Source organism: Vibrio sp. Isolate24, from assembly GCF_022398215.1.
In the GTDB taxonomy this organism is placed as follows: Bacteria; Pseudomonadota; Gammaproteobacteria; order Enterobacterales; family Vibrionaceae; genus Vibrio; species Vibrio coralliilyticus_A.
The window spans coordinates 1,786,967-1,843,727 of record NZ_JAKEUU010000001.1 but is presented as its reverse complement, the minus strand read 5'-3'; the positions used below and the strand labels follow the sequence as shown (position 1 = coordinate 1,843,727).

Genomic DNA, 56,761 nt, shown 5'->3' with positions numbered 1-56,761 from the left:
CAATGAGTTTAGTGGGGGTTTGGGGATGGGTACTATGACGTTATTTGAGCTCCTGTTTGGCCTGCTCAACGATATGTTGTTTGCTGCGATTCCTGCTGTGGGTTTTGCACTCGTATTCAATGTTCCTAAAAAAGCGCTGACCTACTGCGCTATAGGTGGCGCAGTAGGGCATGGAAGTCGCTATCTGATGATGCATTTTGGTATTCCTATTGAGTGGGCAACATTCTTTGCTGCAATGATTGTAAGTATGATAGGTATTCACTGGTCACACCGTTTTCTTGCTCACCCTAAAGTATTCACAGTTGCAGCGCTAATTCCTATGGTGCCGGGGGTGTTTGCGTTTAAAGCGATGATTGCGTTAGTTGAACTTAATCACCGGGGGTACAGTCATGAGTTGGTCGCCATGTTGATGGAAAATTTCCTTAAAGCAATGTTTATAATTGCAGGATTAGCGGTTGGCTTAGCGATGCCGGGATTGTTATTCTATCGCCGAAAGCCGATAGTATGAGACGTTTAAAGGAGTACCATTAATGATCATTAGCATGATCGCCGCTATGGCAAAAGACCGAGTTATTGGTAAAGACAACCAAATGCCGTGGCATTTGCCAGCTGATTTTGCCTGGTTTAAGCGTTGTACTATGGGGAAGCCTGTCATCATGGGCCGAAAGACATATGAATCGATTGGTCGTCCATTGCCGGGACGTCAAAATATTGTGATTAGTCGCGATGAAGGTCTCGTCATAGAAGGTGTCACAACAGTGTCTTCTATTGAGCAAGCGATAAAGGCCGCAGGCCAGGTTGAAGAGGTCATGATCATTGGTGGGGGGTTAATTTATCAAACCTGTTTGCCCCAAGCTGATAAGCTTTACGTAACTTATATCAATGCTGAAATTGAAGGCGATACGCAGTTTCCTCAGTGGGGGGAAGAGTTTGAAGAAAGCTATTCTGAAATTTACGAAGCAGATGAGAAAAACGCATACGGCATGCGTTTTGTGGTGTTAGAACGAAAAGGTTAACGACTTTTTTCTAAGTCACCAGCTAGGGCAGGTGAATGAGAGGCGTTTCAGTGACTCGTTGCTCCTCTCTAGCGCTGTAGTGATTTTTGGGTAAAAAACGTCTTATCTTCCCATCTTAGTAAAGTTAAATAACCTCCCCAGACGCAACCTGTATCTAGGCCGATAACCTCTTTGCCATCATAGCCTTCCAGTGCAGCCCAATGACCGAACAAGATAGTTTTGTCTATTGTTATTCGGCTTGTCAGTTTGAACCACGGTGTCAGAGTACCATCATTAACTTCTTTTGGCGGGCGTTTACAAGCCATATCGAGTCTGCCGTCTGAAAAGCAGAAACGCATGCGCGTGAAGGCGTTAATAGTATAGCGATAGCGCTCAAGGCCTGTTAAATTTTCGCTCCACCGGTCTGGCTGGTCGTCATACATGTTCTTGATCAGCCAAGCCCAGTCTTCACCTTGTAGGATGGTTTCTACTTCACGCGCATTCTTTCGTGCGTTATCGAGTGACCATTGTGGTGAAATTCCCGCGTGGCATAAAGCGAACTCTTCATGCTCAGCAAGAAGAGGCTGTTGTCGAAGCCAGTCAAGCAGCTCTTGTTTGTCATCCGCATCAAAGATGGGAGCTGTTTTATCTTTGTTTTTGACCTTGTGTACCCCTAACGACACAGCAAGTAAGTGTAGATCATGATTACCCAAAACCACTTTAGCTGACTGACCAAGTGATTTAATAAAGCGAAGAGTTTCCAGTGATTTAGGACCACGCGCAACCAAGTCTCCAGCGACCCAAAGTGTATCTACTTTTGGGTCAAAACTGACTTTTTTGAGGATTAGCTTCAGCTCATCGAAGCAACCTTGAATATCACCAACAATATAATTGGACACAAAAATTCCTGAATAACTTCTAGTTGAGGATGTTAGGTAGAGCGAGCCTGAAAGGCTCAATTTCAGTGACAAACTCTTGGCCTTTCTCATCCAGTAAAATGTATTGACCTTGCATGACACCAACGGGGGTTTCTAACGCTGTACCACTGCTATAGGTGTATTCATCACTTCCGGGAATAAAAGGTTGTTGACCCACCACGCCATCTCCTTCAACCGTCATTTGTTTGCCATTAGCATCAGTGATTAACCACCGCCGACTGATGAGCTGGACAGTTTGGTTACTCAGGTTTTTAATGGTAATAACGTAGGCGAAGACATAACGCTTTGAATCAGGTTGGGACTGTTCTGAAATGTATTTGGTATGAACTTGGACTTTAATACAAGGGTTGGCTTCCATGTAGACTCCTGCGTACAAGTCAAAAAATTAGAGTTGTAGACCAATAGGTTACAACTCTAATTATATGAAGATTATTTGTGGTTTGCGTCTAACCAGTTAGCTAAGTCAACGAATTGCTCTAGAGTAAGGTTTTCAGGACGCATACCAGGATTGATCCCCAGTTGCTCTAGAATTTCAGCGTTGACCAGAGATTTATAACAGTTACGAACGGTTTTACGTCTTTGGTTAAAACCTTCGCGACACACGCGATCCAACCAGTTAAGACTTGTTGCTGGATAAGGTAGCGTCTCGTAAGGAACAAGGCGAACAACAGCGGAATCGACTTTTGGCGGTGGAACAAATGCGGTTGGAGGGACTTCTAGTACTGGAACCACTTTACAGTAGTACTGCGCCATTACCGTTAAACGACCGTAGGCTTTCGTCCCTGGTCCGGCTGCTAGACGATTGACTACTTCTTTTTGCAGCATAAAGTGCATATCTTGAATATCTCTATGATATTCAAACAGGTGGAACATCAACGGTGTCGATATGTTGTAAGGCAGGTTACCAAAAATGCGTAACTTATTGTTAGGCTTAACCAGCTGTGTGAAGTCAAAGCGCATTGCATCGCCTTCATGAATGGTTAGCTTCTCGGCAAGATCTGGATGAGTTCTTAAGCGTTCGGCTAGATCTCTGTCAAGTTCAATCACGGTGAACTTATCGACTTCTTTACCGACCGGCTCAGTAATTGCGCCTAAACCTGGACCGATTTCCACCAAGTTTTGACCTGGCTTAGGATTAATCGCAGAGACAATCCCATCGATAATGTATGGATCGTTTAAGAAGTTTTGACCAAAGCGTTTACGTGCTTTGTGCCCCAAATGGACATCGTTTCTCATAGTGTTCTCAAGTTAACTGGTTTTCTTATCGACAAGCTCAATGGCATGAGCAAGTGACGTTGTAAAACTTCCTGTATCTGCATCACCTGTTCCTGCAAGCTCTAATGCAGTGCCGTGATCCACGGATGTCCTGATAAATGGAAGGCCCAGGGTAATGTTCACTGAACGCCCAAAACCTTTGTATTTTAGCACGGGTAAGACCTGATCGTGGTACATGCCTAGCACGGCATCGGCTTCGTTGAGGTATTTCTCATTAAAGATAGTGTCTGCAGGAAGTGGCCCGACAAGGTCAATACCTGCTTCTTGACGAAGTTTTTCCAATGTTGGCGTAATGGTTTCGATCTCTTCACGCCCCAAGCAGCCATCTTCACCTGCGTGTGGATTTAAACCACAGACATATATTTTAGGTGATGGAATAGCAAACTTCTCGACTAAGTCTTGATGGAGTATACGAACTATTCTCTGTAACCTGTCTTCGGTTACTGCTTTAGAGACATAGGCTAATGGAATATGAGTTGTCACTAAAGCGACTCTAAGCCCTTCAGTGGCTAACATCATTACAACCAGTGGCGTATTGGATTTATCAGCGAAGAACTCAGTGTGTCCGCTGAAGGCGACGCCAGCTCGGTTTATCACTCCCTTATGCACAGGGCCAGTGACAATAGCATCAAACTCACCATTCATACAGCCCAACGCGGCTCTTTCGAGTGTTTCTAACACATAGTGGCCATTTTTCTCATCGAGCTGACCCGCAATCACGGGGACATTAAGTGCAATATGATCGACAACCAACGAGCCAGCTTTCTGAGGGCTAGGAAGCGCTTCAGCATCATAATCAATAAGTTGTACGTCGATATTGAGTTGTTTAGCGCGTTGCTCAAGTAAGGCTTTATCGGCACTGACCACTATCTGATGTGGCCAGCTTTGCGTCGAAAGAGCTAAGACTAAATCGGGACCAATACCGGCAGGTTCACCTGCCGTTACGACAATACGTTTAATTGTCATTTTGATCTTCCTTGACGATTTCGACGAATGCGCTCGCGCGAATTTCTTGCAGCCACGCACCGGCCTCTTCGTTAAACTTACGGTTAAAGATAATGCGGTAAGCTTTGTTCTTCAGCGCAGAGTCAGTACGGTCAACCTCACGGCGATCCATCACTTCAACAATGTGCCAACCGTGTACGGTTTTGAATGGCTCACTGATCTGACCTACAGCGAGAGTATCCACCTGATGTTTAAATTCTGGGACGTAAAGGTCAGAAGTTTGATAACCTAACTCACCTTGCTGGGCGGCTGAACCTGGATCTTGGCTATATTGCTGAGCCATTTCACCAAAGGTTACCTTGCCGGATTGAATTCGTTGAGTAATGTCGAGAAGCTCTTTCTGAACGCCTTCATCGCTAAGGATCACGGTTGGTTTAATCAAAATATGACGAGCGTTCACTTCGGTGACTGCGACAGTCTCAAGTCCCTTTACGTCTTCAATTTTTAGGATATGAAAGCCAACACCGCTGCGAAATGGACCGATAATACTACCTTTATTCTGCAAATTGATTTGATCGGCAAAGATGGTTGGCATTTCTTCTTTACGCATCCACCCCCAATCACCACCTTGTAAAGCCTTAGGACCTTTTGAATAGGTGTAAGCCATGGTACTGAAATCAGAGCCTTGGTTGAGCTCATTAACGATCTGATTAGCTTTTTCTTCGATAGCGGCTTTGTCATCACCATCGTTTACACGTAATTGGATGTGGCCAATTTTATATTGTACTGTCGCGTTGGTCTCTTTAGCCAAAATATTGGCGAGGTTATCTACTTCAGCGGGCAAAATATTAATACGACGACGGACGAGTGCATTGCGAGCTTCATTTGCTGCAATCTCTTTACGCACTTGCTCACGGAACTGGGTATAACTTAAACCTTCTTGTGTCATAGAGGTGTTGAGTTGCTCCAGTGTCTGGTTGTTATTTTTGGCAATTTCATTGATCGCTTCGTTGAGACGATTATCGTCTATACGCACACCAATTCTTTCTGCTTCTTGCTGTTGGATAGTATCAACGATGAGTTTTTCTGTGACCTGTTCGCGCAATGTTGCTTCATCTGGTAGTGACTGATCATTCTTCTTAGCATTGGCTCGAATGGTCTTGAGTGAAGTTTCAATATCACTCTGTAATACCACTCCGCTATTGACAATAACCGCGACTTTGTCCAGCTCGACAGGTTCGGCTTGCACAAAAGAAAACTGGCTGGCTGCAATCAATCCAAGTAAGGTTTGCTTCCAAAATTTCATCAAATGTCCTGTTAAAAAATGAACCTGTGCTTTTAGACCACAGGCTGTTAAATTAGTTGTTTAAGAAGAATGGTCGGCCGTAACCCAACGAACTATTCGCGCTATCAGCCCCTGTGACACCAGAATCAGAGCCAATAGCGGTACCAAATCCAATAATACCAAAGTTAAAACTGAAGTTGTTTTCATAAGTTGGTGTCGAGTCAGGGTAGCTTGAGAAACTCGGGCTCCAACTACGAAGCTGATTGCTGTAGTTAAAACCAATATACCAACAATCTGAGGTGTAGCTTAACCCAGCTAGCCATTCCAGTTCTTCATCAGTGGTTAAGTCGTAAAAATATTGAGCATTGGCTCGCCATTTTTGTGAAATTTGGTAGCCTGCTATGACACCTGCCTGAGAAATGCCATCTTCCGTTATCGATTCTAGATCGCCAATACTGTCACCAAGAGTACTTTCTATGTAGCTACGCGTCACGTAGCGATAGTTACCTTGAATAAAACCATCGGAGAAGCGATATTCCAGAGTGCTATTGCCAAGCTGAACTTCACTGGTATCAATGTCATACTGAATACCGCCATGGTAGAAGAGATAGTCATCATAGTTGAAGTCCATTTCGACTGCCCATGCAGAGTAATCTGATTTGTTATCTTGATTAGCGATATTGGAATTCTTCGTATCTTTATCAAGATAGAATATTTGTCCGAATGAGATATTTAGACGCTCTTTGTACTGGTCGTCAAAAAATCGCGTAGAGGCACCATAGCTAAATTGATTGGCAGCGGCAATGCGGTCAACACCACTGTATTTGCGGCTGCGAAATAAACCATAATAATCGGTTTGTAGTAAGGTGCTATCGTAAAGGTAGATTTCACTTTGATCTTTTTCCGGCACATACAGGTATTGCACTTGGGGTTCAAGCGTCTGAGTGTAGTTATCAAAGATAACCGTATCTCTTTCCAATACTACGCCCGCGTGAGTACGAAATTCTGGAATGACGCGTGAGGTCGACTCTTTGAGGTTGTAGCCATCGTCACTAAAGTCGGAAAGGTCAAGTCCGCCCAAATCTTGTTGGTAGTAAGTTCCTAAGACACGGGCCTCGGTCGTCCAAGTCCCCCATGTGGTGCCGATTGGCATGGTGATACCTGGCTCGACATGTACTCGTGTTGCTGAAGGCTTGTTAGGATCGTCAGTATCAAACTGGGATACATGGCTGAGTACATCAAAATCAAGATAACGCATCAACTCGGGCGCATAGTAGTTAAACTCAAGTTGAGGTAGAAGACGGTAGGGGGTATTGCTACTGGTCGTAAGGACTTGGAAGTCTCGCGTAAGAATAGAGGCATCCCAGTTAGAAGAACGATAAGTGGCTTGTGCTTCTTGAATTAACTGCCCATCTTCTCGGTTACCTATTCCTGAGTCTAAATCGGTAAAGTATCGGATATCACTGACTTTGGAGTAGTCGATTTCGAATTTCCAACTTTCCTGAAAAATACCGTTGTGTTGCCATTGAAAGCCCCAGCGATCCCCTTGTTCAGGGTACTTTTTATCATCTGGTAAGTACTCAGATTTAAGAGTGCTGTAGCCGAGATCCGAAAGATAGCGGAACTCACTGTTTAGCTGAGTCCCCCGTTCCTGCATATGCTTGATAGTCGTTTCTAAATCATAGTTTGGTGCCAAGTTCCAGTAAATTGGCACCTCCATTTCAAAGCCATCGCTGGAGCCATAGGAGACGGTTGGGTATAAGAAACCTGTCTTACGTGTATCACCAATAGGTACCGTGAGGAAAGGGAGATAAAATACCGGCACGTTCATTATCTCGAAACGTGGGTTGTAGAAGGTCGCCTCTTCTTCGTTTTGATCAATGTCGATGCTCGACGCTTTCATTCGCCAAGATTTGTCGCCTTCAGGACAGGAGGTGATTGAGCCATCCTCGATTTCGTAAACGGCTTTACCTGTTTTTGAAACATAGACGGCTTCTCCGCGGCCCGGCTCACATAAGAATTTATAGTTCGTATTTTCCAGTGTCACTTCGTCAGTGTTCAACTTGTTGACGGCTTTATCTGAGATTGTTTTCAGCTCACCGTCACTGAATGTCACATTACCCTCAGCCACAACAATATTGTCTTGTTGATGTAAAGTAACATTGTCCGCTTTCATGCGTTTTTTGCCTTGTACAACCGTCACGTTGCCACTATAGGTGGCTTTGTCTCCGTTGATCGCTTCTAAGCTGTCTGCTTCAACGTTAATTGGCAGTTGATTTGCGTTTTCAGGCTCCTCTTCATTGACCAGACATTGATCAATAAGGTCTAATGTTTGGCATTCGCCAATGAACGGCATTTCTTGTGAAGTGTCTAGAGAGACATCTTCAGCTTGGGCCTGAGGCATAAGAAGTGCGGCACTAATTGAAGTGGCTAACAAGGTGCGAGAAAAACGTGGCATCGAGTTTTACTATCCTGTTGAACTTGATATATCCGGTGAATAGATGACCGAATGTAAAATAAAACGGCCCTTATAATAAAGGAATTTGTCGCTTACGGCACTATCAGACCGCTTTACTAAGAAAAAATTCAGAGATTGAGAACACATAATGCATATTTTTGGCAAGATACTTGGCACTTTTTTTGGTTTCTTGATGGGAGGGCCGTTTGGCGCCATATTTGGTCTGTTCTTAGGCCATCAGTTCGATAAAGCTCGCAGGTTGCGTCAAGCTGGTTTTAATTCCGGTTTCGGCGGTGGCCCCAGTCAGGCTGAACGACAAGAAGAGTTCTTTAAAGCGGCTTTTGCGGTGATGGGGCATGTAGCCAAAGCGAAAGGGCAAGTTACTCGTGAAGAGATTCAGTTGGCGACAACCATGATGGATCGTATGAGCTTGCATGGGGAGTTACGCCGCGCTGCGCAGAATGCATTTCGTGAGGGGAAGGAGGCGGATTTTCCGCTCGAAACCGTTCTAGAAAGAGTGCGTATTTCCGCTGGTGGCCGATTTGACCTGATGCAGTTCTTCTTAGAGTTACAGATCTCAGCCGCCTTTGCTGATGGAGATATTCATCCAAGTGAACGTAGTGTCTTGCATAAAGTGGCAAAAGGGTTGGGTTTTTCCTCAGAGCAGCTAGAGCAACGATTACGTATGCAGGAGGCTGCATTCCGCTTTCAGCAAGGAGGCTTTAGTGGACAATCTGGAGGTGCTCACTCCCATCAATCGAGTGGTTGGCAGCAAGCCTCGACTGCGGATCAATTAAGTGATGCATATAAGTTATTGGGTGTCGATAGTAGTGCGGAGACAAAAACGGTTAAACGTGCTTACCGTAAACTGATGAATGAGCACCATCCTGACAAGCTAATGGCAAAAGGCTTACCACCAGAAATGATGAATGTAGCCAAAGAGAAAGCTCAAGAAATCCAGAATGCTTATGACTTAATCAAAAAGGCCAAAGGTTTTTAATATTAGATACAATCGAAAGTAAAAAGCCTGATGAGTTTCCTCATCAGGCTTTTTTGTATTTGGTGGCCCCTCGCAGACTTGAACTGCGGACCAATCGATTATGAGTCGACTGCTCTAACCACTGAGCTAAGGGGCCGTTAGGAGGAGAATTATAGGGTAAGCCGATAGGGCTGTCTAGATACTTGATAGGGTAAATGCGCTTAGATTTTATCCAGTTAAATCATTTGGATACAAAAAAGACGAGCAAGTGCTCGTCTTTTAATCAATTTGCTTGGTTACTCATCCAAGAAGCTGCGCAGAGTTTCTGAGCGGCTCGGGTGACGAAGTTTACGCAGTGCTTTCGCTTCAATCTGACGGATACGCTCACGAGTAACATCAAACTGCTTACCAACCTCTTCTAAGGTGTGGTCAGTATTCATATCGATACCAAAACGCATACGCAGAACTTTCGCTTCACGAGGTGTTAAGCCTGCCAGTACATCTTTCGTTGCCACTTTGAGGCTTGTAGAAGTGGCTGAATCAAGAGGTAGCTCAAGCGTGGTATCTTCAATGAAATCGCCTAGATGCGAATCTTCATCGTCACCGATTGGTGTTTCCATTGAGATTGGCTCTTTGGCAATCTTCAGAACTTTACGGATTTTGTCTTCCGGCATTTGCATGCGTTCAGCCAACTCTTCCGGTAGTGGTTCACGACCCATCTCTTGCAGCATTTGGCGAGAGATTCGGTTTAGTTTGTTGATCGTCTCAATCATGTGAACCGGAATACGGATAGTACGTGCTTGGTCAGCAATCGAACGAGTGATCGCCTGACGGATCCACCAAGTTGCGTAAGTTGAAAACTTGTAACCACGACGATATTCGAACTTATCAACTGCTTTCATCAGGCCGATGTTACCTTCTTGAATCAGATCCAAGAATTGAAGACCGCGGTTGGTGTATTTCTTCGCGATAGAAATAACCAGACGTAAGTTCGCCTCGACCATCTCTTTCTTCGCACGGCGGGCTTTCGCTTCACCGATTGACATGCGGCGACTGATGTCTTTGATGTTCTGAACCGTAAGCGATGTTTCTTCTTCAATTACTTTTAGCTTCATGATTGAGCGACGAATATCATCCTCGCTACGACGGATCTTTTCCGCATACGGTTTATCTGAAGAGAGAATCTCATCTAGCCAAGCTTCGCTAGATTCATTGCCTGTGAAGAGAGTAATGAACGATTTCTTTGGCATTTTGCCATACTCAACAGACGCTTTCATGATCAGACGTTCTTGAGTACGTACACGCTCCATTGAGGTGCGCAGCTCTTCAACTAGGTAGTCAAATTGTTTAGGCGTTAGACGGAATTCTTTGAAGACGTCGATAACCATCTCATGGGCAAGTGTCGCTTTCGGACTCTCGTTGCCATACTCGTTACAAGCAAGCTGATAGTTCTGGAAAGTGTTACGCAAAGCCGTGAACTTTTCTAGAGCAAGCTCAGGGTCGATGCCTGTATCTTCCTCTTCTTCATCGTCCTCAGACTCTTCCGCGTCTTCTTCTTCAGCATCTTCATCTTCAAGATCTGATTCTGCAAGTTCAGAACCGATATGCGTAGCCGTTGGGGCCGCTGTTTCATCTGCGTCTGGGTCGACGAAGCCCGTGATAAGATCGGTGAGGCGAAGTTCTTCTGCCTGAACCTTATCAAACTGCTCAAGAATATATGGGATCGTTCCTGGATACTCAGCAACCGCATTTTGAACTTGGTTAATACCATCTTCAATACGCTTTGCAATATCGATCTCACCTTCGCGAGTCAGTAGCTCTACGGTGCCCATCTCGCGCATGTACATACGTACTGGGTCAGTGGTGCGGCCGATTTCATTTTCTACGCTTGATAGCGCAGCAGCAGCAGCTTCAGCTGCATCCTCATCGGTGATTGTATCGTCATCATTCAGTGCAAGATCATCAGCATCCGGAGCAGTTTCCACTACTCGAATACCCATGTCGTTGATCATCTGAATGATATCTTCGACCTGCTCGGAATCTACGATTTCTGCTGGCAGGTGGTCGTTTACTTCTGCGTAGGTCAGATAGCCTTGTTCCTTGCCTTTAATGACAAGTTGTTTTAGCTGTGACTGCGGATTTTGATCCATAGACGGTATCCAACTTAGTATCTGGTGAAGGAATTAGTATGCGAGTGCAAACCACACATATTAACAAATTAATTTGTTGCTGACTATTCGAACAGGGTTACGCTTTTAAATCTAGCATCAATGCTAGCAGCTCCCTTCTCTCTTCGGTTGATAAACCGACACTTCTTTCTTTGGCCTGCAGATCTTCAATTTGTTTTTCGACACACTGAGCCAATATTTTGTCCAGCGAGTCTAAAAAAATATCTTGTTCATTGTCTTCATCGAGCGGAATTTCCCACCCTGCTAAACGAGACAGTAGAGCATCATGGCTCGTATTTCGCCAGTGTTCAGTCAACTGGCCTGTGCTTACATTGGGGTGCTGATGACAATATTCAAGCACCTCAACGAATAAACTTAATCCAGGTACCGCTAAGCCTTTCACACTCGAGAGATCTGGTACCATTTGAGCATAGCTCGGATTTTGAATAAGCAAAGCGATAACCTCTCGCATTGGAGTCCGTTTGATCTCCTTATGTGGTTGAGGTCTGGTTTCAGGGCTGCTTGTTATTAGAGAGTTCAAAAACTTTTGTAGCTGGAAGTCGCTCCAACCAGTTCCTAGTGTTAACTCTTTCCACAAGTACGCTTGTAAAGTAGGGTCCGTCGTTTTATTTAACAGTGGTGCTGCGTTAGTAGCGACGTATGAACCCCAGCGCTTAGGATCTGTATCAGGGGCGTCTTTTTTGATTTCGCTAAGTAAAAAGTCGATTAATGAGTCAGCATTATCTATTTCTGCCTCAAGAGCCTCTTTGCCAAACTTTCGAACGAAACTGTCAGGGTCTTCACCATCGGGCAAGAACAGTACCTTTAGGATTTTGTTGGCATTTAGGAAGGCCAAAGCATTTTCCATAGCACGCCTAGCTGCTTCACGGCCAGCTCGATCACCGTCATAGCAACATACTATAGTATCAGTTTGGCGAAATAGCTGGCGAATATGATCGTCAGTAGTAGATGTGCCAAGAGAAGCGACCGCGTAGTCAATACCATACTGCGCTAGTGCCACCACATCCATATAGCCTTCGACAACCAATATCTGTGGCGGCTCTCGATAGGCCTGCATCACCTCATAAAGCCCGTAGAGCTCTTTCCCTTTGTGGAAAATAGGCGTTTCAGGAGAGTTAAGGTATTTTGGTGTGCCATCGCCAATGACTCGCCCACCAAAACCAATCACTCGGCCTCGTCGGTCGCGGATCGGAAACATCACCCGGCCGCGAAAGCGGTCATAGCGGTTACCTTTATCGTTCTCAATCAGCATACCACCTGATACAAGCAAATCTTGAGCTTGTTTCTGTTGACCAAAGTTTTTCCGCACCAGATCCCATTCATCAGCGACATATCCGATGCCAAACTTCTGAACGATTTCACCAGATAAACCACGATCTTTGAGGTAGTCAATTGCGACCTTACTGGTAGAAAGTTTGAGCTGGTCTCGATAGAACTGCGCAATCCCAGTCATCAAATCGTAGAGGTTACGTTTTTGCTCGGTATTTGCTTGAGGCTGATTGGAAGGAAAGCGGCCACCCTGACGCTGCTCTCTTGGCACATCAATCCCAAGATAAGAGGCGAGTTCTTCAATGGCTTCAGGGAATTCAAGGCGCTCATATTCCATCATGAAGTCGATGGCATTGCCGTGTGCCCCACAGCCGAAACAGTGATAAAACTGCTTTTCTTGGCTAACACTAAAAGAAGGTGTTTTCTCGTTGTGGAAAGGGCAGCATGCGCTGTAGTTTTTGCCTTTTTTCTTAAGTTTTACCCGAGCGTCAATGATATCGACGATATCCAGTCGAGCCAGTAGGTCATCAATAAAACTGCGGGGAATGTGTCCTGCCATAAAACCTAACAAAGAAAGAAAAGACTAATCTAGATACAAACAAGCCGTGCGTTCCAGAGGATAGCACGGCTTGCTGCAATTTGGCTTGGGTAATTAACCGAGTTTAGCGCGAACTAAACCACTTACTTTACCCATATCTGCACGCCCTTGAATTTGAGGCTTAAGCACGCCCATTACTTTACCCATGTCTTGCATGCCCGCAGCACCTGAATCAGCAATAGCACTCTCAATAAGTGCCGCCACTTCTTCATCAGTTAGCGGTTGAGGCATAAAGTCCTCAAGTACAGCAATCTCAGCTTGCTCAGCATCGGCAAGATCTTGACGACCTGCGGATTCAAATTGAGCGACAGAGTCGCGACGTTGTTTAACCATTTTCGTCAATACAGCGAGAATATCGTCGTCGCCCAGAGTAATCTGTTCGTCAACTTCACGTTGCTTGATCGCGGAAAGAGCTAAACGAATAGTGCCAAGGCGCAGTTTATCCTTGGCTTTCATCGCTAATTTTTGCTCTTCTTTGAGAGTATCAATCAGAGCCATAACTAGAATCCTTTTGGACTTAGTTATTAGTACAGGCGAACGCGACGAGCGTTTTCGCGAGCTAGCTTCTTAGCGTGACGCTTTTGAGCCGCTGCTTTAGCGCGTTTGCGAACTGTAGTTGGCTTTTCGTAGTGCTCACGACGACGCACTTCAGAAAGGATACCTGCTTTTTCGCAAGAGCGTTTGAAACGACGTAGAGCAACGTCGAACGGTTCGTTTTCACGTACTTTAACTACTGGCATATGCCTTTCACCTCAGGGGTTATTCGTTAATGCTGACTTCACAGTACCGAGCTTTAATGCTGGCCTATAATCAGCTTGATCAAAAATGGTGCGGAATTTTAATCCGATCACATAGGCTTTGTAAAGCCCTTTGTCGTCTATTCAGTATACAAAATTTGTTTGCGAAGCCAAGCCGAGGTAAGATTGCGCCAATTTTGAATCAGAGATTAAGACACCTAGGTTAAACCATGCGCATTATTGGTATTGAAACCTCATGTGATGAAACAGGCATCGCGATTTATGACGATGAGAACGGCCTGCTTTCTCATAAGCTATATAGTCAGGTCAAACTGCATGCTGATTACGGTGGTGTGGTTCCTGAGCTTGCTTCACGAGATCATGTTAAGAAGACGATTCCATTGATTAAAGCGGCAATGGCGGAAGCTAACCTGTCGCCAAAAGATATCGATGGTGTGGCATATACGGCTGGGCCAGGATTAGTCGGTGCGTTATTGGTTGGCGCTACTATTGGTCGCAGCTTGGCATATGCTTGGGGTGTCCCCGCAGTGCCAGTTCACCATATGGAAGGCCACCTCCTTGCGCCTATGTTGGAAGATAATCCTCCACCTTTCCCATTTGTGGCGGTATTGGTTTCTGGTGGTCACTCAATGATGGTTGAAGTGAACGGGATTGGTGAATATAAGATTCTCGGTGAGTCTATCGATGACGCCGCAGGGGAAGCATTTGATAAAACAGCTAAACTGATGGGGTTGGATTATCCTGGTGGTCCACTGCTTTCTAAGTTAGCTGAAAAAGGCACGCCAGGGCGCTTTAAATTCCCACGCCCAATGACGGACCGACCAGGCTTAGACATGAGCTTCTCTGGCCTGAAAACGTTTACGGCGAATACTATTGCCGCAAATGGTGATGATGAACAAACACGCGCGGATATTGCTTTGGCATTCGAAGAAGCGGTATGCGCGACATTAACGATTAAGTGTAAGAGAGCGCTAGAGCAAACTGGCTTTAAACGTATTGTCATTGCGGGTGGCGTGAGTGCCAATCGTCGTTTACGCACTGACCTAGAACAACTTGCGCAGAAAATCGGTGGTGAGGTTTATTATCCACGTACTGAGTTTTGCACTGATAACGGTGCGATGATTGCTTATGCGGGTATGCAACGACTTAAAAATGGAGAGCTGGCTGACCTGTCTGTACAAGCAACACCTCGATGGCCTATTGATCAGCTAGAACCCATCGCTTAATTTGTTTTCTATATGTAAGTACAAGGCCGCTCTTGAGAGTTGGCCTTTCTTTTTTGGCTGACAGAGAAAACATCCGAGGTGTTAATTTTGTCATTAATGATATTCTTGGATTTTATAAATATAAATAATGGAAAGAGCCATGAATAAATTTGCGGTAGATGGCCATCAAATGGCGTATCAGGATATTGGTCAAGGCCCTGTTATCGTATTTGGTCACAGTTACTTGTGGGATAGTCAAATGTGGGCTCCCCAAGTAGACGTATTAAGCCAAAGTTATCGATGCATAGTGCCCGATTTTTGGGCGCATGGTGAATCAGACTTTGCCCCATCCTCTACTTCCTCACTTGTGGACTACGCAAAGCAAATTATTGCACTGATGGACCATTTAGATGTCGAGGAATTCTCTATCATTGGTCTTTCTGTTGGTGGTATGTGGGGCAGTGAGGTGGTTAATTTAGTGCCTGAGCGTGTTAAATCTCTGGTTATGATGGATACGTTTGTCGGTTTAGAACCAGAAGTGACCCACAAGAAATACTTCACTATGCTGGAAACGATCTCGGCTGCACAGATGGTGCCAGAACCTATCATTGATAGTGTAACACCGATGTTTTTCGCTCGAAATGCGGAGCAGGAATCCCCTAATTTAGTGGCTGCTTTTCGAAAGAGGTTATCCAACCTAAAAGGACAGCAGGCAGCGGAAGTTGCACGTATGGGACGCATGGTGTTTGGTCGTCGAGACCAAATCGAAGATATTGAAAAGTTTGCGTTACCTGTATTGATCGCTGTCGGTCAGGAGGATATTCCCCGTCCGGTACTCGAATCGTATTTAATGAATGACTGCATTTCAGGCTCAGAGCTGATTCAGGTGCCGAAAGCTGGCCATATTGCTAACCTAGAGCAGCCAGAATTTGTCACTGCAATGTTGCAGAATTTCCTAGCGAAAATATACCTATAAACTCTAAGGCCTCATTCAGAGGCCTTATCTAAATCTTTCTTTTTCTCACCGACTTTAGGTTCCGTTCCTTCAACTAATCGTCTGATGTTTTGATGATGCCTAAACACAATAAGGCAACACAGCATAGCGACTGGTAAGGTGTATTGAGGTTTGATCATCCACGTATATAAAGGGGCCAGTAATACCGTGATGATAGCGGCAAGAGAGGAATAGCGAAAAACCAATGCGACTAATAACCATGTCACGATGATCATTGCGGTTAAGTCAAAGCCTATCGGGGCTATTGCTCCAAGCGCAGTCGCGACACCTTTCCCTCCTTTAAAATGGAAAAAAATCGGATACATATGGCCTAAGCAGGCAGCGATCGCAATCACACCAAGAATGATAGGGTCGATATTGAGGAAATATCCTCCCCAAACAGGAATGGTTCCTTTGAGCATATCGCAAAGCAAGACCGAAGCGGCGGCCTTCTTATCTCCGATTCTTAATACATTGGTTGCTCCGGGATTATGAGAACCTACCCCCCTAGGGTCAGGTAACCGAAGTAAGCGACAGATCAATACGGCACTCGAGATCGAGCCTAGTAGGTAGGCAAAAATGATCATGACAAGTGCTAGTGGAGTCATATTGAAGTTACTCGTTATTTAGAGATGTTAGCTAGGCAAGTAATTGATATCATATCGTGCTTAGAATACTCAAACTACCAACTGAGTGGTGTTTGAGATAAAAATAGTACGACTTTTTACCTGATTTGGGTATCCGACCTCTAAAGGAAGCAAAGCGCATGGATAAAGTATTTATCGAGCAGTTAGAAGTGATCACGACTATCGGCGTTTATGACTGGGAACAGGAAATCAAACAAAAACTGGTTCTGGATATTGAAATGGCTCATGACAACCAGCCCGCAGGGAAAAGTGATGACGTTGCAGATGCTCTAGATTATGCGCAAGTGAGTTCGGCTGTTTTGTCTCATATTGAATCTGGTCGTTTTTTGCTGGTAGAACGGGTTGCGGAAGAAGTTGCCCATCTCATTATGACTCAATTTAGCGTGCCATGGGTTAAGATTCGCCTGACCAAGCCTGGTGCGGTTCCTCAGGCATCTGGTGTGGGTGTCGTGATTGAGCGAGGCCAAGCATGAACACGACATACATTGGCGTTGGTTCCAATGTAGACAGGCATAAACACATTGAGGCAGCTATCAGAGAGTTATCTCTACTCGGTCAAAATCTACGCTTATCAACTGTTTATGAATGCGAAGCGGTTGGGTTTGAAGGAGAGGCGTTTTTTAATCTTGTCGTAGAAATGCAAACCTCGTTAGATTTATTGGAATTTGCACGACAACTGCGTCAAATTGAGCTCAAATGGGGGCGAGAAGAAAATGCGAAGAAATTTGAGCCACGAACCGTTGATCTCGACATCATCTTGTTTGGCCAGAATATCTCTGAGCATTCGCCAGAGCTTCCTCGCAGTGATATCTACAAGTACGGGTTCGTGATTGAACCACTGCATGAACTGTGCGCTGATCTTTGTGTTCCGGGAGATGGTCGCACGATCCACCAAATCTGGCTCGAATCTTCTTACCCAGAAACCTTAAACAAAGTTGAACTCTGGTTTAATAACTACACATAATTGAGTATCTAATGAGTTATTTTGAAGCTTTTATCCTTGCCTTAATTCAAGGGCTTACCGAATTTTTACCGATTTCCAGCTCGGCACACCTAATTTTACCATCGGCCATTTTGGGCTGGGAAGATCAGGGGTTGGCATTTGATGTAGCTGTTCATGTCGGCACATTAGCTGCAGTGATGATCTATTTTCGCAGCGAAGTGGTGGCATTGTTGTCGGCATTTTTTGCTTCGATCTTTAAAGGGGATCGCAGTAAAGAAGCCAAGCTGGCATGGATGATCATTCTAGCCACCATACCTGCGTGTGTGTTTGGCTTGCTAATGAAAGACTTTATAGAATTGTATCTGCGCAGTGCTTGGGTGATTGCGACCACCACCATCGTGTTTGGTTTGCTGCTGTGGTATGTCGATAAACACGCGAATCTAGCGGATGATGAGTATCAGGCAAATTGGAAGAAAGCCCTGTTTATTGGTGTTGCTCAAGCCCTTGCCATGATTCCAGGCACTTCTCGTTCTGGCGCGACAATCACGGCAGCATTGTACTTAGGCTTTACCCGTGAAGCGGCCGCAAGGTTTTCTTTCCTCATGTCTATCCCTATCATTTTATTGGCTGGTGGTTACTTAGGTCTGAAATTGGTGAGCAGTGGCGATCCTATTCATCTAGGTTTTTTGCTAACAGGGATCGTAACCTCGTTTATCAGTGCCTATATCTGTATTCACTTATTCCTGAAGTTGATTTCACGAATGGGGATGACTCCTTTCGTCATTTATCGACTCATCCTTGGCTTTGGTTTATTTGCTTTCTTGCTTATGCAGTAATTGCAGATAATAATCAGTATCTTCGTCAAGACCACGTGGCCTAATCTCGCCTGAAAAGCGACATTGTGGTATATAGGTGGTCTTTCTCTACCTCTTATTCTTAGAATATTTTATGCGGATTTTTGCCCTAACCTTACTTCTTTTATTAGGCTGGCTACAGTACACACTGTGGCTGGGGAAAAATGGCATTTCTGAATTTCAGTCGGTTAATGCTGAAATAGAAGTTCAGCATCAAGTGAATGGAAATTTGCAAAATCGGAATAATGAAATGTTCGCTGAAATTGATGACCTACGCCAAGGGCTTGACGCAATAGAAGAACGCGCGCGTCATGAATTAGGCATGGTCAAAGAAGGTGAGACGTTTTACCGCATTGTCGGAGATGAACGCTAGGCATGACAAAATCGAGTTTCTCTATAGTCGCTATTGTTCCAGCGGCAGGTGTCGGCAGTCGTATGCAGGCTGACCGCCCAAAACAGTACCTCACTATTAATGGTAAAGCCGTTCTTGAGCATACGGTTGAGAAGCTACTGCAACATCCTAAGGTAAGTACGGTTATCGTATCGATTACTGATGGTGATCCATATTTCCCATTGCTAGCTATTGCTCAAAACCCTCAGGTGATAAAAGTGGCTGGAGGAAAAGAGCGAGCTGATTCCGTGTTGTCGGGGCTCAAGTTTGTTCATGATCATCGGCTTGCTGATTGGGTGATGGTACACGATGCCGCCAGACCATGCGTAAAACAGCAAGATTTAGACAAGTTAATTGATGTGTCTTTACAACACCCTGTGGGCGGGATTCTTGCCTCACCGGTCAGAGATACAATGAAAAGAGCAAACAGAGATCAAAACATTGCTCATACTGTAGATAGAGAAGCACTGTGGCATGCACTGACTCCACAAATGTTTAAAACTGAGCAACTGACCACTGTGTTAGAGGAGGCGCTTTCACGAGGTGCCACCATCACTGACGAGGCCTCGGCCCTAGAGTGGTCCGGGCAATCTCCAGCTTTGGTTCAGGGCTCGGCAGACAATATAAAAATTACACAGCCCGAAGATCTAGCGCTCGCAGAGTTTTATCTCAATCGTAATAAAGGATAAATGATGATTCGTATTGGTCATGGCTTCGATGTCCATAAATTTGGTGGTGAAGGCCCGGTAATTATTGGTGGCGTTTCAGTACCGTACGAGCAAGGTTTGATTGCTCATTCTGATGGTGATGTTGCCTTGCATGCATTGTGCGATGCGTTGCTAGGGGCAATTTCTGCAGGTGATATTGGGCGGCATTTTCCAGATACTGATGATGAATGGAAAGGGGCTAATAGCCGGGATTTGCTTCGCGATGTGTACCGCCGAGTTAAAGAGCAAGGTTACATCCTTGGTAATGCCGATGTCACTATTATGGCTCAGGCTCCGAAAATGGCGCCTCATATTGACGCAATGTGTGAGGTTATCGCTCAAGATTTAGAAACTGACATCAGTAATGTAAACGTCAAAGCAACAACGACGGAGCGCCTTGGCTTTACTGGCCGTAAAGAAGGGATCGCGACGGAAGCCGTTGTACTCCTTATCAAACCACAATAAATCATGACGCCTTGGGAGTGAAAGCTTAGGGCGTAACGGTAATACTATGACTGATATTTTATCTTCCCTCGTTTATCTAAATGGCAAGCCTAAAGCAACAGGTAAGCTAAAAGCCAAGCCACAGCACTTTCAGGTTATTGAAAACTTGGGTTTTGCTTTTTCTGGTGAGGGAGAGCACTTGATGGTGCGAATCCGTAAAACAGGTGAAAACACCAGTTTTGTGGCAAATGAACTTGCTAAAGTGTGCGGCGTCAAATCAAAAGATGTCAGTTGGGCAGGGCTTAAAGATCGACATGCTGTGACGGAACAGTGGTTGAGTGTCCATTTGCCTAAAGGTGAGACACCTGACTTTAGTGCGTTTCTTGCTCAGTACCCCACTATCGAGATTCTTGAGACTTGTCGGCACAACAAAAAACTGCGTCCGGGAGATCTAGTAGGAAATGAGTTTATCATTACTCTGACGGAAGTGAGTGAGGTTGACGATGTTCTCAAGCGGTTAGAGTTAGTTGGCCAGTACGGTGTACCGAACTACTTTGGTAGCCAGCGTTTTGGGCACGACGGGAATAACTTGAGTGAAGCTCGACGTTGGGGGCGCGACAATGTTCGAACCCGTAATCAGAATAAGCGCAGCCTATATCTTTCAGCTGCTCGTTCATGGATATTTAATACCATTGTTTCTGCTCGTATTGAGCAAGAGCTGTTTAATCAGGTAATTGAAGGGGACTGCCTGCAAGCGCCTGAGGGAATCATGAGTGCAACCTCAGAGATGCTGGTGGAGTTAAATGAGAAGGTTGAAAAAGGAGCCCTACAGATCACGGCGGCAATGGCTGGTGATAATGCTTTACCCACAAAAGCTAAGGCTCTAGAACTTGAGCTACCTCACCTAGAGGCAGAACCGGATTTGATGGCTCTGATTCGCGGAAATCGTATGCGTCATGACCGTCGTAACATAGCACTGAAACCTCAAAACTTGACGTGGAAGGCAGAGCATGACGCGATCACCTTACGTTTTTCATTAGATGCGGGTTGTTTTGCGACCGCAATTATCCGCGAGTTGATCCAAGAACTGGAAGTGGAGCGCAGTTACGAATGAGCGAGAAAGCACTAAAAATCCTGCTCAGTAATGATGATGGTGTGCATGCCGAAGGGATTCATGCTTTGGCTGATGCTTTGAGAGATTTGGCTGATATTACTATCGTTGCCCCAGACAGAAATCGCTCCGGTGCATCAAACTCACTTACGCTCGAGCAGCCTTTGCGAGTAAAAGTGCTTTCGGAAGGAGTCTACTCTGTTCAGGGAACCCCAACCGATTGTGTGCACTTTGCGTTGAATGAGCTTATGAAAGTTGATCTGCCAGATTTGGTTTTAACAGGCATTAATCATGGGGCGAATTTAGGGGATGATGTGTTGTACTCTGGAACGGTGGCAGCTGCGATGGAAGGCCATTTTTTAGGGGTTCAATCGATCGCATTTTCATTGGTGGGTAAAACGCATTTTTCTACAGCAGCCCAAATTGCCCGTCAAATTGTCAAACAGCATCTATCGTCACCTATCCCTACTAATCGATTGTTAAATGTCAATATTCCGGATCTTCCACTTGAAGATGTGAAAGAAATCAGTGTGACTCGTTTAGGTGCGCGTCATCACGCTGAAGCGATGATCAAGCAGCAAGATCCACGAGGGCATGATATTTATTGGTTAGGGCCTCCTGGGAAGGAGCAAGATGCTGGGGAAGGGACGGACTTTTATGCTATTGAACAAGGCTTGGTTTCTCTGACCCCGTTGCAAGTTGATCTGACGGCACATGAGTCGTTACGCAGTATGGATAATTGGTTAAAGGACGAATAAGAATGACGAATCCCCATGCCGACCGATTGATTGACTTTTTGGTCGCCAGCGGCATTCAGGATCAAAGGGTGATCAACGCGATTTATACCGTACCGAGAGAACGTTTTGTATCTCAGGCTATGATGCACCAAGCTTATGACAACAATGCGCTACCAATTGGTCAAGGGCAGACTATCTCTCAACCGTACATTGTGGCAAAGATGACAGAAATGCTTGAACTTAGCCAGACAAGTCAAGTCTTGGAGGTTGGGACTGGATCAGGCTATCAAACTGCGGTGTTGGCTCAGTTAGTGGATCACGTGTATTCGATCGAGCGTATTAAATCGCTTCAATGGGAGGCAAAGCGCCGCCTTAAGCAACTGGATATCTATAATGTTTCAACTAAGCATGGAGACGGTTGGCAAGGTTGGGCTGCAAAAGGGCCATTTGATGCGATCATTGTCACTGCTGCGGCCGCTTCAGTTCCACCAGTGTTGCTTGAGCAGTTGGTTGAAGGTGGAATACTGGTGATTCCCGTCGGTGAGGATGTCCAAAAGTTACTCAAAATTACTCGCCAGAATAATGAATTTTTATCTCAAATTATTGAGGATGTGCGTTTTGTTCCCCTCATTGCTGGTGAACTCGCTTAACTATGATGCAGTGGTCTAAATTTTTTCCTGTTGTGGCTGTGAGTAGCATATTAATCGGATGTGCTGCTCATTCCCCAGCGCCAGTTTCAGGCTTAAACAAAGACTACAGCTCGATTTCCCGTGGGAGCTATCGAGGCAGTTACTACCAAGTCAAGAAAGGTGACACGCTTTACTTTATTGCGTACGTCACAGATAAAGATGTAAAAGATATCATTCGTTACAATGGTTTAACTAAGCCTTACACCATTTTTCCAGGCCAAAAATTGAAACTTTGGCAGCCTGCGTATAACCCGCCAGCGTATGGTGGTACTGGTGCGGGTACGGTATCCCCACCTGTGGCTGTTGCCGTAGCCTCAACTCCTTCTGTAAATTCGAGTAAAAACTCGAATCAATCAGTTAGCAACAAGGGCACACAAAGCAAACCGAGTGTGGCCAAAAAAGAACCAATTAAGAAGGTTGATCAATCAAAATCAAAGGAGTATGTTGGTTCTAAAAGTAAACAAAACGTTAACAAACCAGTCAGTGGTCCTAAACCAAAGAATGAGAAGATTTCTCGATGGTTATGGCCAACTAAAGGGAGGGTAATCAAAAACTTCTCAGCTGGAGACCAAGGGAATAAAGGCATCGACATTGCAGGACAGCGAGGTCAGCCGATATCGTCTACAGCTAGTGGCACCGTTGTATATTCGGGTAATGCACTGCGCGGTTATGGTAATCTCGTGATTATCAAACATAACGATAATTATCTCAGTGCTTATGCGCACAATGAACGGTTGCTCGTACACGAAGGACAAAGTGTAAAAGCAGGCCAGAAAATCGCAACAATGGGCAGTTCTGGAACCAACAGTGTTCGTCTACACTTTGAAATTCGCTATCAAGGTAAGTCGGTGAATCCAAAACGCTACTTACCCTAATACTTTATAGGTTTATAGCGACATTAGAAGTAGTAATGTCTTGCTAGCTCGCCAGGGGGAGGCGCTATGAGTATCAGCAATGCAGCAACGAAAGTCGAAGAGTTTGAGCTTGGACCTACAATGGAATCGATTCAAGCAAGCGAACAGACTACTACCAACCGCACCCAATCTGAGGACGCCAAAGAGGAATTTGACGCTTCCACAAAGAGTCTGGATGCCACCCAACTTTACTTAGGGGAAATCGGTTTTTCTCCGCTACTCACCGCAGAAGAAGAAGTGTTGTACGCTCGCCGTGCCTTAAGAGGCGACGAAGCTGCGCGTAAACGTATGATTGAAAGTAACCTTCGTCTAGTCGTAAAAATATCTCGTCGATATAGCAATCGTGGTCTTGCCTTACTCGACTTAATTGAAGAGGGCAACCTTGGATTGATCCGAGCGGTTGAGAAGTTTGACCCTGAAAGAGGTTTCCGATTTTCCACTTACGCCACATGGTGGATTCGTCAGACTATTGAACGTGCCCTGATGAATCAGACTCGTACCATTCGTTTGCCAATTCATGTTGTCAAAGAGCTCAATATTTATTTGCGTACTGCTCGAGAGCTATCACAAAAGCTCGACCATGAACCAACGGCAGAAGAGATTGCATCACAGCTGGATAAGCCTGTTGACGATGTCAGTAAGATGCTACGCCTCAACGAACGCATTAGCTCCGTTGATACACCGATTGGTGGTGATGGTGAGAAAGCGCTTCTGGACATTATTCCAGATGTAAATAACTCGGACCCAGAAGTATCCACTCAAGATGATGATATTAAGTCTTCATTGATCCACTGGTTAGATGAGCTAAATCCGAAGCAGAAAGAAGTACTGGCTCGTCGATTTGGACTACTAGGGTATGAACCCTCTACCTTGGAAGAAGTGGGACGAGAAATCAATTTAACTCGTGAACGCGTTCGCCAGATCCAAGTCGAAGGCTTACGCCGCTTGAGAGAGATCCTGATAAAACAGGGGCTGAATATGGAAAGTCTATTCAGTATAAACGAAGAATAAATTCTTAAGTGAAGAAAAAGCCTTGGCAGTGCCAAGGCTTTATTATTTTGTAGCGTGCTATCTATTGGTAATTAGCTTTCTTTAACACTACTTGGAAAAACTTTGACTAGCTTAATACGGTTTTCTTCCAGCTCGACAATTTCCATCGGATGCCCCGATACCTGAACACTCAAGTGGCTTTCAGGAATATCTTCTAGGTGTTCTAGAATCAAGCCATTTAATGTTCTTGGTCCGTCGGTCGGTAATTTCCACATCAGACCTTTGTTAATATCTCGAATGTTGGCGCTGCCTTCGATCAGGAAACTGCCATCGCCTTGGGGCGTGATTTCATCGGAGAGGCTTGGTGCAATGGACGTAGTAAACTCACCTACGATTTCTTCCAGAATATCTTCTAGAGTGATCAAGCCGATGATGTCACCATATTCGTTAACGATCAGGCCAATGCGTTCTTTATTGCGCTGGAATTTAAGTAGCTGAATATTGAGTGGTGTTCCTTCTGGAATGAAGTACACTTCGTCAGCGGCTCTCAGTAGTGTTTCTTTATTAAACTCGTTCTTTTCTAGCATTAAGCGATAAGATTCTCGTAAGCGTAGCATGCCAACGACTTCGTCAATCTGATCTCGGTAAAGCACGACTCGACCATGAGGTGAGTGGGTCAGCTGACGAACAATCGATTTCCAGTCGTCATTAATATCAATACCGGTAATCTCGTTTCTTGGCACCATGATGTCATTCACAGTCACATGCTCAAGATCGAGTATTGAGATCAACATATCTTGGTGACGCCTCGGGATCAGACTACCTGCTTCATTGACCACTGTGCGCAGTTCTTCTGAGCTCAGGTGATCATCACCACCATGATTCGCTCGAATCCCAAGTAAACGGATAAAACCATTGGTAATGAAGTTTACTAACATCACTAGGGGTGAAAGTAGCCTCATCAAAATACTGAGTAAAATACTGCTGGCATAGGAGACTCGCTCAGGATAGAGCGCCGCCAGTGTTTTTGGGGTGACTTCCGCAAAGACGAGAATCACCATAGTTAGAGCACCAGTGGCAATTGCCACACCGATATCGCCGTATAAGCGCATACCAAGAATGGTGGCGATGGCAGAGGCGAGAATGTTGACTAAGTTATTGCCAATCAGAATTAAACCAATCAAACGATCTGGGCGATCTAAGAGTTTCTCGACTCGCTTAGCACCTTTATGTCCATGATTTGCAAGGTGCTTTAGGCGATAGCGATTCAGGGCCATCATACCAGTCTCTGAACCTGAGAAATATCCTGAAATAACAATCAGACACGCGAGTAGCGCAAACAAGATACCCGTTGATATGTCGTCCAAAACTTATCTTTTCCTTTTGATGTTTGATTAATTTATGACCTAACTAAAGCGCCAAGTCAATCTCAGGTTGCGGGCGAAGTATTGTAAAAGAAAGGTGCACTGTATGCACCTTTGAATATCAATTAGTTAAGAATGATCTCACGAACAAAGCGACTACCGAAGTAAGCTAGCGTCAATAAGGTTGCACCTGCTACGGCAAACCATGTGACTTTACGACCACGCCAGCCCTTTTGATAATGTCCCCAAAGCAGTATCGAGTACACTACCCACGCAATAAACGACAAGATGCCTTTGTGCGCTTTTCCTTGAGCGAACATATCCTGCACAAACACAAAACCCGTTATTAGCGTTCCCGTTAAAAGCAAGTTACCGACAAGGATGATGTTAAACAATTGTCGTTCAACCATCAGAAGTGGTGGCAAGTTAGGGTTGATCACTAAAGCTTTTTTCGCTTTAAGTTTATGATCTAACCATGCCAGCTGTAGGGCGTATAATGCGCCTATGGTTAGCGTTGAATAGGAAAACAACGCTAAAGAAATGTGGATCAGTAATTTAGGATCTTGTTCTAAGTGAGTAATGAAGGTACTCGGCAAGAAGGCTGCGGCAGATAGGTTAATCGCAGCAAAGCTATATACAACGGGAAGTAAGAACCACAAACGTGTTCTAAGCATAGCTAGGCTTAGGACCAGAGAAATAATAAAGCTAATCAATGAGGCGACATTGAGAATGCTAAGGTTCTGTCCTGAACCCTCAATAATCAGATCACTTAATAGCCAGGCATGAAAAGCGAGCGCTAAGAATGCACTGATAAAGACAGTTTTGGCTCGGATCCCTGTTTGATGTACAAGGCCTGGTACTATGGTTGCGATTGCTAAGAAATAGAGCACAGCAGCAGCAACGGCGATTAAGTTATCCATTCTTCTCTTAAAGATCGGGTTAATTTTTAACAAATTATACCCTGCATCAACCGCTTGGGCTATGACTTATCTCCCTGATTTGTGTCTCATCAGAGAGCAAATGTTATCGCGGCAGTGCAAAGGGTGGGCTGGCTAAGGTATACTCACAATAATTTGTCGTCATTTTTAGGGCGACTACACTGTGAGTCGCTCAGGTAAAGAGACTAAGATGTTTGAGAATTTAACGGATCGATTATCCAAAACGCTGAAGAACATCAGCGGTAAAGGTCGTTTGACCGAAGACAATATAAAAGACACGTTACGCGAAGTGCGTATGGCGCTGCTTGAAGCCGACGTCGCTCTTCCGGTTGTACGTGATTTTGTCAAACGCGTTAAAGAAGGCGCGGTGGGTGTTGAGGTTTCTAAATCTTTAACGCCAGGCCAAGAGTTCATAAAGATTGTTCAATCTGAACTTGAAGCCGTTATGGGCGAATCTAACGAAGCGTTAAACCTTGCTGCACAGCCACCAGCTGTCATTTTGATGGCGGGTCTGCAAGGTGCGGGTAAAACTACGTCGGTGGGTAAGCTCTCTAAGCTACTTAAAGAAAGAGATAAGAAGAAAGTTCTTGTAGTCTCTGCGGACGTTTATCGCCCGGCGGCGATTAAACAGCTAGAAACACTGGCTTCAGACATTGGTGTCGACTTTTTCCCATCCTCTCCTGACCAAAAGCCGATTGATATTGCCAATGCGGCCATTGATCATGCGAAGAAGAAATTTTATGACGTTCTTCTTGTCGATACTGCGGGTCGCCTAGCTATTGATGAGCAGATGATGGGGGAGATACAAGAACTTCACACCGCCATCGACCCAGTCGAAACCCTATTTGTTGTCGATGCAATGACAGGTCAGGATGCCGCCAATACTGCGAAAGCGTTTGGTGATGCACTACCACTGACGGGGGTGATTCTAACCAAAGTCGATGGTGATGCTCGTGGTGGTGCAGCACTTTCGGTTCGTCACATCACAGGTAAACCAATTAAGTTCTTGGGTGTCGGTGAGAAAATCGATGCATTAGAACCATTCCACCCAGATCGTGTTGCTTCTCGTATCCTAGGCATGGGAGATGTGCTTTCTCTTATTGAAGACCTTCAGCGTAATGTTGATACCGAGAAAGCAGAAAAACTGGCGAAGAAGTTCAAAGAGAAGAAAGGTTTCGACCTTGAAGACTTCCGTGAACAACTTGGTCAGATGCAGAACATGGGCGGCATGATGGGCATGATGGATAAGCTGCCAGGCATGAGCAATTTGCCAGACAACGTCAAAGATAAAGTCGATGACAAGATGTTTAAGCAAATGGAAGCCATCATTAACTCAATGACCATGAAAGAACGTCAACGTCCTGAATTGATCAAGGGATCACGTAAGAAGCGTATTGCTGCGGGCTCGGGTACTCAAGTTCAAGATGTCAATCGCCTGTTAAAGCAGTTCACTCAGATGCAGAAGATGATGAAGAAAATGCAGAAGGGTGGTATGAAAGGCATGATGCGCAATATGCAAGGCATGATGGGTGGCATGGGCGGCGGTGGCTTCAACCCATTTGGGCGTTAAGCTAAGTCATCGGCAATATTTCAAGGTGTTAGCTGAGTCACAAACTTAAATACCATTTTATGTTGGTGAAAAAGTAGCTAAAGACCTTGCATTGCTCCGGAATAAGAGTAAAATTCCGGAGCTTTATTTTGGCACGAGACCCCAAACTGTTTTTTGTTAAGCGGTTCCTGGGGTTAATTTTATTTTTGAGAAAGCAAAGAGGACGACATGGTAACCATTCGTTTGGCACGTCACGGCGCTAAGAAGCGTCCATTTTATCAAATCGTAGTAGCGGACAGCCGCAATGCTGCAACTGGCCGTTTCATCGAGAAAGTGGGTTTCTTCAACCCAACAGCTAAAGGTCAAGAAGAAGGTCTACGTCTAGACCTAGATCGCGTTAACCACTGGGTTGGTCAAGGCGCATCTCTATCTGACCGCGTAGCTAAGCTAGTTAAAGACGCTCAAAAAGCGGCTTAATTCTTAAATCAAGAAGTAGTAATTAGCTTATGTCGATGAAAGGTAAAGAAACGATGAGCAGTGAGAAAATTGTTGTAGGTAAGTTTGGTGCTTCTTACGGCATTCGTGGCTGGCTTAAAGTTTTTTCCTACACAGACAATACTGAGAGCATATTTGATTACACGCCTTGGTTTATTAACCAAAAAGGCGAGTGGGTTGAGCGTAAAGTAGAAAGCTGGAAGCGCCATAACAAAGGTTTGGTGGTAAAGCTGGAAGGTTTGGATTTGCGTGAAGATGCGCAATTGCTGACGAACTTTGAAATCGCCATTGACCCTGCGGTACTGCCGGAATTGCCAGAAGATGAGTTCTACTGGCGTGATTTGATTGGAATGCAAGTAGTCACCGACAAAGGTTACGACTTAGGCACTGTCTCTGACATGCTGGAAACGGGTTCCAACGATGTTCTGGTTGTTAAAGCAAATCTAAAAGATGCTTTCGGGCAAAAGGAACGATTAATTCCGTTCCTTGAAGAGCAAGTGATCAAGTTGATTGATCGCGAAGCTCAACGGATCGAAGTTGACTGGGATCCTGGATTCTAACTCCAAGTAACGGAGCGATTGAACCAAGTTTATATTGGTGAAAAACATGTGGGTTGGCGTAATTAGCCTATTTCCTGAAATGTTCCGCAGCGTTACTGATTATGGAGTAACAGGTCAAGCGGTTAAAAAAGGTCTCTTGTCGGTTGAGACATGGAATCCTCGTGATTTCACTCATGACAAGCATCGTACAGTTGATGACAGACCTTACGGTGGTGGCCCTGGTATGTTGATGATGGTTCAGCCTTTGCGCGATGCTATCCATACCGCTAAAAAAGCCTCACCGGGTAAGACGAAAGTCATTTACCTATCTCCCCAAGGTCGTAAGCTTGACCAACAAGGGGTTGAAGAGCTGGCAACAAATGAGAATTTGCTTCTGATTTGTGGTCGCTATGAAGGGGTAGATGAGCGTGTCATCCAATCTGAAGTTGACGAAGAATGGTCAATTGGAGATTTTGTGATGACGGGTGGAGAAATTCCAGCCATGACGCTAATCGACTCGGTTTCTCGGTTTATACCGGGGGTGCTGGGTGATTTTGCATCAGCAGAAGAAGACTCTTTTGCTAATGGTTTATTGGATTGCCCACATTACACGCGTCCGGAAGTATTAGATGGAGAAGAAGTGCCTGCGGTACTGAAATCCGGTAATCACAAGGACATTCGTCGTTGGCGGCTCAAGCAGTCGTTAGGCCGTACCTGGCTAAAAAGACCAGAGCTCCTGGAAAACCTAGCTCTGACTGACGAACAGGAACTATTACTCGCAGAGTTCATTAAAGAACACAAAGCGAAGTAACCTATTAAATTTAGTATCAGTTTATTCTAGGAATATTGAAAATGAGTAACATCATCAAGGCTCTTGAAGAAGAGCAAATGAAAAAAGACCTGCCTAACTTTGCACCTGGTGACACAGTTGTTGTTCAAGTTAAGGTAAAAGAAGGTGACCGTGAGCGTCTACAGGCTTTCGAAGGCGTTGTAATCGGTATTCGTAACCGTGGTCTACACTCTGCATTCACTGTACGTAAGATTTCTAACGGTGAAGGTGTAGAGCGTACGTTCCAAACTCACTCTCCAATGGTTGATAGCATTGAAGTTAAACGCCGCGGTGCAGTACGTCGTGCCAAACTGTACTACCTACGTGAGCGTTCTGGTAAGTCAGCTCGTATTAAAGAGAAACTTGCTAAGAAGTAATGCTATAACTAGCGTTCTCATATTAAACGGAGTCCTTTGGACTCCGTTTTTTTATGGTTTTAGTTAGCCAAACTTAATGGATGTGTTTGTTGTTAGGTTGTGCTCGTCTCTCAAGTGCCAAGATGATTCAATATTGATCTTCAGACCAGCCATCAGAATCCGACATGTCGGGTGCTCCCGGGATGGTATTTTCTTCATCTGCCCATTCACCAAAATCTATCATCTGACATTGTTTGCTGCAGAAAGGGCGGTGAGGGCTTTGCTCTCCCCATTCGACGTCGGTGCCACATTTAGGGCAGGGTACGATGGTGGTTTTGGGCATGTGATTTTCTCTGTGAACATTTAGATATTTGGACGAGTATAGCGTGATTGGGTTAGCTACACACGGCCAAACGAAATTGAATATTATCAATGGAGGCTTGGCCAGATGCGAAGCTTATAAATTTGATTGCAAAACGATTCTTATGACCAGAAATCATGGGGTATACCCCATATTGCATCGGGATTTCTAGACGCAAAATATTCGCTTCTTCGGCATCACTTTGGTAGAAGCCTGCCTGAGCTTCTTGTGGTTGAAAATGACCTGTTTCACGAGTTAGGCGTAGCCAGAGTTTGAGAGCATCGGTGAGTGGTTGGAGCGTATCTAACCAAAGCTTAGTGTCTTTGTTTTTTTGATCAAGAGGTAAATGCAGCCAGTGGTGCAATGCAGGTAAATCAAAACAGCAAGAGCCGCCAGGTAAGTTAAATCTTTGACGAATAGCACTGAGAAAACGATCTTCCTTGAGGCTTTGACCAAAGCGCTCTGCAGCCATCAGTTTACTATGGACATTATCGACTTCGCTAAGCACATTGCTCAACATGTCCTGATCCACCCCTTCAACATCAAGCCAAGAACGGTATGTTAATCGCTGTTTCTCAATATCTTTCGCCAGCTCACTTTTTAGCTGGATTTGCTCGAAGATCTCCAAAAGATCAAACAAAGAACGGAAAAACAATAAGTGCTGCATGTCATCACCAAATTGAGAAGAAACGCTTAATTGGTTAAGCAAAGCTTCAACACGTAAATATATGCGAGTTTTCTCATTTAGTGGATGTTCAAAAAAGTGCGTTGTCATTACATGCGGCCTTTGATTCTTCTTCCTTTATTCTCACCGATTTTCCCTACATATTTCTAGGTACTTTTGATGTAATTCTGTGATTTGAGGCAAAAGTTCTTGGTTTGTTGCATTATTTTTAATCACATCGTCTGCGATTGACAGTCGTTGTGAACGGCTAGCTTGAGCGGCTAAGATAGCGTCGACTTGTTCAATCGGGACTTCATCTCTTTCCATGGTTCTTTGCCGTTGTACTTGCTCATCAACATCGACAACCAATACTCTGTTTGCCAAGCTTTGGAGGTTATTTTCAACCATGAGTGGAATAACCAGCAAAGCATAAGGAGATGAAGCCTTGGCTATATCTGCCTGCATCTTTTCGCGAATCATGGGATGCAGCAGTTGGTTTATCCAAGCTTTTTCCTTGTCACAGGCAAAGATGCTTTCTCTTAGTTTAGCTCGGTTGAGCGTTCCGTCTGCCAGTAAAATGTTAGAACCGTATCGTGCTTCTATCGCTTTCAGTCCTTCACTGCCTGGCTCAACAACTTCTCGGGCAATGATATCCGCATCAACAATTTCAATACCAAACTGATCGTGAAAGAGGTTGGCGACGGTGGTTTTCCCACTGGCAATACCGCCTGTTAGGCCGACGACAAAAGGCATATTAGATCCCCAGAATTTGTGTAAAGTACCAGTTGATGATGCTTTCTCCCCACATTGCGCTGATCCAGCCTGCAATCGCAAGGTAGGGGCCAAACGGGAAGGCTTTGTCTATCCCTTGTTTTTGTAGTCGTAGTTGAATTAGGCCAAAAAGTAATCCAACGAGTGAGGAAAGCAGAACAATAATAGGCAAATACTGCCAGCCTAACCAAGCGCCTAGTGCGGCAAGAAGCTTGAAATCACCATAGCCCATGCCTTCTTTACCAGTGAGAAGTTTGAACCCCCAGTAAATAGACCATAGGCACAAATAGCCTACTATTGCTCCAGTCACAGAGTCTTGCAAAGACACAGGGCTCAAGCCTAGTAATGATAATGCTATCCCAGACCAAATCAGTGGTAAGGTTAATTGATCAGGCAACAGCATAGTATCGAGATCGATGAAAGTTGCTGCTATTAAAACAAAGGTAAAGAACAATAAGGCAACGGCGAACACACTCAGTTCAAATTGGTAAGCAATCGAGAAACTCATTAACCCCGAGATGAGTTCAACGAGAGGGTAGCGTGGGGAAATGCGGTGTTGACAAGCTCGGCATTGACCACGTAAAGCAAGCCAACTGATCAGCGGAATATTATCAATATTACGAATTTGAGTGTTACAGCTTGGGCAAGTTGACCTAGGGACACTCAGATTATAAGTCCCCTCAGGTGGCTGAATGCCATACTCTGGAAAACTCTCTGCGCATTCATGTCGCCACTCTCGTTCCATCATCTTAGGCAAGCGATGAATGACGACGTTAAGAAAGCTGCCTATGATCAGACCAAAAAGGGTCGCTAGGGTTGGAAACAACCATGGGTAATAATTGAAAAGTTCCATAAAAATTTCAGTTGCTTGAGCACGTCGTCTTTGAGTTGAGGTGGATATACTATCCCATAATGTTCATTAAGTTAAAGATAGGCAGGTACATAGCGATCACCAAACTTCCCACTAAACCTCCTAAAGCAAGAATCAAAATCGGCTCAAGTGTTTTCGCAAGGCTTTCAACAGTTGCGTCGATATCTGCTTCATATTGATTCGCGACTCTAGTCAGCATGTCATCCAGTCGCCCAGACTCTTCACCGATCATAATCATTTGCACCATGAGTTCGGGGAAGTCTCTCGATTGGCGCATGGTTGAATGTAAAGCGATTCCCGCGCTTGTTTGTTGGATGAGATGTCTGATGATGTGCTGATAGTAAGCATTGTCTGTTGTACGTGCTGCTGTTTCCAAGCTAGTGAGAATGGGCAGGCCTGACTTTAGACTGGTAGACAGTGTACGACTAAAGCGCGCCATACAGCTTTTGAGGAGTAAGGTTCCGAGAATGGGAAGATGTAATGTTACACGACTTAACCAATACCTGAATCTAGCTGAGCTTCGATATATAGATACAAAAGCAACAGGAATCAGAACACTCATTGTTCCAATACTCAAACTATGGTGCTGCACGGCTTGTGATAATGAAAGAACTTGCTGGGTAAACCATGGAAGCTCAGCACCATAACCGATGAATAGAGCTTCAAATTCGGGAATGACTTTGGTGAGCATTAATAGCGAGACGGCTAATGCTGTTAGAACGACCAAGCTGGGATAGATAGCAGCGCGTTGGACTCTCGAGGTCAATTGCTCTGTTTTTTCTCTATATTGAGCAATGTGCTCTAATGAAGCGGCTAAATTACCCGTTTTTTCACCCATGTCGACAATATCTATATAGAGGGCATCAAAGTATCGAGAGGAGTGCTTGAGAGCGCTTGATACCGACAGACCAGCTTGGAGTTGGTGGCTTATCATCCACAATACCGAGCGCAGTTCGGCACGCTTTTGATTCTGCATGATGAGTTTAAGTGACGTCGTGATAGGCAAACCAGACGCCAGCATAGTCGCCCACTGACGGGTTATATTAGTGAGATCTTTCGTCCTCACTTTATGTTTTATACGGGAATAGCCTGGTAATGGCTTTTGGCGAATAAGACGTACACTGATATCGCGCTCGTTCAGTTGTTCTGCCACTTGTGCCTCACAAATTGCGAGCATTGTCCCTTTTAGCTTTAAACCTTTGTGGTTGATGCCTTGCCAATAGTATGAGCCCAATTGGGTAGTCGTGGGAATGGGAACTTTGTTCATGCTCAAAACTAGAGTAGCATCCGCTGTAGTTCTTTTTGACTGGTTACCCCTTGCGTAAGCTTCTCAATTCCAGATTGGCGCAGAGTCTGCATCCCCTGCTCGATCGCCAAGCTTTCAATGTGGTGGGTTGGCGCTCTGGCAGCAATCGCTTCTGATATTTCTGGAGTGACGGTAAGAATTTCAAACAGTCCGATTCGTCCCGAATAACCTTGATGGCATGAACTGCAGCCTAATGGGTCAGCTTTGAATTCCTGAATTTTTTCTGAGTCTGGACGTTTACAGTGAGGGCACAGACGCCTGACTAACCTTTGTGCAACGATAAGACTTAAAGAAGCCGCGACATTGAAAGGTTCGATGCCCAGGTTTTGTAAACGCAGAATGGCTTCTGCTGCCGAGTTAGTGTGCAGAGTTGAAAGCACTAAATGCCCGGTTTGCGCTGCTTTGGCTGCGATTTCCGCTGTTTCACGGTCTCGTATTTCTCCGACCATAACAACATCAGGATCTTGGCGTAAAAAAGCTCGAAGAGCTTGAGCAAAATGAAACCCAATTTGGGGTTGGATTTGAACCTGATTGATTCCCGATACATGCATTTCAACAGGATCTTCTGCTGTCGCAATATTGACTTCACTTTGATTGAGAATATTCAGGCCACTGTATAACGACAACGTCTTGCCACTGCCTGTTGGGCCTGTGATTAGGATCATTCCCTGAGGTTTAGCCAACGCTCTACGATAGTGCTCACTTTGTGATGGGCTATAGCCTAAATGCTCTAAATCGAAGCTGGTTACCCGGTTATCGAGCAGCCGCAATACGACTTTTTCTCCCCATATGGTCGGTAAAGTCGAGACACGTATATCGATGGCCTTTGAGGATGCGATCGCTAAGGTGATTCTGCCATCTTGTGGTAGGCGACGTTCTGCAATGTCGAGCTTAGCTAATATTTTGAGCCGAGCAATTAAACGATTAGATAGGTGGTGAGGGGGCTGTTGTCTTTCAATCAGTAAGCCATCACACCTGAATCGAACACGGAACCAGTTTTCATAAGGCTCAAAATGGATATCAGAGGCACGTTTGCGCACGGCGTCTAGCAGTACTTGATGTATGTACTGGCTAATAGGTGAAGTATCTTGATAGAGGGCTTCATGATCCGCACTTTCTTCTTCAGTGGTCTCGACCAGCTGCTCAAGCTCTTGATCGCTGATTGCTTTAAAACCAAACCTCTCACCTGAAACTTTATCACCATATAAGTGATGTATCGCCTCCATCAAACTATGGTTCTGACAGAGTACTAACTTGACTTTTAGACCTGTGGCAAAGCGAAAGTCTTGTTCAATTTCTGCAATCGATGGGTCACTGATCGCTAAGGTCAATTGGTGACTATCTATATGAAGGGGCAGCGCTGAATGTCGGCAAACTAAATCGCTAACTCCTAGGCGCTGACAGCACGAGATATAATCAAATGAGTCTAGCTGAATGATGGTGAGGGAGAAGAGTTCACTGATCATTGTGACCAGTTTTTGTGGTGATATATCGTCGAGAGTGAGCAGTGCAGTACAGGCATCCGCTTTCTGGGTATTCATTGCCGCCATGGCATGTAGGGCTTGAGCTTGAGTTATTTTGTTCGCTCTCTGTAGTAAGTGAGGTAATTGGCTCATCATTAGCGACTCGGACACCAATTCTGGCTTTCAGTACCACTACAGCTGACTGCCCATGTAATCCCACTTGTTGATGAATTGGGGGTTAAGTGAACGCTGGCATTGTTTGGTAGTGAGCCTTTTGAGCCTGATAATGCTGCGGTAATGACACTGATAGAACCACTTGTCTGTGCATTGACGTAAAAACCGTTGAAGTTTTGTTGTGATGGCACACCATTGTTACCTGAAATACAGCTAGCAGCAGAGGCACTGTTTGTTAGGCAAAGGCTTACCGCTGCTTTCATCACTGATGTTGCATTGAGCATATCGCTGGCATGGGCACGCTGGGTGTAGCTTTGATAAGCAGGAATTGCGAAGGCCGATAAAATTCCGATGATCGCCACAACGATCATCAACTCAATCAGTGTAAAGCCACGTAATGCAATATTGTTTGGTAACGTCATGAGAGTCCTAGGTACTTTTCATTAGCGTGAGAAGAGTAGGGAAAGGACTTTACGCTGAATATTAGGCTGGAGGAGACTCGCGAGAAGGTAAGCTTAGCTTAATCGATATAAGACATCTGAATTGCATAGCTGTTTGAATTGCGGTTTATTTTGCTTAGTGAGTTGCCTACATTAAAAACGACAAGAGAGAGGTTATTCCTCTCTCTTGTCGTTAGTGATGTGCTTACTTAAAGCGCATCGACAAGTCCATGGCTTTGAGGTGTTTGGTCAGAGCGCCAACAGAAATGTAATCAACCCCCGTTTCAGCGTATTCACGCAGGGTTTCTAGAGTGACATTACCAGAGTTTTCTAGTGCTGCTCGGCCCGCGTTAATTCTTACCGCTTCACGCATCATGTCGGTTGTAAAATTATCAAGCATGATGATGTCAGCACCAGCCTCGATGGCCTCAGTCAGTTCTTGTAAACTTTCTGTTTCTACTTCAACAGGTTTGCCCGGATTCAACTGCTTAGCATTTTTAATTGTTTGAGTGATACCGCCATTGGCAATAATGTGATTTTCTTTGATGAGATAGGCATCGAAAACGCCGATACGGTGATTGAAACCACCGCCACATGCAACGGCGTACTTTAGTGCGCTACGTAGGCCAGGAATCGTTTTACGGGTATCCAACAGTCGGCAATTAGTGCCTTCGAGCTGTTTGGCGTACTCGGCAGTAATCGTGGCACAACCTGATAGCGTTTGGATAAAGTTCATCGCATTGCGTTCACCAGTCAATAGTGCGCGTGAGGGACCAGATAGGTGACAAAGTACCTGATTAGGTTCAACCGTATCGCCATCTTGTACGTGCCACTCGATCTTTACTTCGCCACCAAGTTGCCTGAAGACCTCATCAGCCCAAGCCTGACCACAAAATACGCCGTGTTCACGGGTAATTATGGTGGCTTCGTTATGAGCATCGGCTGGGATTAGACTTGCGGTGATATCAGCGGCTGGATCTAAAGTGCCACCGAGATCTTCTTTTATGGTTTCGGTAACGGAGCGAGAGATTTCCAGAGGCAAATGCTGTTTCAAATATTCAAGACGTTCTTGGCTATTGTGGGTTTCTTTCATTGCAAATCTAATGAGCAGTTGAACATAAGGTGCGCATGATACGATGACTGCGAGGGAAATTCAGCCATTATTGTGGTATTTCACGCTTGAAAGTCTAAAATCAATAACTTAGTAAACAAAAGGAGACAAACATGATTGATGAAAACGGCTGGTATCAAGCTGCCAGGCATGTGCCGTCTCCCTTTTTTGATCAACGAACCGATGTAACGGATATCTCCTTACTAGTGATACATAATATCAGCCTGCCACCTGGCCAATTTGGCGGGCCATACATCGAGCAGTTTTTTACGGGGCAACTGAACGCTGAAGAGCATCCATTTTTTAAAGTGATTCATCAGATGGGCGTTTCTGCACATTGTCTGATCAGGCGTGATGGTGAGGTGGTGCAGTTTGTACCGTTTACGGCAAGAGCGTGGCACGCAGGTGTGTCAAGTTTTGCAGGGCGAGAAAAGTGCAACGACTACTCAATTGGTATTGAATTGGAAGGCAGTGATTACGTCGCGTATACCGATGAGCAATATCAAGCCCTCACTGAGCTGACGAAATGGATACAAAAACATTACCCTAAAATCACCTTGCCTCGAATAACGGGCCATCAATACATTGCGCCGCTGAGAAAAACCGATCCGGGTTTGGTGTTTGATTGGAGGAGGTATCGAAAAGGGCTACCTTCTTAAAGACAGGAGACAATATTTTTCAATAAAAGGCTTCGCTAAGGGAGTGCGGATCGTCATTCTCGTCAGCGAAGCATTCTATTCTGAAGTCGGCTTTTATAGTGTTTCTTGATATTCCACTAGGACTTGTTCAATCCAAGTCGCAATGCGCTCATCACTCAGTTCATACTGAGAGTCTTCGTCCAATGCTAAGCCAACAAATTGGTTGCCATCTTCCGTTAGCGCTTTTGAGGCTTCAAACTCGTAGCTTTCATCGTTTGGCCAGTAGCCAATCAGGTTAGCACCTGTCTTCTTCAGTTCGTCGTGCAACATCCCCATAGCATCCAGATACCATTCGCCATAGCCTTCTTGATCGCCTAAGCCGAACAACGCGACGGTTTTGCCACTTAGCGGTACGCCACCGATTTGATCCCATATCTCATTCCAGTCTTCCTGAATTTCGCCAAAGTCCCAGGTCGAGATACCTAAAATCAGAAAGTCATAATTAACCATTTCTGTCAGAGGAGTGTCTTTGACATTGCGGATATCTACCAGTTCTTCACCTATGATGGCGCGCATTTTCTCCGCGGCCATTTCCGTGTAGCAAGTTGTCGAACCGTAAAACAGACCAATTTTCATCACTTTCTTTTTCATTATTTTGAATCAATAGCGAATTCTAAACACAAAATGGCGAGCTTTGCAGCGAATATCCATATCGAATGGCAATTTTTATGGCTTTATTGCTGTGTGGCACTTACATTGAGCGCATATCATAACGTTGAGGATTATTGTGTCAGAAGTGATGTCACCCGATCAGGGTATGGTGGAGCAGTTTTTGGATACGATGTGGATGGAGCGAGGGTTATCCGAGAATACGTTGGCATCTTATCGTAATGATTTATCCAAATTACTTCACTGGATGGCTGAAAATAACTACAGACTCGATTTTATTAGCTTGTCTGGTTTACAGGACTACCAAAGTTGGTTAATGGAACAGGGGTACAAGCAGACTTCACGAGCCCGTATGTTGTCTGCGATCCGTCGTTTGTTCCAGTATCTACACAGAGAAAAAGTGCGAGCGGATGATCCTAGTGCTTTACTCGTTAGCCCTAAATTACCTAAGAGGCTACCCAAAGATCTCAGTGAAGAGCAGGTTGAAGCACTGCTGAATGCACCGGATCCAAACGATGCAATGGAATTACGCGATAAAGCCATGCTGGAATTGCTTTATGCGACAGGCTTGCGTGTCACAGAGCTGGTCAGCTTAACGATGGAAAACATCAGCCTTCGTCAGGGCGTTGTTCGTGTCACTGGTAAAGGTGGTAAAGAGCGCTTGGTTCCGATGGGCGAAAATGCAGTCGACTGGATTGAAACTTTTATCCAACAAGGTAGGTCTGAGTTACTTGGAGATACAACATCTGATGTTGTCTTTCCAAGCAAGCGTGCGCGCCAAATGACGCGTCAGACGTTTTGGTATCGTATCAAGCATTATGCGGTTTTGGCTGGCATTGATACCGAGATACTGTCGCCGCACGTATTGCGCCATGCTTTTGCGACGCATTTGCTCAACTACGGCGCTGACCTGCGAGTGGTACAGATGCTACTCGGACACAGTGACTTGTCGACAACACAAATTTATACTCATGTAGCGACAGAACGGCTAAAACAGCTACACAGTGAGCATCATCCAAGAGCATAAGGGATTATCTCTTATCATATTAAAAAAATAAGGTGAATTTAATGAGCGTACTACGCCGAGTGACTCTACTTACGTTACCACTGCTTGTGGCAGCACAGGCAGTATCTGCAGCGGAAGTAAAATTTGATACAGCTCAGCTTGAAGAGCGTTTTGCCAAGCTAGGATTGGAAGTGAAAAAAGTGGCGCCTGCAGATATCGATGGTTTAGTCGAAGTGCAGACCAGTGGAGGAATTCTTTTTGCTTCACCAGACGGTGAATACTTTTTAGCAGGTACACTTTATAAGCTTGATGGCAATGGCCAATATGAAGATGTGCTGGCGAAACGTCAGGCGCCGATCAATGCGGCTAAAATCGAAGCATTCAAAGACAGCATGATTGACTTTAAGGCTAAAGACGAGAAATACGTTATCACTGTCTTCACGGATATTACCTGTGGCTACTGTGTACGTCTTCATAACCAAATGAAAGATTACAATGATTTGGGTATCACTATTCGTTACATGGCTTACCCACGTCAAGGGGCAACGGGTTCTGTTGCGGATCAAATGGCAGCAATTTGGGGCTCGGATGACCCACAGGCTGCCATGCATAACGGTAAGGTGAAACGTGAGTTCCCAGAAAAGAGCAAAGATTTCGCCAAGTATCAGGAAATCATCAAAGAGCATTATACTCTTGGGCGTGAGTTAGGTATTAGTGGCACGCCAGCGATTTTCCTACCAAATGGTGAAATGGTTGGCGGCTACTTACCACCAGAACAGATGCTGCAACGCCTACAACAAACACAAAAATCGTAATTCAATCTTCAGAGTTACGTTTGAGCGCCTGACAAGCGATCCTGTGATGAGAATCCTATGTCATGAATTAGGTTGATATAAGATTCTCATCTGTTAACTTGTTCGCTATTCAGGCGTCCTGCCCAAGAACAAGGCTCAATCCAATCTATGATCGAAATTCAACGCCGGCCTGAGGTTGATCTCAGTCTGCTTTCCACCGACATTGCTCCACTTCTTAAGCGCATTTACATCTCACGTGGTATCACCAGTGCCCAGCAGTTAGAAACGACGGCGCGTGCATTACATTCTTATCAAAAATTGCATGGTATTGACGCCGCGGTCGAGCTGCTATTTGAAGCTATTCAGAGTAATAAACGTATTATTGTTGTCGGAGATTTCGATGCTGATGGGGCAACCAGCTCGGCCCTATCGGTGCTCGCATTACGAATGCTTGGTTCCAATAACGTCGATTATTTGGTGCCGAATCGCTTTGAAGATGGTTATGGTCTTAGCCCAGAAGTCGTTGATCAGGCGATTGAGATTGGCGCTGAAGTGATCATGACGGTCGATAATGGTGTCTCTTCAATTGATGGTGTGCGATACGCCAAAGAGCAGGGGCTAAAGGTATTAGTCACTGACCACCACCTGCCGGGCCATGAGTTACCTAACGTCGATGCAATGGTCAACCCAAATTTAGAAGAGTGTGCCTTTCCTTCGAAAGCTTTGGCTGGAGTTGGAGTGGCGTTTTATCTCATGATGGCGTTGTGTGTTCATATGAGAAAGCAGGGATGGTTTGCCGATCAGGGCATGGCTGAACCAAAACTGATGGAGTTGATTGATTTGGTTGCTCTGGGTACGGTTGCTGATGTGGTGCCACTGGATGAAAACAATCGCATTCTGGTTCACCAAGGTCTGCAGCGTATTCGTGCTGGCAAAGCACGACCTGGTATTCAAGCATTGATTGAAGTCGCAAAGCGAGATGCGCGTCGATTGGTCGCGGCCGATTTCGGTTTTGCACTAGGTCCGCGTATCAACGCAGCAGGTCGTTTGGATGATATGTCATTTGGTGTTGAGCTTTTGATGGCCAACAACATTCATGCTGCACGTCGTATGGCAAGTGAGCTGGATGGCTTGAACCAAACGCGTAAAGAAATTGAAGAAGGTATGAAACAGGAAGCGATGGCTTTCTGTGAGCGTCTTCAGTTTGGTGACAAGGATATGCCTCATGGGCTGGTGCTGTTTCAGCGTGATTGGCACCAAGGTGTGATTGGTATTTTGGCATCTCGAATCAAAGAGAAGTTTCATCGTCCTGTGATTGCCTTCGCGGATGGTGGTGAAGGGAGCATTAAGGGCTCATGTCGTTCGATTCCGGGCCTACATATGCGTGATACTCTCGATCGTATTGATACTCAAAACCCCGGCTTGATCCTCAAGTTTGGTGGGCACGCCATGGCAGCTGGCCTGACGATCATGGAAAAAGACTTCGAACGATTTGCTCAGTTGTTTGATGAGGCTGTGAAACAAGAGTTGGACGACGCCGCACTCAAAGGTGTGATTTTGTCTGACGGTGAATTGAAGCCAGAAGAGTTTTCAATGCACATTGCAGAGATGCTTCGTGCTGGTGGACCATGGGGGCAAGCTTTCCCTGAACCTCTGTTCGACGGTGAATTTAAAGTGCTTCATCAGAAATTGGTTGGCGAGAAGCACCTGAAGCTGATGCTGGAGCCTTTACATAAAGGTCACCCGACCAACATCATGATTGATGGGATTGCATTTAATGTCGATCTGCGTCGCTGGCCAGATGCGTCTGTGAAAACCGTACGTTTGGCTTACAAGCTTGATATCAACGAGTTCCGAGGTAATCAGTCGTTACAATTGATGATTGACCATATCGAAGCGAAATAAAGGCCTGGACAGCGCTCTGTGAATAACGGGAGCGCTTTGCTGCTGGAAGCGGTAACAGGATCGTCTTACCGAATGGGAGTTGAGAACGAATTGCGCCCTAATGCATTCTAATTTGAAGGGAAGACAGTGCTTTGTCCTTTTAGAGTAACGTGCCGTAGGTTTATCGGAAGTGGTTGACTGCACTTTTCACTAAAGGGATAGAATAATCCCGCATCCCGCATCCCGCATCCCGCATCCCGCATCCCGCATCCCGCATCCCGCATCCCGCATCCCGCATCCCGCAACTTCCCATCTTTTCACGACATATTCCGTTCATATTTTTTTAAAACTGACCAATTAAAGTGTGATTGCTAGCACGATTTATTCCCATCTGTTTATATTTTGTAATTGGTCAGACCAATTTGATTGCTGTTTTAATCAGCTAATGTTATCAAAGTGTTGACGCATGGCTTGTTCTATGATGTGGGTCAATTTTTGACTGGAACTTGCGTTTTAATTATGTTAATTTCGTCGCCAACTTAAAATTGGTAATACCAATTGACTGCAAAGAGTAGAAGAACAACAACTATGGCTTATCAAAGGATTCGTCAGCCAAAACTCTCTGATGTAATTGAACAAGAGTTAGAACGGCTGATTGTGGAAGGAACATTGTCTCCGGGGCAGCAGTTGCCACCAGAGCGCGAGCTGGCAAAGCAGTTTGATGTGTCTCGTCCTTCAATCCGTGAAGCAATTCAACGCCTCGAAGCTAAACGTCTTCTTACTCGTCGCCAGGGTGGTGGCACATTTGTTAGCGAGAATATCTGGACGAGTTTTTCAGATCCTCTGCTAAATTTATTGTCTAGCCATTCGGAAACACAGCTGGATTTACTCGAAACGCGCCATGCGATGGAAGGTATCTCTGCTTATTTTGCAGCAGTTCGTGGCACCGATGAGGACTTTGCCCGTATTCAGGCTTGCCTGAAAAACATCAGTGAAGAGCAAACGAAGAAAAATGTTGAAGCGGAAGCGGCTGCAGTCATGCAGTTTTTGATCGCTTTGACTGAAGCAGCGCACAACGTTGTTTTGCTTCATATCGTTCGTAGTTTGGCCCCTTTGCTGGAGCAAAACGTCCTTCAGAATCTTAAGCTCTTACATCGCCGCGATGAAGTGGTGGAAAAAGTAAGTAAACACCGAGCTAATATCGTTGATGCGATCGTTTCTGGTCAGCCAGAAAAGGCGCGTGAAATGTCGCACTCACACTTAGCTTATATTGAAGAAACATTGTTGGATTTGAGTCGTGAAGAGTCTCGCCGTGAGCGATCTTTGCGTCGAATTCAGCAGGGTAACGACTCGTAAAGAGCGTTACTTAAATAAGTAGATCCAACCAACAGAAGGATAGATCGCCATGTCTGATATGAAGCATGACGTAGACGCACTGGAAACTCAAGAATGGCTACAAGCCCTTGAGTCAGTTGTACGTGAAGAAGGTGTAGAGCGTGCTCAGTTCCTACTAGAGCAAGTTCTAGACAAAGCACGTCTAGACGGTGTTGACATGCCAACAGGAATCACAACCAACTACATCAACACGATTCCTGCAGATCAAGAACCAGCTTACCCAGGTGACACAACACTTGAGCGCCGTATTCGTTCCATCATCCGCTGGAACGCAATCATGATCGTTCTACGTGCATCTAAGAAAGACCTAGAGCTAGGCGGCCACATGGCGTCTTTCCAGTCTTCTGCTGCATTCTACGAAGTATGTTTCAACCACTTCTTCCGTGCTCCAAACGAGACGGACGGTGGCGATCTAGTGTACTACCAAGGTCACATCTCACCAGGTATCTACTCTCGTGCATTCGTTGAAGGTCGTCTAACTGAAGAGCAGCTAGACAACTTCCGTCAAGAAGTAGACGGCAAAGGTATTCCATCATACCCGCACCCTAAACTGATGCCTGAGTTCTGGCAGTTCCCAACAGTATCTATGGGTCTAGGCCCAATTTCTGCGATTTACCAAGCGCGTTTCCTTAAGTACCTTGACGGTCGTGGTCTGAAAGACACGTCTGCTCAACGTGTGTACGCTTTCCTAGGTGACGGTGAGATGGATGAGCCAGAATCACGTGGTTCACTGTCTTTCGCAGCTCGTGAGAAACTAGACAACCTATGTTTCCTAGTGAACTGTAACCTACAGCGTCTAGATGGCCCTGTAATGGGTAACGGTAGCATCATCCAAGAGCTAGAAGGCCTATTCAAAGGTGCTGGCTGGAATGTTGTTAAAGTTATCTGGGGTAGCAACTGGGATGCACTACTTGCTAAAGATACGTCTGGCAAGCTTCTACAGCTAATGAACGAAACTGTAGACGGTGACTACCAAACATTTAAATCTAAAGATGGCGCATACGTACGTGAGCACTTCTTTGGTAAATACCCAGAGACAGCTGCACTAGTGGCAGACATGACAGATGACGAAATCTTCGCACTTAAGCGTGGTGGTCACGAGTCTTCTAAACTGTACGCAGCATACAAAAACGCGGCAGAAACTAAAGGTCGTCCAACAGTCATCCTAGCTAAGACTGTTAAAGGTTACGGTATGGGTGAAGCGGCTGAAGGTAAGAACATCGCGCACCAAGTTAAGAAGATGGACATGACTCACGTACTGCACCTACGTGATCGTCTAGGTCTTCAAGACATCCTAACTGACGAAGCGGTTAAAGAGCTTCCGTACTTGAAACTTGAAGAAGGTTCTGCGGAATACGAATACCTACACGCTCGTCGTAAAGAACTAAAAGGTTACACGCCACAGCGTCTGCCTAAGTTCACTCAAGAATTCAAAGTACCTGAGCTAGAAGAGTTCGCGCCGCTACTAAGCGAGCAGAAGCGTGATATCTCTACAACAATGGCTTACGTTCGTACGCTTAATATCCTGCTTAAGAACAAGAACATTGGTAAGAACATCGTTCCTATCATTTGTGACGAAGCACGTACGTTTGGTATGGAAGGTCTATTCCGTCAGATCGGTATCTACAACCCGCACGGTCAGGAATACACGCCAGAAGATAAAGGCATTGTTTCTTACTACAAAGAAGCGACATCTGGTCAGGTTCTACAAGAAGGTATCAACGAGCTAGGCTCAATGGCTTCTTGGGTTGCTGCTGCGACCTCTTACAGCACTAACGATCTGCCAATGATTCCATTCTACATCTACTACTCAATGTTTGGTTTCCAACGTGTAGGCGATATGGCATGGATGGCGGGTGACCAACAAGCTCGTGGTTTCCTACTAGGTGCTACTGCTGGTCGTACAACGCTAAACGGTGAAGGTCTACAGCACGAAGACGGTCACTCACACATCATGGCGAACACAGTTCCTAACTGTATCTCTTACGACCCAACATTCGCGTACGAAGTTGCGGTAATCATGCAAGACGGTATCCGTCGCATGTACGGTGAGAACCAAGAGAACGTGTTCTACTACCTAACGGTAATGAACGAAAACTACGCAATGCCAGCAATGCCAGAAGGCGCTGAAGAAGGCATCCGTAAGGGTATCTATAAGCTTGAGTCTTACGCAGGTGACAAGTCTAAAGTTCAGCTAATGGGCTCTGGTACTATCATGAACGAAGTACGTAAAGCAGCGACTATCCTAAGCGAAGACTACGGCATCGCGTCTGACGTGTTCTCTGTAACGTCATTCAACGAACTAACTCGCGACGGCCAAGCGGTAGAGCGTGACAACATGCTACACCCAGAAGCTGACGCAAAAGTGCCTTACATCGCAGAAGTGATGGGCAGCGAGCCAGCAATCGCAGCGACTGACTACATGAAGAACTACGCAGAACAAGTTCGTGCGTTCATGCCTTCTGAGTCTTATAAAGTACTGGGTACTGATGGCTTTGGTCGTTCAGACAGCCGCGAAAACCTACGTCGTCACTTCGAAGTGAACGCAGGTTACGTTGTTGTAGCAGCACTAAGTGAACTGGCCAAGCGTGGTGATGTTGAGAAGTCAGTAGTCGTAGAAGCGATTGCTAAGTTCGACATCGACACAGAAAAAACTAACCCGCTATACGCTTAATTGAGAAGGTAAATAAGAAATGGCAATCGAAATTAATGTACCAGACATCGGTGCGGATGAGGTTGAAGTTACTGAAATTCTTGTAAGCGTTGGCGACAAGGTTGAAGAAGAGCAGTCTCTGATCACAGTTGAAGGCGATAAAGCTTCTATGGAAGTTCCTGCTTCTCAAGCGGGTATCGTTAAAGAAATCAAAGTTACGGAAGGTGACTCTGTTTCTACTGGTTCTCTAATCATGATTTTCGAAGCCGAGGGTGCAGCTGATGCTGCACCTGCTCCTGTGGCAGAAGCGGCTCCAGCAGCGGCTCCAGCTCCAGCAGCAGCGGCAGAGCTTAAAGAAGTTCACGTACCAGATATCGGTGGCGATGAAGTTGAAGTGACTGAAATCATGGTTGCAGTTGGCGACAGCATCGAAGAAGAGCAATCTCTAATCACTGTAGAAGGCGATAAAGCATCTATGGAAGTACCAGCACCATTTGCTGGTACGCTGAAAGAGATCAAAGTTGCAGCAGGCGATAAAGTATCGACTGGCTCACTTATCATGGTATTCGAAACAGCAGGATCTGGCGCTCCAGCGGCACCTGTTGCAGCAGAAGCTCCAGTAGCAGCGGCTCCAGCGGCGTCTGCAGCGAAAGAAGTGAACGTTCCAGATATCGGTGGCGATGAAGTTGAAGTGACTGAAATCATGGTTGCAGTTGGCGATACAGTGGAAGAAGAGCAATCTCTAATCACTGTTGAAGGCGACAAAGCTTCAATGGAAGTTCCAGCACCATTTGCGGGTACGGTTAAAGAAATCAAGATTGCAGCTGGCGACAAAGTGTCTACTGGCTCACTAATCATGGTCTTCGAAGTGGCGGGTGCAGCACCTGCTCCTGCAGCGGCTCCAGCTCAAGCGGCGGCACCTGCAGCAGCTCCTAAAGCAGAAGCACCAGCAGCGGCAGCTCCAGCAACGACTGGCGATTTCCAAGAGAACAACGAGTACGCACACGCGTCTCCAGTTGTTCGTCGTTTAGCGCGTGAGTTTGGCGTTAACCTGTCTAAAGTTAAAGGTTCTGGCCGTAAGAGCCGCATCCTGAAAGAAGATGTTCAAGCCTACGTGAAAGACGCACTTAAGCGTCTTGAGTCTGGCGCAGGTGCAGCAGCATCTGGTAAAGGCGACGGCGCAGCGCTTGGTCTACTACCATGGCCGAAAGTTGATTTCAGCAAGTTCGGTGAAACTGAAGTTCAGAAGCTTTCTAAGATCAAGAAGATCTCAGGTGCAAACCTACACCGTAACTGGGTGATGATTCCTCACGTTACACAGTGGGACAACGCTGATATCACTGAGCTAGAAGCGTTCCGTAAAGAGCAGAACGCTATCGAAGCGAAGAAAGACACTGGAATGAAGATCACACCACTTGTGTTCATTATGAAAGCGGCTGCTAAAGCGCTTGAAGCGTTCCCAGCGTTCAACTCTTCTCTGTCTGAAGATGGCGAAAGCATCATTCTGAAGAAATACGTGAACATCGGTATCGCAGTAGATACGCCAAACGGTCTGGTTGTTCCTGTCTTTAAAGACGTCAACAAGAAAGGCATCTACGAGCTATCTGAAGAGCTAATGGCTATTTCTAAGAAAGCACGTGCAGGTAAGCTAACTGCGGCTGACATGCAAGGTGGCTGTTTCACTATCTCAAGCCTAGGTGGCATCGGCGGTACTGCGTTCACGCCAATCGTAAACGCACCAGAAGTCGGCATCCTTGGCGTGTCTAAGTCTGAAATGAAACCTGTATGGAACGGTAAAGAGTTCGAACCTCGCCTACAGCTCCCACTATCTCTATCATACGACCACCGTGTGATCGATGGTGCTGAAGGTGCGCGCTTCATTACCTTCCTAAACGGTGCGCTATCAGACATCCGTCGTCTGGTTCTTTAATTGAATTGAGATGATTGAGAGGCGGCCTTTTTAGCCGCCTCTGTTAATAGAAACATCTGACAATTGGGTGAAGGAGAACGTTTTCCTTACTTAATTGTTGGCTAGCTCACAGGCTAAATGGAATTGCTTTTCACACCATTAACATCTCTGTAAACTGTTGGCGGTCTGAAAATAACTGTTTAAAACCAACCACTCTTAAACAAAAGAATCAATACCCACTCAGCCTGTTAGGGATAATGACTACAAGAGGTCAAAATGAGCAAAGAAATTAAAGCCCAAGTTGTTGTACTTGGTTCTGGTCCTGCTGGTTACTCCGCTGCCTTCCGTTGTGCAGACTTAGGTCTTGAAACTGTACTAATCGAGCGCTACAGCACTCTTGGCGGTGTATGTCTAAACGTGGGTTGTATCCCATCTAAAGCACTTCTTCACGTATCTAAAGTAATTGAAGAAGCAAAAGCTATGGCAGATCACGGCGTTGTGTTTGGTGAGCCGCAAACTGACATCAGCAAAATTCGTATCTGGAAAGAGAAAGTTGTTAACCAACTGACTGGTGGTCTTAGCGGTATGGCTAAGATGCGTAATGTGACGGTTGTTAACGGTTACGGCAAATTTACTGGCCCTAACTCTATCCTTGTTGAAGGCGAAGGAGAGGCAACAACCGTAAACTTCGATAACGCTATCGTTGCTGCGGGTTCTCGCCCTATCAAACTGCCATTCATTCCGCATGAAGACCCACGTATTTGGGACTCAACGGATGCACTCGAACTGAAAGAAGTTCCTGAAAAACTACTTATCATGGGTGGTGGTATCATCGGTCTAGAAATGGGTACGGTTTACCAGTCACTTGGTTCTAAAGTTGACGTCGTTGAGATGTTTGACCAAGTTATCCCAGCGGCAGATAAAGATATCGTGAAAGTTTACACTAAGCGTGTGAAGGATAAATTCAACCTAATGCTAGAAACGAAAGTGACAGCAGTTGAAGCAAAAGAAGACGGTATCTACGTGTCAATGGAAGGCAAGAAAGCCCCTGCTGAAGCAGAGCGCTATGATGCAGTTCTAGTGGCTATCGGTCGTGTACCAAATGGTAAGCTTATCGATGGTGAGAAAGCGGGTCTAGAAATTGATGAGCGTGGCTTTATCAATGTAGATAAGCAACTTCGTACAAACGTACCTCATATCTTTGCTATCGGTGATATCGTTGGTCAGCCAATGCTTGCTCACAAAGGTGTGCATGAAGGCCACGTTGCTGCTGAAGTTATTGCTGGTAAGAAGCATTACTTCGATCCTAAAGTTATTCCTTCAATTGCTTACACTGAGCCTGAAGTGGCATGGGTTGGTAAGACTGAGAAAGAAGCGAAGGAAGAAGGCATCAAGTACGAAGTGGCAACTTTCCCTTGGGCTGCATCAGGTCGTGCAATCGCATCTGACTGCGCAGACGGTATGACTAAGCTTATCTTCGACAAAGAGACTCACCGTGTTATTGGTGGTGCGATCGTTGGTACTAACGGTGGTGAACTACTCGGTGAAATCGGTCTAGCTATTGAGATGGGTTGTGATGCAGAAGATATCGCACTAACTATCCACGCTCACCCAACGCTACACGAGTCTGTCGGTCTAGCTGCTGAAGTATTCGAAGGTTCTATCACTGACCTTCCAAACAAAAAAGCAGTTAAAAAGAAAAAGTAATTTCTCTGAAAACTGACTAACAAAAGCCGCTGATTACTCAGCGGCTTTTTTCATTTTAGGGTCTTTGCAAACACAAAAAAGCCGGGTGAAAACCCGGCTAGTATTAAGGCGTAAGCCTACTTACTTGTAGATGCAAAGCATATCTAGGTAGCTTTGTGTCAGGCGGTTCACAGACTCATCGTCCTGAGTACGGTTAGCCTGTACGAACAATGAGTAGCAAATACCATGGAACAGTGTTGCTAGATCTGCAGGATCGTGTTCGTCACACACCTCACCTCGCTCGATGGCTTTGACAAACATGTTCTGAACCAGCAGTTGATTGGTGCGGTTGGTGGTCACGAACAAAGGCCATACTTCATCACGTGTTGAAGCACTCCACTCAAACCAAACTTTCAACCAGTGGCAGTCGTTGACAATCAGATCAACCATCGCAGAAGTTAGGTTGCGTAGGTTTTCTTTCGCGTGAATATCGAGGTCGATATTATCAGATAGGAAGTTAGAGAACTGACGAACCACGTAGTTTAGTACATCATCAACCAAATCTTCACGGGTTGGGAAGTAGTTAAACACGGTGGCTACAGAAACCTGGGCGATTTCTGCAATGTCAGCGTGACCACCGCGACCAATACCACGTCGAGCGAACACTTCTAATGCGATTTCCATCAGTTGTTGCTTACGTTTTTGTGGTGAAAGACGCGTACGCGGTCTCTTAGCTATAGAATCCATAGTTATATTTCCTTGCCAATTGAGTTGTATATGTGGGCTTTTGCCCTAATTAGTATTTTATTATTGCTTTCGCATTAATGAGTGTAATGGTGCATATTAATTAGGTCAACGATTTCAGTTTATTTAATAATTATTTTTATTAATACCGTGCTATCGATCATGTAGTTGCATATGGTTATTGCAGTCTTTAATCAAGCAAACGTTTCTCTCGCTACACAGTGGTGATAAACTACGGGCTTAAAATCATCTGGCGATATCTGAACTCGCGTCGAATAAGCTATCGTTAATGCAGAAAATGAGATTGGTATGAAACATACAGTAGAAGTAATGATTTCTGAGCAAGAGGTTCAGGAACGCGTCAATGAACTTGGCAAAGAAATTACAGCTCACTATCAGGGCAGTGAAGATTTGGTGCTGGTTGGTTTGTTACGTGGTTCATTTGTCTTTATGGCTGACTTAGCTCGAAAGATTGAACTGACACATCAAGTAGACTTCATGACAGCTTCTAGCTACGGCAACACGATGGAAAGTTCTCGTGATGTTCGCATTCTTAAAGATTTGGATGATGATATTAAAGGTAAAGATGTTCTAATCATCGAAGACATCATTGATACAGGCAATACGCTGAATAAAATTAAAGAGATTCTTTCTTTACGTGAACCAAAGTCTATTGCTATCTGTACTTTACTGGATAAGCCCTCACGACGTGAAGTAGAAGTGCCGGTCGATTGGGTTGGTTTTGCCATTCCAGATGAGTTTGTTGTGGGTGTGGGTATTGACTACGCGCAGAAATACCGCCACCTACCTTACATTGGTAAAGTGGTTCCTCAAGAATAAAGCACTCTGATTCCAATAATAAAAGACCCGCGAGATGCGGGTCTTTTGTTATCTATTCAAGTACTGGTGAAGTTAGAATCTTGTTTAGCGCTTCTTGATGGCTGTTTTCTAAGGTTTCTCTACTTGAACAGCGAACCCCTAAATCTTGGAGCTTGCCATTGCCAATCCCATAGACGAAACCATGAATCTCAACCTCTTGGCCTCTTTCCCATGCCGTCTGTAGTATGGTTGAGTTGCCTAGATTGTAAACTTGCTCAGCAACATTGATCTCACACAATTTATTGCCCCACTGATCTCGTGGCAGGGACTCTATTTGTGCTTTGTATTTGAGGTAATTATCGCGAATGTGCAACAACCAGTTATTGATCAAGCCTAATTGAGGGTTATCGATAGCGGCATTAACACCACCACAGCCGTAGTGACCACAAACAATGATGTGTTTCACCTTAAGAACATCAACCGCATATTGCACAACCGATAAACAGTTCAGGTCAGTATGAACCACCTGATTCGCCACGTTGCGGTGAACAAATAGTTCGCCTGAGTAAAGGCCGGTGAGACGTTCTGCTGGAACTCTGCTGTCTGAGCAGCCGATCCAGAGGAAGCCTGGGTTTTGTCCTTCTTCAAGTTTTGCAAAGTACTCTGGTCGTTCTGCCTTAATAGATTCAGACCACTTTGAGTTATTGTCAAAAAGCTGTTTAATTTCCGGCATCTTACAATCAATCCTTAAAAATTCTTTCGCTACTATACACAATGTTACAATTCCGTTCCTGTCAAAACTGTGTAAACAAGCACTCATCTGACGTGTTTCATCGCTAAAAAACATAAACTTAGCAGTGAACCTAACAAAGAGTTATATAGTGTGCATGATGAATCTGTATTCGGACTAACCTTGAACAAGCCTATTTGTTAAAGTTATTAGTTTGTCACCATATCAACGAAGATGGCGACAAGATTGCTTTAATTTAATTACTTTTTATGCGGATATTCAGGGAAGAAACAGGAAGCTTGAATTACCGCACCTTTAATCATCAAACTTGCATTAGTTAGCAGTGGAGCTGAGTTGTGTTTGGAAGTCGTTTTGAAGATATCAACCTAAAAGGGGATGTGTTTGGTGGTGTGACCACCGCTATCATCTCTTTGCCATTAGCATTGGCATTTGGGGTGGCCTCTGGAGCTGGGGCAGAAGCCGGTTTGTGGGGGGCTATTTTAGTTGGATTGTTTGCCTCTCTATTTGGTGGTTCTAACTCGCTAATTTCTGAGCCTACAGGGCCAATGACGGTGATCATGACTGCGGTCCTGACCAGTATGATGGCCAAATACCCAGAAACAGGTATGGCAATGACCTTTACGGTTGTGATGATGGCTGGTGCATTCCAGATTTTACTGGGGACATTAAAACTCGGTAAGTATGTAACTTTGATGCCTTACAGTGTTATTTCTGGGTTTATGTCTGGCATCGGCGTCATTCTGATTATCCTTCAGCTATCGCCACTGCTTGGCCACGCAGCCCCTTCCGGTGGTGTGCTAGGCACGTTATCCGCCTTCCCTGATACGGTGGCTAACATGAAGTTTAGTGAACTGTTCCTTGGGCTTCTGACATTGGGAATTTTATTCTTCTTCCCGAAGAAATACCGGAAATACGTTCCAGCTCAGCTCGTTGCGTTAATTGCTGTAACGCTTTTATCGGTGATAGTGTTTGATAGTGAGGATATTCGTCGTATCGGTGAAATTCCTGCTGGTTTGCCATCTTTGGTTATTCCACATTTTGATGCTTCGATGTTCACTGAGATGGTGATTGATGCATTGGTTCTGGGTACGCTGGGTTGTATTGATACGCTTTTAACTGCCGTGATTGGCGATTCGTTAACACGTAAAGAGCACGATTCAGATAAAGAACTTCGTGGCCAAGGGCTAGCGAACATGATTTCAGGCTTATTTGGCGCGCTGCCTGGGGCGGGAGCAACCATGGGAACGGTGACCAATATTCAAGTTGGCGCGCGTTCTCCGTTGTCCGGTGTGATTCGTGCGCTTGTGCTAGCCTTGGTGGTTCTGGTGGCAGGTGGCCTCACAGAGCCCATTCCGATGGCTGTCTTAGCGGGTATTGCCGTCTACGTTGGTTTCAATATCCTCGATTGGAGTTTCATCCAGCGAGCTCATAAAGTGAGTTTTGCAGGTATGGCGGTCATGTATGGTGTGATGCTGCTGACCGTTTTCGTCGATCTTATCGTAGCCGTCGGGTTAGGCGTTTTTATTTCCAATATTATTATTATTGAACGTTTGAGTCGCGAGCAGGCGCGTCAGGTTAAAGCGATCAGTGATGCGGATGAAAATGATGTGCCACTGACGGATAGCGAAAGAGCGTTGTTAGACAGTGCCAATGACAAAGTTCTGTTCTTCTATCTTTCTGGGCCGATGATATTCAGTGTGTCAAAAGCGATTTCTCGCCAGCACAGCAGTATCGCTGATTACGAGGTGATGATCCTCGATTTAACTGATGTTCCCATGATCGATGTTACCGTCGGTTTAGCCCTAGAGAATGCGATAAAAGATGCACTTGAAGCACATTGCCAAGTCTACCTATTGTGTCCTAACGAGGGTACAAGGCAACAGCTTGAAAAGTTCCATGTCATTGATTTGATACCAGAAGGCAATATGTATAAGTTCCGTTACGAAGCTCTCAAAGCGGCTTTGAAGCATGTTGATAGTGATGAACACCAGTTTCAATCCATCTAGTTTCGCCATACGCCGCTGATTGACAGCGGCGTTTTTATTGAGTAGCAATATTTTATATTTCCAAATAAATCGAATTATGTAATTGTGTTCATCGTTATTCAACGATAAACTCTTTGGCAATTCGTGGCTGTCTAAGTGCACACGCACGCTACCCACACCTGCACCAACCAACGATTACACTGAAAACTATGTACGCATTAGAAATTGAACAACTCCGCAAAACGTATGCGGGGGGATTTGAAGCGTTGAAAGGTATCAGCCTCAACGTCGCCAAGGGAGATTTTTATGCCTTGCTCGGGCCTAATGGTGCGGGTAAGTCGACAACCATTGGCGTGATCTCTTCACTGGTTAATAAGACCTCAGGTAAGGTCAAAGTGTTTGGCTACGACATCGACCAAGATTTAGAGCTGGCAAAGCAAAATTTAGGTTTGGTTCCCCAAGAGTTTAACTTTAATCAGTTTGAAACGGTTGAACAAATCGTGCTTCAGCAAGCCGGTTACTATGGCGTGCCCCGCACATTAGCTAAGCAAAGAGCAGAGAAATACTTAACCAAACTCGATTTGTGGGAAAAACGTAACGAACGTGCGCGAAACTTATCAGGTGGTATGAAGCGACGCCTGATGATTGCTCGTGCTTTGGTCCATGAGCCAAAGTTACTTATCTTGGATGAGCCGACGGCTGGTGTCGATATTGAGCTGCGCCGTTCTATGTGGGAATTTCTTAAGGAGATTAACCAAGAAGGCATCACGATTATTTTGACCACGCATTATCTCGAAGAAGCTGAGATGCTGTGTCGCAACATAGGTATTATCAGCAAAGGTGAGCTAATAGAAAACACCACAATGAAAGCACTGTTGAATAAACTTCATGTGGAAACCTTCATTCTTGATTTAGAAGATGGCGCAGAAGTGCCTCCATTGAAAGGGGTGAACAGCCAGATTGTTGTCAATGGCTCATTAGAAATTGAAATCGAGAAGAGTGAGGGGCTCAATGCCATCTTTAGTCAATTGACAGAGCAGGGTATCAAAGTACTGTCGATGCGTAATAAGGCCAATCGACTAGAAGAGTTGTTTGTGAATATTGTCCGCGAAGGAGGCCAATAAAATGTATCGTATTTATTGGACTGCTTTTTGTAGCCTACTGACCAAAGAAGTCAATCGCTTTACTCGAATTTGGGTCCAGACCTTGGTTCCACCAGCGATTACTATGACCCTGTACTTCATTATTTTTGGCAGCCTGATTGGCTCTCGAATTGGTGAAATGAACGGCTTCAGTTATATGGAATATATAGTGCCGGGATTAATCATGATGTCGGTGATCACTAATTCCTACTCCAATGTTGCCTCGTCATTTTTCAGTGCTAAGTTCCAGAAAAATATTGAAGAATTGTTGGTTGCCCCTGTCCCTAACTATGTGATTATTTGGGGTTTCGTCATGGGGGGAGTCGTACGTGGCTTATTGGTGGGGACGATAGTGACCTTTGTCTCGTTGTTCTTTGTCGACTTACAAGTGGATCATTGGGGGATCATCATCGCAACCGTATTTATGACGTCTGTGGTGTTCTCTTTGGGTGGGTTGATTAATGCGGTTTATGCGAAGACGTTCGATGATATCTCGATCATTCCGACATTTGTCTTGACGCCACTGACATATCTAGGTGGTGTGTTTTACTCAATTAGCCTGTTGCCAGATTTCTGGCAAGGTGTGTCGAAAATCAATCCAATTGTCTACATGGTCAATGCATTCCGTTACGGCTTTCTTGGGGTATCGGATGTTGGTATTGCAACGTCATTTGGCGTGTTAGGCATATTTGTTGTTGTACTTTACACTGTGGCTCATTACCTAGTGACAAAAGGTATTGGCCTGCGCTCGTAGCAAGCTGCTTTATTCACAAAAAATAAAGGCTTGGCATAATGCCAAGCCTTTTCGTTTCCTAATTAAAATACCGTTTACTCTGTCGTCTCAGAAGGGGCTTCGGAATTTTCTTCTTCTTTCGCTTCAACAACCATTTCAACGACTTGATTATCAATCAGGCGGGCTTGGCCAAGAAATGCTGACATTAAAATCACAGCTTGAGTCGTTTCTGTGGTGATGGCTTGTAACGTTCGAGCATCTCGAATAAAGATTTCATCGGGGTGTAGGCCAGCAGCACGTAGCTGATCGCTAGCATCTTCAATGATCGAAGCATAATCATCACGGCCACCGCGCATAGCGCTGCTGATCCAGCGCATTGTGCGAGCTAAAACAGGAGCCCTTTGACG

Annotated in this window: 59 protein-coding genes and 1 tRNA gene (2 of these 60 cut by a window edge); 34 read left to right on the top strand and 26 right to left on the bottom strand. The window is 45.2% G+C overall.

The genetic code is table 11. From position 1 onward, the window contains the following. The 3 genes in view from L1D23_RS08165 to folA are tightly spaced (at most 22 nt apart) and all read left to right on the top strand, a layout consistent with a single transcriptional unit that may run on beyond the window. Positions 1-38: the 3' portion of a threonine/serine exporter ThrE family protein gene (locus tag L1D23_RS08165; protein ID WP_239865300.1), read on the top strand. Its footprint begins 730 nt before the window's first position; 38 of the gene's 768 nt are visible here — the last part of the coding sequence; the start codon falls outside the window, past its left edge; its stop codon occupies positions 36-38. After that, entirely contained in the window at positions 35-508 is a 474-nt protein-coding gene (locus tag L1D23_RS08160; RefSeq protein ID WP_239865297.1) for a threonine/serine exporter family protein, read from the top strand. Before L1D23_RS08165 ends, L1D23_RS08160 begins: the two co-directional genes overlap by 4 nt. 22 nt (positions 509-530) lie before the next feature. Then, on the top strand, positions 531-1,016 hold the full coding sequence (folA, locus tag L1D23_RS08155) for a type 3 dihydrofolate reductase (RefSeq protein ID WP_239865295.1): 486 nt from the start codon (positions 531-533) through the stop codon (positions 1,014-1,016). A gap of 68 nt (positions 1,017-1,084) precedes the next feature. Here the strand turns inward: folA and apaH are convergent, their stop codons facing one another. The 6 genes from apaH to lptD form a co-directional block, all read right to left on the bottom strand. Next, positions 1,085-1,894 (bottom strand): bis(5'-nucleosyl)-tetraphosphatase (symmetrical) ApaH, encoded by an 810-nt coding sequence (gene apaH, locus L1D23_RS08150; RefSeq protein WP_239865293.1) that lies wholly within the window; start codon positions 1,892-1,894, stop codon positions 1,085-1,087. 19 nt (positions 1,895-1,913) lie between these two features. Beyond that, positions 1,914-2,291, bottom strand: a complete 378-nt coding sequence (gene apaG / locus L1D23_RS08145; RefSeq protein ID WP_239837846.1) for a Co2+/Mg2+ efflux protein ApaG — start codon at positions 2,289-2,291, stop codon at positions 1,914-1,916. Between the two features lie 71 nt (positions 2,292-2,362). Further along, positions 2,363-3,169, bottom strand: a complete 807-nt coding sequence (gene rsmA / locus L1D23_RS08140) for a 16S rRNA (adenine(1518)-N(6)/adenine(1519)-N(6))-dimethyltransferase RsmA (RefSeq protein WP_239865291.1) — start codon at positions 3,167-3,169, stop codon at positions 2,363-2,365. A 12-nt stretch (positions 3,170-3,181) separates the two neighbouring features. Continuing rightward, entirely contained in the window at positions 3,182-4,174 is a 993-nt protein-coding gene (gene pdxA, locus L1D23_RS08135) for a 4-hydroxythreonine-4-phosphate dehydrogenase PdxA (RefSeq protein ID WP_239865290.1), read from the bottom strand. Further along, a complete protein-coding gene (surA, locus tag L1D23_RS08130; protein WP_239865289.1) occupies positions 4,164-5,459 on the bottom strand; it encodes a peptidylprolyl isomerase SurA in 1,296 nt (431 codons plus the stop codon). Before surA ends, pdxA begins: the two co-directional genes overlap by 11 nt. Before the next feature lie 52 nt (positions 5,460-5,511). After that, positions 5,512-7,896, bottom strand: coding sequence for an LPS assembly protein LptD (lptD, locus tag L1D23_RS08125; RefSeq protein WP_239865288.1), 2,385 nt, complete (start codon positions 7,894-7,896; stop codon positions 5,512-5,514). A gap of 148 nt (positions 7,897-8,044) precedes the next feature. Here lptD and djlA point away from each other — a divergent pair, with 148 nt between their 5' ends. Beyond that, positions 8,045-8,896, top strand: a complete 852-nt coding sequence (gene djlA / locus L1D23_RS08120) for a co-chaperone DjlA (protein ID WP_239865287.1) — start codon at positions 8,045-8,047, stop codon at positions 8,894-8,896. Positions 8,897-8,956: 60 nt separating this feature from the next. Here the strand turns inward: djlA and L1D23_RS08115 are convergent. From L1D23_RS08115 to rpsU, 5 genes are all read right to left on the bottom strand, one after another. After that, a tRNA-Ile gene (locus tag L1D23_RS08115) sits at positions 8,957-9,032 on the bottom strand. A 139-nt stretch (positions 9,033-9,171) separates the two neighbouring features. Then, positions 9,172-11,025 (bottom strand): RNA polymerase sigma factor RpoD, encoded by a 1,854-nt coding sequence (rpoD, locus tag L1D23_RS08110; protein ID WP_006958179.1) that lies wholly within the window; start codon positions 11,023-11,025, stop codon positions 9,172-9,174. Between the two features lie 97 nt (positions 11,026-11,122). Further along, the gene (gene dnaG / locus L1D23_RS08105; protein ID WP_239865286.1) at positions 11,123-12,892 is read right to left on the bottom strand and encodes a DNA primase; all 1,770 of its coding nucleotides are present in this window, start codon (positions 12,890-12,892) and stop codon (positions 11,123-11,125) included. Positions 12,893-12,985: 93 nt separating this feature from the next. Then, complete coding sequence (locus L1D23_RS08100) at positions 12,986-13,429, bottom strand: GatB/YqeY domain-containing protein (RefSeq protein WP_019277505.1); 444 nt, start codon at positions 13,427-13,429, stop codon at positions 12,986-12,988. A gap of 26 nt (positions 13,430-13,455) precedes the next feature. Next, positions 13,456-13,671, bottom strand: a complete 216-nt coding sequence (gene rpsU, locus L1D23_RS08095) for a 30S ribosomal protein S21 (RefSeq protein ID WP_001145625.1) — start codon at positions 13,669-13,671, stop codon at positions 13,456-13,458. Positions 13,672-13,898: 227 nt separating this feature from the next. On the opposite strand from rpsU, the gene tsaD reads away from it, so the two are divergent. Both tsaD and L1D23_RS08085 read left to right on the top strand, forming a co-directional pair. Then, positions 13,899-14,915, top strand: a complete 1,017-nt coding sequence (gene tsaD / locus L1D23_RS08090; RefSeq protein WP_239865285.1) for a tRNA (adenosine(37)-N6)-threonylcarbamoyltransferase complex transferase subunit TsaD — start codon at positions 13,899-13,901, stop codon at positions 14,913-14,915. Positions 14,916-15,054: 139 nt separating this feature from the next. Continuing rightward, a complete protein-coding gene (locus L1D23_RS08085) occupies positions 15,055-15,870 on the top strand; it encodes an alpha/beta fold hydrolase (protein ID WP_239865284.1) in 816 nt (271 codons plus the stop codon). 11 nt (positions 15,871-15,881) lie between these two features. Here L1D23_RS08085 and plsY read toward each other — a convergent pair whose 3' ends face one another. Continuing rightward, positions 15,882-16,496 carry a glycerol-3-phosphate 1-O-acyltransferase PlsY gene (gene plsY / locus L1D23_RS08080; RefSeq protein WP_239865283.1) on the bottom strand — a complete coding sequence of 205 codons (615 nt, stop codon included), beginning with the start codon at positions 16,494-16,496 and terminating at the stop codon, positions 15,882-15,884. 158 nt (positions 16,497-16,654) lie between these two features. Between plsY and folB the strand changes: the two genes are divergently transcribed. From folB to rpoS, 11 genes are all read left to right on the top strand, one after another. After that, on the top strand, positions 16,655-17,008 hold the full coding sequence (gene folB, locus L1D23_RS08075) for a bifunctional dihydroneopterin aldolase/7,8-dihydroneopterin epimerase (protein WP_239837835.1): 354 nt from the start codon (positions 16,655-16,657) through the stop codon (positions 17,006-17,008). Further along, positions 17,005-17,499, top strand: coding sequence for a 2-amino-4-hydroxy-6-hydroxymethyldihydropteridine diphosphokinase (gene folK, locus L1D23_RS08070; protein WP_239865282.1), 495 nt, complete (start codon positions 17,005-17,007; stop codon positions 17,497-17,499). Before folB ends, folK begins: the two co-directional genes overlap by 4 nt. A gap of 11 nt (positions 17,500-17,510) precedes the next feature. Then, positions 17,511-18,314: an undecaprenyl-diphosphate phosphatase gene (locus L1D23_RS08065; RefSeq protein ID WP_239865281.1), complete on the top strand. Its 804-nt coding sequence runs from the start codon at positions 17,511-17,513 to the stop codon at positions 18,312-18,314. Positions 18,315-18,426: 112 nt separating this feature from the next. Then, positions 18,427-18,705 (top strand): cell division protein FtsB, encoded by a 279-nt coding sequence (gene ftsB / locus L1D23_RS08060; RefSeq protein WP_239865280.1) that lies wholly within the window; start codon positions 18,427-18,429, stop codon positions 18,703-18,705. A 2-nt stretch (positions 18,706-18,707) separates the two neighbouring features. Continuing rightward, positions 18,708-19,412, top strand: a complete 705-nt coding sequence (ispD, locus tag L1D23_RS08055; protein WP_239865279.1) for a 2-C-methyl-D-erythritol 4-phosphate cytidylyltransferase — start codon at positions 18,708-18,710, stop codon at positions 19,410-19,412. 3 nt (positions 19,413-19,415) lie between these two features. Beyond that, positions 19,416-19,895, top strand: coding sequence for a 2-C-methyl-D-erythritol 2,4-cyclodiphosphate synthase (gene ispF / locus L1D23_RS08050; protein ID WP_239865428.1), 480 nt, complete (start codon positions 19,416-19,418; stop codon positions 19,893-19,895). A 46-nt stretch (positions 19,896-19,941) separates the two neighbouring features. Beyond that, a complete protein-coding gene (gene truD, locus L1D23_RS08045) occupies positions 19,942-20,988 on the top strand; it encodes a tRNA pseudouridine(13) synthase TruD (RefSeq protein ID WP_239865278.1) in 1,047 nt (348 codons plus the stop codon). Next, positions 20,985-21,743: a 5'/3'-nucleotidase SurE gene (surE, locus tag L1D23_RS08040; protein ID WP_239865277.1), complete on the top strand. Its 759-nt coding sequence runs from the start codon at positions 20,985-20,987 to the stop codon at positions 21,741-21,743. The genes truD and surE overlap by 4 nt, the downstream gene beginning before the upstream one ends. A 2-nt stretch (positions 21,744-21,745) precedes the next feature. Further along, positions 21,746-22,372, top strand: a complete 627-nt coding sequence (locus tag L1D23_RS08035) for a protein-L-isoaspartate(D-aspartate) O-methyltransferase (RefSeq protein ID WP_239865274.1) — start codon at positions 21,746-21,748, stop codon at positions 22,370-22,372. Between the two features lie 2 nt (positions 22,373-22,374). Next, a complete protein-coding gene (nlpD, locus tag L1D23_RS08030) occupies positions 22,375-23,286 on the top strand; it encodes a murein hydrolase activator NlpD (RefSeq protein ID WP_239865272.1) in 912 nt (303 codons plus the stop codon). A 66-nt stretch (positions 23,287-23,352) separates the two neighbouring features. Next, on the top strand, positions 23,353-24,336 hold the full coding sequence (rpoS, locus tag L1D23_RS08025) for an RNA polymerase sigma factor RpoS (RefSeq protein ID WP_239865269.1): 984 nt from the start codon (positions 23,353-23,355) through the stop codon (positions 24,334-24,336). A 71-nt stretch (positions 24,337-24,407) separates the two neighbouring features. Here rpoS and L1D23_RS08020 read toward each other — a convergent pair whose 3' ends face one another. Beyond that, positions 24,408-25,682: a CNNM domain-containing protein gene (locus L1D23_RS08020; protein WP_239865267.1), complete on the bottom strand. Its 1,275-nt coding sequence runs from the start codon at positions 25,680-25,682 to the stop codon at positions 24,408-24,410. A 122-nt stretch (positions 25,683-25,804) separates the two neighbouring features. Next, positions 25,805-26,599: an inner membrane protein YpjD gene (locus tag L1D23_RS08015; protein WP_239837824.1), complete on the bottom strand. Its 795-nt coding sequence runs from the start codon at positions 26,597-26,599 to the stop codon at positions 25,805-25,807. Between the two features lie 208 nt (positions 26,600-26,807). On the opposite strand from L1D23_RS08015, the gene ffh reads away from it, so the two are divergent. From ffh to rplS, 5 genes are all read left to right on the top strand, one after another. Beyond that, positions 26,808-28,187: a signal recognition particle protein gene (gene ffh, locus L1D23_RS08010; protein ID WP_239865265.1), complete on the top strand. Its 1,380-nt coding sequence runs from the start codon at positions 26,808-26,810 to the stop codon at positions 28,185-28,187. Positions 28,188-28,394: 207 nt separating this feature from the next. Next, positions 28,395-28,643 carry a 30S ribosomal protein S16 gene (gene rpsP, locus L1D23_RS08005; RefSeq protein WP_005438039.1) on the top strand — a complete coding sequence of 83 codons (249 nt, stop codon included), beginning with the start codon at positions 28,395-28,397 and terminating at the stop codon, positions 28,641-28,643. A 29-nt stretch (positions 28,644-28,672) separates the two neighbouring features. Beyond that, positions 28,673-29,221, top strand: coding sequence for a ribosome maturation factor RimM (gene rimM, locus L1D23_RS08000; protein WP_239865263.1), 549 nt, complete (start codon positions 28,673-28,675; stop codon positions 29,219-29,221). 46 nt (positions 29,222-29,267) lie between these two features. After that, a complete protein-coding gene (trmD, locus tag L1D23_RS07995; RefSeq protein ID WP_239865261.1) occupies positions 29,268-30,011 on the top strand; it encodes a tRNA (guanosine(37)-N1)-methyltransferase TrmD in 744 nt (247 codons plus the stop codon). 41 nt (positions 30,012-30,052) lie between these two features. Then, the gene (rplS, locus tag L1D23_RS07990; protein ID WP_045977783.1) at positions 30,053-30,406 is read left to right on the top strand and encodes a 50S ribosomal protein L19; all 354 of its coding nucleotides are present in this window, start codon (positions 30,053-30,055) and stop codon (positions 30,404-30,406) included. A gap of 127 nt (positions 30,407-30,533) precedes the next feature. Here the strand turns inward: rplS and yacG are convergent, their stop codons facing one another. From yacG to nadC, 8 genes are all read right to left on the bottom strand, one after another. Further along, the gene (gene yacG, locus L1D23_RS07985; protein WP_239837820.1) at positions 30,534-30,728 is read right to left on the bottom strand and encodes a DNA gyrase inhibitor YacG; all 195 of its coding nucleotides are present in this window, start codon (positions 30,726-30,728) and stop codon (positions 30,534-30,536) included. Positions 30,729-30,780: 52 nt separating this feature from the next. Continuing rightward, the gene (zapD, locus tag L1D23_RS07980; protein ID WP_239865259.1) at positions 30,781-31,521 is read right to left on the bottom strand and encodes a cell division protein ZapD; all 741 of its coding nucleotides are present in this window, start codon (positions 31,519-31,521) and stop codon (positions 30,781-30,783) included. Positions 31,522-31,554: 33 nt separating this feature from the next. Then, a complete protein-coding gene (coaE, locus tag L1D23_RS07975) occupies positions 31,555-32,163 on the bottom strand; it encodes a dephospho-CoA kinase (protein WP_239865257.1) in 609 nt (202 codons plus the stop codon). Between the two features lies 1 nt (position 32,164). Next, positions 32,165-33,034, bottom strand: a complete 870-nt coding sequence (locus L1D23_RS07970; protein WP_239865255.1) for an A24 family peptidase — start codon at positions 33,032-33,034, stop codon at positions 32,165-32,167. 49 nt (positions 33,035-33,083) lie between these two features. Continuing rightward, complete coding sequence (locus L1D23_RS07965; RefSeq protein WP_239865253.1) at positions 33,084-34,319, bottom strand: type II secretion system F family protein; 1,236 nt, start codon at positions 34,317-34,319, stop codon at positions 33,084-33,086. A gap of 8 nt (positions 34,320-34,327) precedes the next feature. Further along, positions 34,328-35,977, bottom strand: a complete 1,650-nt coding sequence (gene pilB, locus L1D23_RS07960) for a type IV-A pilus assembly ATPase PilB (protein WP_239865251.1) — start codon at positions 35,975-35,977, stop codon at positions 34,328-34,330. Further along, positions 35,977-36,417, bottom strand: a complete 441-nt coding sequence (locus L1D23_RS07955) for a prepilin-type N-terminal cleavage/methylation domain-containing protein (RefSeq protein WP_239865249.1) — start codon at positions 36,415-36,417, stop codon at positions 35,977-35,979. Before L1D23_RS07955 ends, pilB begins: the two co-directional genes overlap by 1 nt. A 223-nt stretch (positions 36,418-36,640) precedes the next feature. Beyond that, a complete protein-coding gene (nadC, locus tag L1D23_RS07950; RefSeq protein WP_239865247.1) occupies positions 36,641-37,528 on the bottom strand; it encodes a carboxylating nicotinate-nucleotide diphosphorylase in 888 nt (295 codons plus the stop codon). 131 nt (positions 37,529-37,659) lie between these two features. On the opposite strand from nadC, the gene ampD reads away from it, so the two are divergent. Then, positions 37,660-38,205: a 1,6-anhydro-N-acetylmuramyl-L-alanine amidase AmpD gene (gene ampD / locus L1D23_RS07945; RefSeq protein WP_239865245.1), complete on the top strand. Its 546-nt coding sequence runs from the start codon at positions 37,660-37,662 to the stop codon at positions 38,203-38,205. A gap of 93 nt (positions 38,206-38,298) precedes the next feature. Here the strand turns inward: ampD and fldB are convergent, their stop codons facing one another. Then, positions 38,299-38,820, bottom strand: coding sequence for a flavodoxin FldB (gene fldB, locus L1D23_RS07940; protein WP_239865423.1), 522 nt, complete (start codon positions 38,818-38,820; stop codon positions 38,299-38,301). Between the two features lie 163 nt (positions 38,821-38,983). On the opposite strand from fldB, the gene xerD reads away from it, so the two are divergent. From xerD to lpdA, 7 genes are all read left to right on the top strand, one after another. After that, the gene (gene xerD, locus L1D23_RS07935; RefSeq protein ID WP_239865421.1) at positions 38,984-39,880 is read left to right on the top strand and encodes a site-specific tyrosine recombinase XerD; all 897 of its coding nucleotides are present in this window, start codon (positions 38,984-38,986) and stop codon (positions 39,878-39,880) included. Between the two features lie 41 nt (positions 39,881-39,921). Further along, on the top strand, positions 39,922-40,674 hold the full coding sequence (gene dsbC, locus L1D23_RS07930) for a bifunctional protein-disulfide isomerase/oxidoreductase DsbC (RefSeq protein WP_239865243.1): 753 nt from the start codon (positions 39,922-39,924) through the stop codon (positions 40,672-40,674). 147 nt (positions 40,675-40,821) lie between these two features. After that, entirely contained in the window at positions 40,822-42,558 is a 1,737-nt protein-coding gene (recJ, locus tag L1D23_RS07925; protein ID WP_239865241.1) for a single-stranded-DNA-specific exonuclease RecJ, read from the top strand. A gap of 567 nt (positions 42,559-43,125) precedes the next feature. Further along, the gene (gene pdhR, locus L1D23_RS07920; RefSeq protein ID WP_006958126.1) at positions 43,126-43,893 is read left to right on the top strand and encodes a pyruvate dehydrogenase complex transcriptional repressor PdhR; all 768 of its coding nucleotides are present in this window, start codon (positions 43,126-43,128) and stop codon (positions 43,891-43,893) included. 49 nt (positions 43,894-43,942) lie between these two features. After that, positions 43,943-46,606: a pyruvate dehydrogenase (acetyl-transferring), homodimeric type gene (aceE, locus tag L1D23_RS07915; protein ID WP_239865239.1), complete on the top strand. Its 2,664-nt coding sequence runs from the start codon at positions 43,943-43,945 to the stop codon at positions 46,604-46,606. Positions 46,607-46,625: 19 nt separating this feature from the next. Next, positions 46,626-48,515 (top strand): pyruvate dehydrogenase complex dihydrolipoyllysine-residue acetyltransferase, encoded by a 1,890-nt coding sequence (aceF, locus tag L1D23_RS07910; protein WP_239865237.1) that lies wholly within the window; start codon positions 46,626-46,628, stop codon positions 48,513-48,515. A 255-nt stretch (positions 48,516-48,770) separates the two neighbouring features. Continuing rightward, a complete protein-coding gene (gene lpdA / locus L1D23_RS07905; protein ID WP_239837807.1) occupies positions 48,771-50,201 on the top strand; it encodes a dihydrolipoyl dehydrogenase in 1,431 nt (476 codons plus the stop codon). Positions 50,202-50,321: 120 nt separating this feature from the next. Here lpdA and L1D23_RS07900 read toward each other — a convergent pair whose 3' ends face one another. Next, entirely contained in the window at positions 50,322-50,927 is a 606-nt protein-coding gene (locus L1D23_RS07900) for a LuxR/HapR/OpaR family quorum-sensing transcriptional regulator (protein ID WP_239837806.1), read from the bottom strand. 306 nt (positions 50,928-51,233) lie between these two features. Between L1D23_RS07900 and hpt the strand changes: the two genes are divergently transcribed. Continuing rightward, positions 51,234-51,764 carry a hypoxanthine phosphoribosyltransferase gene (gene hpt / locus L1D23_RS07895; protein ID WP_239837805.1) on the top strand — a complete coding sequence of 177 codons (531 nt, stop codon included), beginning with the start codon at positions 51,234-51,236 and terminating at the stop codon, positions 51,762-51,764. A 52-nt stretch (positions 51,765-51,816) separates the two neighbouring features. Here hpt and can read toward each other — a convergent pair whose 3' ends face one another. Further along, a complete protein-coding gene (gene can / locus L1D23_RS07890) occupies positions 51,817-52,476 on the bottom strand; it encodes a carbonate dehydratase (RefSeq protein WP_239837804.1) in 660 nt (219 codons plus the stop codon). A 353-nt stretch (positions 52,477-52,829) separates the two neighbouring features. On the opposite strand from can, the gene L1D23_RS07885 reads away from it, so the two are divergent. The 3 genes from L1D23_RS07885 (at position 52,830) to L1D23_RS07875 (ending at position 56,375) form a co-directional block, all read left to right on the top strand. Then, positions 52,830-54,500, top strand: a complete 1,671-nt coding sequence (locus L1D23_RS07885) for a SulP family inorganic anion transporter (protein ID WP_239865235.1) — start codon at positions 52,830-52,832, stop codon at positions 54,498-54,500. A 188-nt stretch (positions 54,501-54,688) separates the two neighbouring features. Next, positions 54,689-55,603 carry an ABC transporter ATP-binding protein gene (locus L1D23_RS07880; protein WP_239865234.1) on the top strand — a complete coding sequence of 305 codons (915 nt, stop codon included), beginning with the start codon at positions 54,689-54,691 and terminating at the stop codon, positions 55,601-55,603. A gap of 1 nt (position 55,604) precedes the next feature. Next, the gene (locus L1D23_RS07875) at positions 55,605-56,375 is read left to right on the top strand and encodes an ABC transporter permease (RefSeq protein WP_239865233.1); all 771 of its coding nucleotides are present in this window, start codon (positions 55,605-55,607) and stop codon (positions 56,373-56,375) included. Positions 56,376-56,449: 74 nt separating this feature from the next. Here the strand turns inward: L1D23_RS07875 and panC are convergent, their stop codons facing one another. After that, positions 56,450-56,761, bottom strand: partial view of a pantoate--beta-alanine ligase gene (panC, locus tag L1D23_RS07870; protein WP_239865232.1) — the final stretch only. The gene runs 591 nt beyond the window's last position; only the last 312 of its 903 coding nucleotides appear in the window; its start codon lies beyond the right edge, outside the window; it ends in the stop codon at positions 56,450-56,452.

Coding starts and splice junctions, on each gene's coding strand:
- L1D23_RS08160 (WP_239865297.1), top strand. CDS start 35: ATGACGTTATTTGAGCTCCTGTTTGGCCTGCTCAACGATATGTTGTTT.
- folA (WP_239865295.1), top strand. CDS start 531: ATGATCATTAGCATGATCGCCGCTATGGCAAAAGACCGAGTTATTGGT.
- apaG (WP_239837846.1), bottom strand. CDS start 2,291: ATGGAAGCCAACCCTTGTATTAAAGTCCAAGTTCATACCAAATACATT.
- rsmA (WP_239865291.1), bottom strand. CDS start 3,169: ATGAGAAACGATGTCCATTTGGGGCACAAAGCACGTAAACGCTTTGGT.
- pdxA (WP_239865290.1), bottom strand. CDS start 4,174: ATGACAATTAAACGTATTGTCGTAACGGCAGGTGAACCTGCCGGTATT.
- surA (WP_239865289.1), bottom strand. CDS start 5,459: ATGAAATTTTGGAAGCAAACCTTACTTGGATTGATTGCAGCCAGCCAG.
- lptD (WP_239865288.1), bottom strand. CDS start 7,896: ATGCCACGTTTTTCTCGCACCTTGTTAGCCACTTCAATTAGTGCCGCA.
- djlA (WP_239865287.1), top strand. CDS start 8,045: ATGCATATTTTTGGCAAGATACTTGGCACTTTTTTTGGTTTCTTGATG.
- rpoD (WP_006958179.1), bottom strand. CDS start 11,025: ATGGATCAAAATCCGCAGTCACAGCTAAAACAACTTGTCATTAAAGGC.
- dnaG (WP_239865286.1), bottom strand. CDS start 12,892: ATGGCAGGACACATTCCCCGCAGTTTTATTGATGACCTACTGGCTCGA.
- L1D23_RS08100 (WP_019277505.1), bottom strand. CDS start 13,429: ATGGCTCTGATTGATACTCTCAAAGAAGAGCAAAAATTAGCGATGAAA.
- rpsU (WP_001145625.1), bottom strand. CDS start 13,671: ATGCCAGTAGTTAAAGTACGTGAAAACGAACCGTTCGACGTTGCTCTA.
- tsaD (WP_239865285.1), top strand. CDS start 13,899: ATGCGCATTATTGGTATTGAAACCTCATGTGATGAAACAGGCATCGCG.
- L1D23_RS08085 (WP_239865284.1), top strand. CDS start 15,055: ATGAATAAATTTGCGGTAGATGGCCATCAAATGGCGTATCAGGATATT.
- plsY (WP_239865283.1), bottom strand. CDS start 16,496: ATGACTCCACTAGCACTTGTCATGATCATTTTTGCCTACCTACTAGGC.
- folB (WP_239837835.1), top strand. CDS start 16,655: ATGGATAAAGTATTTATCGAGCAGTTAGAAGTGATCACGACTATCGGC.
- folK (WP_239865282.1), top strand. CDS start 17,005: ATGAACACGACATACATTGGCGTTGGTTCCAATGTAGACAGGCATAAA.
- L1D23_RS08065 (WP_239865281.1), top strand. CDS start 17,511: ATGAGTTATTTTGAAGCTTTTATCCTTGCCTTAATTCAAGGGCTTACC.
- ftsB (WP_239865280.1), top strand. CDS start 18,427: ATGCGGATTTTTGCCCTAACCTTACTTCTTTTATTAGGCTGGCTACAG.
- ispD (WP_239865279.1), top strand. CDS start 18,708: ATGACAAAATCGAGTTTCTCTATAGTCGCTATTGTTCCAGCGGCAGGT.
- ispF (WP_239865428.1), top strand. CDS start 19,416: ATGATTCGTATTGGTCATGGCTTCGATGTCCATAAATTTGGTGGTGAA.
- truD (WP_239865278.1), top strand. CDS start 19,942: ATGACTGATATTTTATCTTCCCTCGTTTATCTAAATGGCAAGCCTAAA.
- surE (WP_239865277.1), top strand. CDS start 20,985: ATGAGCGAGAAAGCACTAAAAATCCTGCTCAGTAATGATGATGGTGTG.
- L1D23_RS08035 (WP_239865274.1), top strand. CDS start 21,746: ATGACGAATCCCCATGCCGACCGATTGATTGACTTTTTGGTCGCCAGC.
- nlpD (WP_239865272.1), top strand. CDS start 22,375: ATGATGCAGTGGTCTAAATTTTTTCCTGTTGTGGCTGTGAGTAGCATA.
- rpoS (WP_239865269.1), top strand. CDS start 23,353: ATGAGTATCAGCAATGCAGCAACGAAAGTCGAAGAGTTTGAGCTTGGA.
- L1D23_RS08015 (WP_239837824.1), bottom strand. CDS start 26,599: ATGGATAACTTAATCGCCGTTGCTGCTGCTGTGCTCTATTTCTTAGCA.
- ffh (WP_239865265.1), top strand. CDS start 26,808: ATGTTTGAGAATTTAACGGATCGATTATCCAAAACGCTGAAGAACATC.
- rpsP (WP_005438039.1), top strand. CDS start 28,395: ATGGTAACCATTCGTTTGGCACGTCACGGCGCTAAGAAGCGTCCATTT.
- rimM (WP_239865263.1), top strand. CDS start 28,673: ATGTCGATGAAAGGTAAAGAAACGATGAGCAGTGAGAAAATTGTTGTA.
- trmD (WP_239865261.1), top strand. CDS start 29,268: ATGTGGGTTGGCGTAATTAGCCTATTTCCTGAAATGTTCCGCAGCGTT.
- rplS (WP_045977783.1), top strand. CDS start 30,053: ATGAGTAACATCATCAAGGCTCTTGAAGAAGAGCAAATGAAAAAAGAC.
- yacG (WP_239837820.1), bottom strand. CDS start 30,728: ATGCCCAAAACCACCATCGTACCCTGCCCTAAATGTGGCACCGACGTC.
- zapD (WP_239865259.1), bottom strand. CDS start 31,521: ATGACAACGCACTTTTTTGAACATCCACTAAATGAGAAAACTCGCATA.
- coaE (WP_239865257.1), bottom strand. CDS start 32,163: ATGCCTTTTGTCGTCGGCCTAACAGGCGGTATTGCCAGTGGGAAAACC.
- L1D23_RS07970 (WP_239865255.1), bottom strand. CDS start 33,034: ATGGAACTTTTCAATTATTACCCATGGTTGTTTCCAACCCTAGCGACC.
- L1D23_RS07965 (WP_239865253.1), bottom strand. CDS start 34,319: ATGAACAAAGTTCCCATTCCCACGACTACCCAATTGGGCTCATACTAT.
- pilB (WP_239865251.1), bottom strand. CDS start 35,977: ATGATGAGCCAATTACCTCACTTACTACAGAGAGCGAACAAAATAACT.
- L1D23_RS07955 (WP_239865249.1), bottom strand. CDS start 36,417: ATGACGTTACCAAACAATATTGCATTACGTGGCTTTACACTGATTGAG.
- nadC (WP_239865247.1), bottom strand. CDS start 37,528: ATGAAAGAAACCCACAATAGCCAAGAACGTCTTGAATATTTGAAACAG.
- ampD (WP_239865245.1), top strand. CDS start 37,660: ATGATTGATGAAAACGGCTGGTATCAAGCTGCCAGGCATGTGCCGTCT.
- fldB (WP_239865423.1), bottom strand. CDS start 38,820: ATGAAAATTGGTCTGTTTTACGGTTCGACAACTTGCTACACGGAAATG.
- xerD (WP_239865421.1), top strand. CDS start 38,984: ATGTCACCCGATCAGGGTATGGTGGAGCAGTTTTTGGATACGATGTGG.
- dsbC (WP_239865243.1), top strand. CDS start 39,922: ATGAGCGTACTACGCCGAGTGACTCTACTTACGTTACCACTGCTTGTG.
- recJ (WP_239865241.1), top strand. CDS start 40,822: ATGATCGAAATTCAACGCCGGCCTGAGGTTGATCTCAGTCTGCTTTCC.
- pdhR (WP_006958126.1), top strand. CDS start 43,126: ATGGCTTATCAAAGGATTCGTCAGCCAAAACTCTCTGATGTAATTGAA.
- aceE (WP_239865239.1), top strand. CDS start 43,943: ATGTCTGATATGAAGCATGACGTAGACGCACTGGAAACTCAAGAATGG.
- aceF (WP_239865237.1), top strand. CDS start 46,626: ATGGCAATCGAAATTAATGTACCAGACATCGGTGCGGATGAGGTTGAA.
- lpdA (WP_239837807.1), top strand. CDS start 48,771: ATGAGCAAAGAAATTAAAGCCCAAGTTGTTGTACTTGGTTCTGGTCCT.
- L1D23_RS07900 (WP_239837806.1), bottom strand. CDS start 50,927: ATGGATTCTATAGCTAAGAGACCGCGTACGCGTCTTTCACCACAAAAA.
- hpt (WP_239837805.1), top strand. CDS start 51,234: ATGAAACATACAGTAGAAGTAATGATTTCTGAGCAAGAGGTTCAGGAA.
- can (WP_239837804.1), bottom strand. CDS start 52,476: ATGCCGGAAATTAAACAGCTTTTTGACAATAACTCAAAGTGGTCTGAA.
- L1D23_RS07880 (WP_239865234.1), top strand. CDS start 54,689: ATGTACGCATTAGAAATTGAACAACTCCGCAAAACGTATGCGGGGGGA.
- L1D23_RS07875 (WP_239865233.1), top strand. CDS start 55,605: ATGTATCGTATTTATTGGACTGCTTTTTGTAGCCTACTGACCAAAGAA.